The organism is Variovorax sp. P1_H2, from assembly GCF_056405295.1.
The window spans coordinates 1-56,186 of the sequence record NZ_JBFUCJ010000005.1 but is presented as its reverse complement, the minus strand read 5'-3'; the positions used below and the strand labels follow the sequence as shown (position 1 = coordinate 56,186).

Sequence of the window (56,186 nt, the reverse complement as noted above, 5' to 3'; positions counted from 1 at the left end):
CGCTCGTCGAAGATGCCCGCGTTGTTCACAAGCGCCTGCACGGGCGGAAGCGAACGCACCAGGCCGCGCACGGCGTCCTCGTCGGTGAGGTCGAGCACGCGGCACTGCACATCGAGGCCGAGGCCGGCCAGGCGCTGCGTCTCGCGCTGCGCGAGCGCCTCGTCGCGATCGACCATCACCACGGAGAAGCCGTCGCGCGCCAGGCGCTCGACGGTGGCCAGGCCCATGCCGCCGGCACCGCCGGTGACCAGGGCAATCGGTTTCTTGCTGTTCATGGGGAAGGGTCCTGTGTCATGCGGAAAGAAAGCCGCCGTCGACCGGCAGCACCACGCCATTGACGTAGCTGGCCATCGGCGAACAGAGGAAGACGACCGGGCCGACGATCTCGTCGACCTCGCCGCCGCGCGCCATCGGCACCCGCTTCATGTACCAGTCGGTGCCGCCCGGGACGGCCAGCTGCGGCGCCACCATCTCGGTCAGCATCAGGCCCGGTGCCACGGCGTTGGCGCGGACGCCGAACGGTGCCAGTTCGCGTGCCAGCACCTGGGTCAGCGAGCGCACCGCTCCCTTCGATGCCACGTAGCCCGCCGACGAGATGCCGCTGACGAAGGCGACGATCGAAGACAGGTTGACGATGCATCCGCGGGTCTTCTTCAGGGCCGGGACGAAGGCGTGCGTGACATTGAAGAGCCCCTGCAGGTTGACCTCGATCAGCCGGTCCCAGACCTCCGTGGCTTGCGGATCGTCGATGCGCGACTTGCCCGAGATTCCGGCGTTGTTGACCAGCACGTCGATCGGACCGAAGCGTTCTTCCAGTGCCGTCGCGCAGGCCTGCACCGCGGCGCGGTCCGTGACGTCGATGGCGACGCTCCAGGCCTGCCCGCCGGTCCGGACGATCGACGCGGCGGTGGCCTCGGCGCGCCCGAGGTCGATGTCGGCCACGATGACGCGCGCGCCCTGCGCGGCGAAGCCGTTCGCGATCGCCGAGCCGAGGCCGCCACCGGCGCCGGTCACGAGCGCCAGCTTGTCTTTCAATAGATCCATTCGATTGCTCCTGGGAGTGGAAGGCGGTGTTTCAGACGCCGAGGTAGGCCTTGCGTACCGCGGGATCGCTGGCGAGCTGGGCGGACGGCCCCTCGAGCGTGATCTCGCCGTTCTCGAGGATGTAGGCGTGGCTGGCGACGGCCAGTGCCAGCCGCACGTCCTGCTCGACCAGCAGGATGGTCAGGCCCTGTTCGCGGTTGAGCCGCTGGATCGACTCGAAGATCTGCTCGACCAGCACGGGAGAAAGGCCCATCGACGGCTCGTCGAACATGATCATGCGCGGACGCGACATCAGCGCCCTGCCGATCGCGAGCATCTGCTGCTCGCCGCCGGACAGCGTCGCGGCGCGCTGGTCGATGCGTTCCTTCATGCGCGGAAACATCGCGAACACCCGGTCGAGGTCTTCGGCCATCTCGCGGCGGTTTCCGCGCAGGAAGGCGCCCAGCTCGAGGTTCTCGCGCACGCTCATCTCCTTGAAGACCTCGCGGCCCTCGGGCACCTGCACCAGGCCGCGCCGCACGATCTCGTCGGAAGGCAGCCGGTGGATGGCGGAGCCGGCGAATGTCACTTCGCCCGCACTCGGATGGATCAGGCGGGAGATGGCGTTGAGCGTGCTGCTCTTGCCGGCGCCGTTGCTGCCCAGCAGCGCCACGATGGCGCCTTGCGGCACGCTCAACGACACGTTCGACAGGGCCTGGATGGCCCCGTAGGAGGCGCTGATGCCACGCAGCGCCAGCAGGGGTTCGGTCACGGGGGTCTCAGGCATGCGCCGCTCCCTTGCCGAGGTAGGCTTCGATCACGGTCGGATCCTCGCTGATTTCCTTCGGCGTGCCCTCGGCGATCTTCTGGCCGAAGGACATCACGGTGATGCGGTTGGAGATCGACATCACCAGCTGCATCACGTGCTCGACCAGCAGCACGGTGATGCCGTCGCGCTGCGCGAGCTCGGTCAGCAGGCGGTCGAGGTTCTCGATGTCGCGGTTTCGCAGGCCGGCGGCAGGTTCGTCGAGCAGCAGCAGCCTCGGCTTCAACGCCAGTGCCCGGGCGATCTCGAGCAGCTTCTGGTGCCCGAAATCGAGCTCCTTGGCGCGCGTCTGGCGGTCGTGCGTGAGGCCCACGCGCTCGATCAGGCTGTCGACCAGGTCGCGGATCGCGCCACTGGGCCGGCGCAACAGCTGCCCGAGCGTGACGGCGCTGTGGGAATGGCATCCCAGCAGCACGTTCTCGTAGACGCTGAGATCGCCGAAGAGCTCGAGATTCTGGAAGCTGCGGGCCACGCCCATGCCCGCCATGCGGGTCGGCGGGTAGTGGGTCACGTCCTCGCCGTCGATCCGGATCCGCCCTTCGGTGGGCTGGTAGTAGCGCGAGATGCAATTGAAGGTGGTCGACTTGCCCGCACCATTGGGGCCGATCAGCGCATGGATGGCGCCGCGCTCGACCTGGAACGAGAGGCTGTTGACGGCCACCAGCCCGCCGAAGCGCACCGTGATGCCGGACACCTCGACGAAGGGATGGCCGCTCATGGCTGACCCCCCTTTACCGCCTGGCGCGCGAGGCGTCGATTGCGATCGGCGAACAGGCCCTTGGGCCGGAACATCATGAAGCCCATCAGGATCAGGCCATAAATGATTTCCTGCACCGACATCAGCTGGCGCAGCAGCTCGGAGATCAGTCCGAAGGCGATCGCGCCGGCCACCGCGCCGCGCACCGACCCCATGCCACCCACCACGACCATCGTCAGCACCAGGATGGTGGTCTGGAAGCCCAGGCTTTCGGGATGGATGAAGGAGGTGAACAGGGTGTACATGCCGCCCGCGATGCCGGCGAAGGCGGCCGAGATCGCGAAGGCGCTCTGCTTCATCGCCTTGACGTTGATGCCCATGGCCATCGCGGCCACGTCGCTCTCGCGCACGGCGCGCAGGGCCGAGCCATATTGCGATCGGGCCAGCGCCACGGTCAGCCACAGCATCAGCGCCGCCAGCACCATCACGAACGGATAGGCCTGCAGGTCGTTGGTCAGCTTGTAGCCGAAGAATTCGGCCGGCTGCATCTTCATGCCGTTGGAGCCGCCGGTGACGCCTTCCCAGCTCAGGAAGACCCATTGCATGGCCTCGCCGAAGGCGAAGGTCGCCAGGGCCAGGTAGATGTCGCGCATGCGAAGCGCCAGGTAGCCGATGAAGAAGCCCAAGACCGCCGACAGCAGGCCGCCCGCCAGGATGGACACGATGAAGGGCGGATGCCAGGCGGTGTTGATGAGCCCGGCGGTATAGATGCCGATGCCGTAGAAGGCGGCATGGGCCAGCGCGAACTGCCCGGCCTCGCCGATCACCACGTGCATGCCGAGCGCCAGCACCACGAAGACCATCAGCAGATTCACGACGTACAGCACGTAGCCCGACACGGTGAACGGCAGCACGATCAGGATCAGGGCGGCAGCCAGCAGCGCCCAGTGGTCGCGGGTCATGGATTTCATACTTTCTTGACTTGCGGCTTGCCGCCCAGGATGCCTTGGGGGCGCACGATCAGCGTGACCAGGATGGCCAGGAAGGGGGCCACCACGATCGCATTGGTCGAGATGAAGAGCCCCACCAGGTTCTCGACGATGCCGATGATCAGCCCGCCGAGCACGGCGCCGGGCAGGCTCGTGAAGCCGCCGACGATCGCGGCCGCGTAGGCCAGGATGGCGATGTGCGCGATGTCCGGCGTGATCAGCACCTTGGGCGTGATCAGCAGCGCGGCCAGCGCCGAGATGACGCCGGACATCGCCCAGACCATCATCCGGATGCGAGACAGGCGAATGCCCACGATCTGGGCGGCGCGCGGATTCATGCCGACCGCGCGCATGGCCTTGCCGATGCGGGTGTGGCTGAACATGAGGTAGATCAGCAGCATCACGACGACCGAACTGATGAAGATCGTGACGTCGAGCTTGGTCAGGAAGGCGTCGCCGATCATGACCGGGTCGTTGGGCACGATCGAAGGCAGCGAGCGCGGCGTGTCGCCCAGTCCCGTCTGCCGCACCAGGCCCTTGAGCGTGTAGGCCAGGCCGAGGGTGGCGATCACGAGCTGCGGGCCCACGCCCTTCGAATGCGTGACCCGCTCCATGACGACGCGCTGGAACAGTGCCGCGCCGGCAGCCACCGTGACCACGGTCAGCGGAATGACGACCGCGTACGGCAGGCCGGCGATCAGCAGCAGGCACAGGGCCACGTAGCCGGCGATCATGAAGATCTCGCCCTGCGCGAAGTTGGGCACGTCGGTGGTCTTGAAGATCGCGACGATGGCGATGGCCAGCAGGGCGTACACGCTGCCGGTCACCAGACCTGACAGCACACCCTGCTGCAGGAATAGCCAGATCTCGCTGAGGCTCATGGGGTGCGAGAGGCGCCCGCTCGCACGGGCGCCTCGTCTCCTTGGTGAATTACTTGGGCTGGTAGGTCCACAGGCTGCGATAGGCGCCCGGAACCGGGGTCATCTCGCTGCCGTCGAACTTCAGGTAGATCGCCGACTTCTGGCCCGCGTGGTCGGTGGGCGTGAGCTCGATCGGGCCCGCCATGACGTTCGATTCGAACTTGGTCTGCGACAGCGCCGTCAGGAACTTCTCGCGGGTCGGTTGCGGGCCGGCCGCCTTCAGGGCGTTGACCACCGTCATCGCCGACGGGATCCCGTAGGGCATGTAGGTCTGCGGGTAGCCGGGCTTGGCGGCGAGATCGGGATAGGACGCCTTGTACATGTCGTACACCCACTTGAGCTTGGGGCCGCCGGCCACGTCGGCCATGACTTCCTGGAGGTAGACGTTCTTGAACGCCTCCTTGTTGCCGACGTTCTCGACCAGTTGCTTGAGGTCGGCCGTGCCGTTGACCGCGATCACGATGGGCTTGGTCCAGCCCAGTTCCTGGGCCTTCTTCACCAGCAGGCTGACGGGCCTGGCGTAGGTGGTGATCAGCAGCACATCGGGATTGGCCGCGCGGATCTTCAGCATCGGGGCGGTGACGTCGGTCAGGTTCGGCGCCACCGACTGCACCTGCAGTTCGACGCCGATCTTCTTGGCCTGGAACTCGGCGGCCTCGAGGTTCCAGCCGCCGTAGGCGTCGTCGTGGTTGATGTAGCCGATCTTCTTGGCCTTCAGGTGCTCGGCGGCGAACTGCACCATCGAGCCGCCCACGGCGCGCTGCGAGATCGAGAAGGCACCGTAGATGTACTTGGACGGCGGATAGAGCGCGCCGTCGCCCGACGCATTGAGCATCACGAAGGGGATCTGCGAGCGCTCGACGTATTCGCGCGCACCGACCACGRCCGCGGAGCAGGAGCCGCCGTTGAGCGCGAAGACCTTGTCCTGCTCGGTCAGCTTCTTGACCGCGGCCAGCAGGTCGTTGGCGTTGCAGCGATCGTCCTCGATCACGAGTTCGATCTTGCGGCCATGGATGCCGCCTTCCTTGTTGACCTTCTCGTAGTACATCTTCGCCGCGTTCATGACGTCGAAGCCATAGGCCATCGAGTTGCCCGACAAGGGGCCGAAGAGGCCGATCTTGATGGTCTTGTCGGTCACGCCGGGTTCCTGCTGCGCGTGCGCGGCGCCGATGGCCAGGCTGCAGACGGCCAGCGCGGCGAGGGTCTTGAGTCGTTTCATGGTGTCTCCTTGGGATTGAATCTGCGAGTGGCTGGGTGTGCGTCTATTGCATGCGGTAGCCGCCGTTGACGTCGATGACATCGCCCGTGATGTAGGAGGCTGCCGGCGATACCAGGTAGCTGACCGCCGCGGCGACGTCGTCGACCGTGCCGACGCGGCCGAGCGGGATGTTCTGGGCGGCCGCGGCCAGCGCACCGCTGCTGGTGACGGTGCTGCGCAGCATGTCGGTATCGATCAGGCCGGGCGCGATGACGTTCGACGTGATGCCCAGATGCGCCGCTTCGCGTGCAAAGGCCTTGGCGTAGCCGTGCACGGCGGCCTTGGCGCCGATGTAGGCGGCGCTCGAACGGTAGCCGCCGAGCTGCGCGGCGACCGAGCCGAAGAACACGACACGCCCGTGTTCGACGTTCGCGACTTCGCGCCGGCGGAGGTACTCGCGGCTGCAGAGAAACGCGCCGCGGGTGTTGACCGCGAAACTGCGCTCCCATGTATCCATGGTCATGTCCTTGATGAGGGGGCGCTCGCCGCCTGGAAGGATCAGGATGCCGGCCACGCAAACCAGCACCGAGACCGCGCCGAGCGTCGACTCGACATCCTCGAACAAGGCCTGCACCGCCGCCTCGTCGGCCACATCGACGGCGCGGCTCACGTGCAGCGCCCCCAGGCTGCCGGCCACGCGATCGGCATTGGCGCGGTCGATGTCGGCCACCACCACCCGCATGCCCTCTGCCGCCAATCGGCGTGCAATGGCCTCGCCGATGCCCCGTCCCCCACCCGTCACCAACGCCCACCGGCCTTTGCTCGAACTGTCCGTCATGCCATTTCCAATCTTCAAAGTCGCGCTCCACCTGGCGCCTGCACGGAGTATGTATACATGATCGACCGTATACACCGGGGTTTACCCCAGTAATGTCGACTTTTTGCCGAACATGTATACTTGATCCGCGGCGGCCACAAGCCGCTCGAACTGGAGGCAAGCCGTTGGAAACACTGTCGCAACAGGTCACGGACACGCTACGCAACTGGGTGCTGCACGGCCGCTTCAAAGCAGGCGAACGCATCGAGGAGATCCCGACCGCGCTCGAGATGGGGGTCTCGAGGACCCCTGTGCGCGCCGCGCTCGCGGCCCTCGCCAACGAAGGGCTGATCGATCACCAGCCCAAGCGCGGCTACCTGGTGCGCGAGTTCGAACTGGAGACCATCGTGGCGGCGTACGAGGTGCGCGCTGCCCTCGAGGGTCTGGCCTGCAAGCGGGCGGCTGAACGCGGCCTCAGCGAGGCGCAGGCGCAGACGCTGCGGGAGTGCCTGTCCGACGGCGACAAGATCCTGTCGAAGGGCGTGCTATTGCCCGAGGACCACGAGCCGTACCAGAAGATCAACGTCACCCTGCACAACACGTTCCTGGAAGCCTCGTGCAATCCCTGGCTCGGCCGATTTGCCGAGCAGGCGCACAACATCCCCTATGCGTCGGACCGCCTCGTTCTGTGGGACGTCGAGCATGCGGTGATCCTGCGCTCGCACGGCGACCACCACCGCATCGTCGAGGCGGTGCTCGCCCGGGATTGCACGCGGGCCGAGCAGCTGATGCGCGAGCACGTGTACTACGCCGGCATCATCTTCAAGCAGAACTTCGAGCGATTGCTGAAGGGGACGTCCGGGCGTGCCTGATCCTCGGCTTCCCGGCAGCCACGAGCGCGAAGCGCGATCTGTGCGACGACTTCAGCCTTGTCGCGAGGCGTTGATCGCCTCGTCGAGCTGAAGAACAGCGGCGGCGTTGCCTGCCGTCGTGGCCAAGGTGTCGATCGCACCCGTGCGCAAGGCACCCACGATGGCCGTCACCTTGCTGGATTCTGCCGCGACGGCGATCACGTTCGGAATGCGCTGCAGATCGCTGCGGGTCAGGCCGATGACTCGCCCCTGCATCGGCGTCATCGCCGGCTCGCCGTGAATGTCGATGAAGTCGTAGCCCATCATGTCGCCCACGGTCCCGGCGCGCTTGGCTTCAGAGATCTCCTGCGGCGTAAACCACCCCATGCGCACCATGTTGCTGTCCACGCTCACGTCGCCGACGCCGATCAGCGCGATGTCGGCACGACGGGCCTTGTCCAGGGTGTGGCGCACGGTGTCGTTCTCGAGCAGCGCCTTGCGGATCAGCGGATCATCGACCAGGGCGGGCGCGTAGAGGGACTCGGACTCCCCACCGAAACGCGCGGCCAGGCGGCGCGCGATATGGTCCGCATTCATGGCCTCCCCGCCTCGATAGGAGCCCCCGATGGCGCTGACGAAGTTGCATTGCCGGCGGGTCGCCGACATCGAATGCTCGGACACCGAACTCACGTTGCGCCCCATTCCAACCGCGACGACGCTGCCATCCAGCAAGATGCGGTCGAGTTCGCTCGCCACCAGGCCCGCCAGCAGTTCGCGCTGCTTGTCCGCGTCCTTGTGATCGAGCGCGACCAGCGCCCGCCGAATTCCGAAGCGATCGATCAGCTGCTTTTCGAGATCGGCAGCGAAGGTGGGGTGCGGCCGGACGCGAATCTCGACCACGCCTTGCTCCTGCGCCCGGCGCAGCAAGCGGCCCACCGTTGCACGGGAGATGCCGAAATGCTTCGACAAGTCTTCCTGGGTGCGTCCGTCGATGTAGTACAGGGTCGCCAGCTTTGCCAGATCGCTTTCGGTCATGGATTCACGAGGATAGGGTGTCGTTCATTGAATTGTGTAGCCCCCGTCGATGATCAGGTTCTCGCCGGTCATCATGCCAGCATGTGCGCTGACCAGATACAGAATCGCCGCCGCGATCTCGGCCGGCTGCGCGAAACGGCCGATCGGGATCTTCTTCTTCATCGCCTCACCGACCTCGCCGGCCCACGCCTTCTTGCCGAGTTCGGTTTCGACGACGGTCGGAGAGACCGCATTCACGGTAATCCCCAGCGGCGCCCACTCGACGGCGAGCACCTGCGTCATCGAGACCATCGCCGCCTTGCTGGCGCAGTAGGCGACGTGGCGCTCCAGCGCGATCACGCTGGCCTGCGAGGCGAGGTTGACGATGCGGCCGCCGCCCTGCTTCTTCATCTGCGCAGCCACGGCCTGGGCGAGGAAGAACGGCGCCTTCAGGTTGATCGCCATGGTCTTGTCCCAGTCGGCCTCCGTGACCGCATCGGCGCGATCGAGCAGCGCCACGCCGGCGTTGTTGACCAGCATGTCGATACGCGCGAAGCGCTTGACGGCGCTGGCAACGGCAGCCTCGCGCTGGGCGAGGTCGGCCACGTTGCAGGCGATCCCGAGATGCTGGCCCGGCAGCCGCTGCGCCACCGCGGCGACCTGATCGCTCAGGTCGAGCAGCACCAGGCTGGCGCCCTTGGCGGCGAACAGCTCGGCAACCGCGAGACCGATGCCCGATGCGCCGCCGGTCACCAGCGCAACTTGTCCGGAGAGGTCAAACGCCTGATCGAAACCAAGAGACATGGCAACTCCCCCTTTACTTGCTGCGCTTGGCCAGCAGTGCGTCGGCGTTCTGCGTCGTGATCGGCGTCCACGGCACGTTGTACTGCCTGGCCGTGCCGTCGCCCCAGCTCAGGCCCGTGCCGGCGTATTCGGTCCACAGCGCAGCGCGTGGCTTGTAGCTCGGGCCTTCGATCTGTCGCAGCAGCACGTCGAGTCCGCCTTGCGCCTGACCTTGCGCATCTTGAAGAATGCTCACCATGTCACCGGATTTGACCGCCTTGATTGCATCGGTCACGCCGTCAATGCCCGCGACCGGGATGGATTTCGGCACCAGGCCCTTGGCCTTGACCGCCTCGATCGCACCGAGCGCCATCTCGTCGTTCTGGCCGATGATGCCGTTGATCTTTCCGGGATGTGCCGTGAGCCAGTTCTCCATCAGCGACAAGGCCTCGGCACGCGACCAGTTGGCCGTCTTCATTTCCAGCACCTTCACATCCTTGTACTTGGCGAGCGCGACCTGGTTGCCCTTGCGGCGCTCGATCTGCGCGGACTGCCCGATCGGGCCCTCGATGACCACCACGTTGCCCTTGCTGCCGATCGCCTTGATCACGGCCTCGGCTTCCATTTCACCCGCCACCGCATCGTCGGACCCGACGTACCCGGCGAGCTTGTTGCTGTTGACGCGGGTGTTGGACCCGACCACGGGGATCTTGGCCGCCGAAGCCTTCTCGACGGCCTCGGCGCCGGCCTGGATATCGATCGGCACGAAGAGAATGCCGTCGTACTTCTGCGTGACCATCGTGTCGAACTGGTTGTTCTGCGTCAGCGCATCGTACTTGCCGTCGAAGATCGTCAGCTTGACAGTGCCGTCCTTGACGGCTGGGTGGTCTTTCAGCGCATTCACCCAAAGCTGCATGAATTCGCCTTTGAGGCCATAGACGGCGGCGCCGATCTTGTAGGTCTTCTGTTGAGCCGCCGCGAACTGCGGGGCGGCAAGCGCGGCCACCGCGACGGTCAAGACGGCGAGTTTGAGGAATCGCATGGGGAATGTCTCCTTGGTTTGGATCAGTGATGGAGGAATGGACAGCAGGTCAAGCCTGCTTCTTGCGCGAGACATCGAGCAGCACTGCCGCAACGATGATTGCACCCTTGATGACCTGCTGGTAGTACGACGAAACGCCCAGCAGATCGAGACCGTTGTTGATGACGCCGATGATCAGCGCGCCGATCAGCGTGCCAGTCAGCGAGCCGACGCCCCCGCTCAACGAGGTTCCGCCGATCACCACCGCGGCGATCGCGTCGAGCTCGTAGGCCACGCCCGCCTGCGGCAGTGCCGAGGTGGTGCGCGCCGCCAGAATCAGGCCGGCCAGCGCCGACAGCACGCCCGAGATCACGTAGACCAGGAAGATCACGCGGACGGTGTTGATGCCGCTGGTCTTCGCGCTCTTCTCGTTGCCGCCGACCGCGTACACGGCGCGGCCGAAGGTCATGTACTTCAAGATGAACCAGAACACCAGGAACGTCGCGGCCAGGATGATCACCGGCACGGGAATGCCCGCCAGCATGCCCTGCCCGATGTAGCGGAACCCGGGCGACAGCGCCGCAATCGGCATGCCGTCGTTGTAGATGAAGGTCAGGCCGCGCGCCACGCTGAGCATGCCGAGCGTGACGACAAAGGGTGCCACGGACAGCCCTGCGATCAGCCCGCCGTTGACGGCGCCAAGGACGGCACCCACCGCCAGGCCGGCGAGGATGCCGACCATCGCGGGGTGGGCGGTCTCGCCGGTCACCAGGCTGGCCGCGACGATGCCCGAGACGGCGAGCAGCGAGCCGACCGAGAGGTCGATCCCCTTGGTCAGGATGACGTAGGTCATACCGATCGCAAGGATCCCGTTGATCGACGTCTGGCGCAGGATGTTGACCCAGTTGCCCCAGCTCAGAAAGTTCTCGTCGGCCACGCTGAGCGCGACGCAGAGCACAAGGAAGGCGAGGACGATGCCGTAGTCGGCAAGCAGATGGCGCCAGCGCAGCTGGGTGGTGGGCGCGGCGGCGGTGGTGGTGGGAGCGGCGTTCATGGCGTGGGTCCGGTCGAGGATGAAGAGAGTCTCGGGTCAAGACGCGAGGTGCAGGAGTTCCTCCTGCGTGGCGGAGTGGCCGTCGATCACGTCAGAGACACGGCCCTTGCGAAAGATGGCGATGCGGTCGCTCACGTCCAGCACTTCGGGCGCCTCGGACGACACCACGATCACCGCATTGCCCTGCTCGGCGAATGACGCCAGGAACGCGTACACCTCGCGTTTGGCACCTTCGTCGATGCCGCGCGTCGGCTCGTCGCACAGCAAGCACACCGGGTTGGTGGCCATGCAGCGCGCCAGCACCACTTTCTGCTGGTTGCCACCGCTCAACCCGGACACCGCCATGGCCGTGCTGGCCAGCTTGATCCGCATGCGTTGGACCATCTCGCTGACGAGCGAGCGTTCAGCCGCCCGGTCGACCACCGAAGCGCGCTGCAGCACGGGCAACGCGGCCAGGCTGGTGTTGAAACTGACCGACGAGCTGAGCACCAGGCCGGAGGCCTTGCGGTCCTCCGTGACGAGCGACAGCCCGGCCTTGATCGATGCAGCCGGATTTCCCTTGGGCAACAACTGYCCGCGAAGACTGGCCTCGCCGGTATCGGGGCGCGTCAGTCCGTAGAGGCAATTGAGAAATTCACTGCGACCCGACCCCATCAGGCCGTAGATGCCCAGGACTTCTCCGGGCGCCACATCGAGACTGATGTCGGCGAATTCGCCCTTGCGCGACAGATGCCTCACCGACACCAGGGCATCGCCGGTCGGCGCGGGCTTGCGCTTCTTGTCGGCGATGCGCACTTCCTGCCCGACGATCAGCTTGACGAGCTGGCGCCGGTCGATGTCGGCCAGCTTGCCGGCCTGGACGAAGCCGCCGTCACGGAATACCGTGTAGCTGTCGGCGATCGTGAAGATCTCGGAGAGCCGGTGCGAGACGTACAGGATGCCGGCGCCCTGCGCGGTGACGCTGCGGATCGCGTCGAACAGGATGTCGGTCTCGCTCTCCCCGATGGCCGACGTCGGCTCGTCCATGATGATGATGTCGCTGTCGCGGCTGAAGGCCTTGGCGATCTCGACCAGCTGAGTCTGCGCGAGACTCAGGCGCCCCATCAGGACGCGCGCATCGATATCGAAGCCCAACTTGCGCAGCAACGCGTTGGCCTGCGCGAACAACGCCGGGTAATTGATCACCAGCCCGGCACGCTTGGGCTCGCGGCCGAGGTAGATGTTCTCGGCCACCGTCATGCCCGGGATTGGCGACAGCTCCTGCGTGATGATCGAGATGCGATGCGCGATGGCCTCCTGCGGCGATGCGAAATCCACCGGCTGCCCTTTCACCGCGACCTCGCCGGCATCGCGCCGCAAGATGCCCATCACGATGTTCAGGAACGTGGACTTGCCTGCGCCATTACCGCCGCACAGCGCGTGAACGCTGCCGGCATGCAGTTCGAGGCAACCATTGCGCAGCGCCGGCACACCGCCGAAGCTCTTCGCAACGCCTTTGGCGGACAGCAACGGGATGTTCATGGCAGGTTCTCGCATCAAAAGGGCGAAGGGGCTTCACGCATCCGAGTCGCGGGCCGACGAGGCCTGCGAACGCTCGTATTCGGTGATCGCGTCGACCTTCAGGGCCGACTTGCCACCGTCGAAATTCGAGCCGATGAAACGATCGACGATCGCCTTGGCCAGTTCGGGGCCGATCACGCGTGAACCCAGCGTGACGATCTGGGCGTTGTTGCTGCGGCTGGCCCGCTCCGCCGAATAGGTGTCGTGGGCCTGTGCCGCCCGGATCCCTGCCACCTTGTTGGCGGAGATCGCCATGCCGATACCGGTTCCGCACAACAGTACCCCCCGTTCGTGCCGCCCCTGGACGATCGCCTCAGCCACGGCAATGCCAATGTCCGGATAGAGAACCGGCTGGTTGTCATGGGTTCCGAAGTCGACGACCTGGTGCCCCTGATCCAGCAAATGCTGCTTGACGACGTTCTTGAGGTCGCAAGCCGCCTCATCACAACCAATCGCAATGTTCATGATTTCCTCGGTGTATGGATGGCCCAGTGGGTGATCCAATGTTCATGCCATGAGCAAAAGTATCTTGGCGGCTCGCGCAAATGTCAAACCCATGATCCAGAGTCATCTTCAGAAAATGAAGATAAGTGATTGATTTATCTAGACTTCTTGAAATAGGCTGGGATTTACCCTTAGAAAAAAGCAACACGCTCTGGATTGACTCGCTGAAATTGCGTGATCACAATCGTCATAACATGATCATTTGATCAACCCTTGGCGATTGTGACCCACCCCCATTCGACGGAGACTTTTCATGACGATGAATCGCGTAATCAACAATCCGGACCTGGTGGTCGAGGACATGCTCCAAGGCTGGCTGATCGCGCACGCCGACACGGTGCGCGTCAGCGAGGGGAACGCCCGGGTGATTCACCGGCTCGGCGCACCGGAACGAGGCAAGGTCGGCATCGTGACCGGCGGCGGATCGGGCCACGAGCCGGCCTTCATCGGCTATGTCGGCGACGGGCTCTGCGACGCGGTCGCTGTCGGGGAAATCTTCTCGTCGCCCACCGCCAAGAGCTTCCTTGACGCCATGCGCGCCGCCGATGGCGGCGCCGGCGTGGCCTGCCTCTACGGCAACTACGCGGGCGACAACATGAACGTCAAGATGGCCATGCAGATGGCCGCGCGCGACGGCATCACGGTCAAGACGGTGGTGGCCAACGACGACGTGCCCTCGGCGCCGAAGGGCGACGAGGCCAAGCGGCGCGGCGTCGCCGGCGAGATCCTGATGTGGAAGGTGGGCGGCGCCAAAGCCGCCATGGGCTCCAGCCTCGACGAGGTGATCGCCGCCGCGCAGAAAGCCATCGCCAACACCCGCAGCATCGGCGTGGGCCTGTCGGCCTGCGTGATCCCGGCGGTCGGCAAGGCGAATTTCCACATCGCGCACGGCACGATGGAGGTCGGCATCGGCCATCACGGCGAGCCTGGCATCGACGTGCGGCGCACCGCCAGCGCAGCCGAGATGGCCGAGATGATGCTGGATGCCATCCTGCCCGACTTGCCCATCGTCGAAGGCGATCGCGTGGCCGTGTTGATCTCCGGCCTGGGCGCCACGCCGGTCATGGAGCAGTACATCCTCTACGGCGAGGTGGCCCGGAGGCTGGCCACGCGCGGCGTCACGGTCGCCTTCAACCGGGTGGGCAACCTGTTCACATCGCTGGAAATGTTCGGCGTGACGTTGACGCTGATGAGGCTGGACGACGAACTCGAGGCCTGCCTGAAGGCGCCTTGCCGGTCGGTGGGCATCACGGTGGAGGGCGTGCCCAGCACGCGCACCGATGCGAACCCGCAGATCCCCGCGATCGCGCCGCAGGCCGCGGCGGCGCCGTCAGGCGTGCGCGCCTCGGCCGTGCCGCGCACGGTCGAAGGCCCGGCCATCACGCTCGGCCAGGCAGGCGGCCTGGTGCGCGACCTGATTGCCACCATCGTCGAGCACCGCGAGTTCCTGAGCGAGATCGACGGACTGATCGGCGACGGCGACCACGGCATCAACATGGCCAAGGGCTTCTCGGGCTGCGGCGCGCGCCTGGACGCGATCGGAGAAGCCCGCGCCGCTTCGCTCCCAGCGGCGATGGCGCAGTTGTCGCAGGCATTGATGGATGACATCGGCGGATCCATGGGCCCGCTGTACGGCAGTTTCTTCCTCGGGTTCGTCAACACGTTGGAGCCCCACACGCAACTGGACGCCAAGCTGTTCGGCGAAGCCCTCGCCGCGGCGGTGGCCAACGTGCAAAGCATGGGCAATGCCCAGGTGGGCGACAAGTCCCTCATCGACACCCTGGTACCGGCGCGCGACGCCTTTGCCGAGGCGCTGAAAAGCGGAGCCGGCTTCTCCGGCGCACTGCAGGCGATGAGCGCTGCGGCCGAGGCCGGCAAGGACTCCACCAAGGATCTCCAGGCCCGCATCGGCCGCTCCGCCCGGCTGGGTCCGCGCTCCATCGGCGTGCTGGACGCCGGCGCCACCTCGTGCTGGCTGATCCTGCGCGCGATGGCGCAGTCCCTGCAGCGCCAACTCGCCTGAGTCTGCGCCGTCGCGCAGTTCCGACCCGAGCCGCCCTGGCGGCGGCTCGTCCAACGCTTCCGTTGCCCACACGAATCGAGCCATGACCGACCCGACCCGAAGCACCCTCGCCCACGCGCTGCGCGTGTTGGCCATGGACGCCGTACAGCAAGCCAATTCCGGACACCCGGGGATGCCCATGGGCATGGCCGACATTGCCGAAGCGCTCTGGCGCCACCACTTGCGCCACGACCCGGCACATCCCGATTGGCCCAACCGTGACCGCTTCGTGCTGTCGAACGGCCACGGTTCCATGCTGCTGTACGGCCTGCTGCACCTGAGCGGCTATGACCTGTCCATCGACGACCTCCGGTCATTTCGACAACTCCACAGCAAGACGCCGGGCCACCCCGAATATGGCTATGCGCCCGGCGTCGAAACCACGACCGGGCCGCTCGGTCAGGGCATCGCGAACGCGGTGGGAATGGCGCTGGCCGAGAAGCTGCTGGCGGCCGAGTTCAACCGCGAGGGCCACGCCATCATCGACCACCGCACCTGGGTATTCCTGGGCGACGGCTGCCTGATGGAAGGGGTGAGCCATGAGGCATGCTCGCTGGCCGGCACCTGGGGCTTGGGCAAGCTGACGGCCTTCTGGGACGACAACGGCATTTCGATCGACGGCCACACGGCGGGCTGGTTCGGCGATGACACGCCGGCGCGATTTGCGGCCTACGGCTGGCACGTGATCCGCAGCGTCGACGGGCATGACCCGAAGGCGCTGGATGCGGCCATCGCCGAGGCCGCCGCGCAGAGCGTCAGGCCGACGCTGATCTGCTGCAAGACGACGATCGGCTTCGGATCGCCCAACAAGGCCGGCACACATGACAGCCACGGCGCGCCGCTCGGCGCCGCGGAAGTTGCCGCCACGCGCGCGGCGCTGGGCTGGACCCGCGGGCCTTTCGAGATGCCGACCGAGGTACGCGCCGCCTGGGATGCACGTGAGGCCGGCGCGCAGCGGCATGCCGACTGGGCCGCACGCTTCGACGCCTACGCGCGCGCCCACCCGGCCCTCGCGGTCGAACTCGAGCGCCGGCTGAAGGGCGAGTTGCCAGAAGGCTTCGACGCGCAAGCGCAGCAAGCCCTTGAGAAGGTGGCCGCCAAAGGGGAAACCATCGCGACACGCAAGGCCAGCCAGAACGCGATCGCATCGCTGGCTCCGGCGCTGCCCGAACTGCTGGGCGGATCGGCCGACCTGACGGGCTCCAACCTCACCAACTGGCCGGGCTGCGTCAGCGTCACCCCCGGGCGCCTGCGTGCCGGCAAGGGCGGGAACTACCTGCACTACGGCGTGCGCGAGTTCGGCATGGCAGCCATCCTGAACGGTGTGGCGCTGCACGGCGGGTTTCGCGGCTTCGTTGGCACTTTCCTGATGTTCAGCGAATACGCCCGCAACGCGCTGCGCATGGCGGCGCTGATGAAGCTGAACCCGATCTACGTCTTCACGCACGACTCGATCGGCCTGGGTGAAGACGGCCCCACCCACCAGCCGGTGGAGCAGACCGCCTCGCTGAGGCTGATGCCGAACATGGACGTCTGGCGGCCCGGCGACGCGGTCGAGACCCAGGTCGCCTGGACCGCGGCCCTGCAAAGCCGCGACCACCCGACCAGCCTGGTGCTCAGCCGGCAGAACCTGCCACACCAGCCGCGCAGCGCCGAGCAACTCGAGGCCGTCGCCCGCGGTGGCTACGTGCTGAAGGAGGCCATCGGTGGGACGCCGCGCGCGGTGCTCATCGCCACCGGCAGCGAACTGGCGCTGGCCGTCGCCGCGCAGGCAGAACTGGCGCGGCAAGGTGTGCCGGTGCGAGTGGTGTCGCTGCCCTCCTGGTTCCAGTTTCGCCGGCAAGACGCCGCGTGGCAGGCGAGCGTACTGCCACCCCGAGTGCCGCGCGTGGCGGTGGAGGCCGGCGTGACGGCCGGCTGGCGAGAGGTCGTCGGGCTGGACGGCGCGGTGATCGGCCTGGACAGCTTCGGCGAGTGCGGCCCGGCCGCGGCGTTGTTCCGGCACTTCGGCATCACGACCGAGGCCGTCGTCGACGCGACCCGCAAGGTGTTGGGGCTGAACCCCCTTCGGGTCGGGTGACCCGCATGGACGATCAAGGCCTTGCCCCCATGCCGCCATCGCAAAGCTGGACGCTCGCACGCTATCTGTTCGAGGAGCGCCGTCGCCTTGCGCAGGTCGATGGCGACCTCGACGCCCTGATTCTCGACGTGTCGCTCGCCTGCAAGGAGATTGCCGCCATCGTCGGCCTCGGCGCGCTGGGCGACGGCACGCCGGCGCCGGCCGGCGGCGCCCTCAACGTGCAGGGCGAGGTGCAGAAGCCGCTGGACGTGATCAGCAACGCGCTGTTTCTGCGCCTGAACGAGTGGAACGGGCGCCTGGCCGGCATGGCCTCCGAAGAGATGGACGAGCCGTTCCAGATCCCGGCGCAGTACCAGCGCGGAAAGTACCTGCTCGTGTTCGATCCGCTGGACGGATCGAGCAACATCGACGTCAACATCTCGGTGGGCAGCATCTTCTCGATCCTGAGCGCGCCGAAGGAGGTGATCGAGAGCGGCCGCGACGTGGTCGAAGCGGACTTCCTCCAGCCGGGCGCGAATCAGGTGGCCGCCGGCTACGCGCTCTACGGGCCGACGACGATGTTCGTGCTGACCGTCGGCAACGGCGTCGCGGGCTTCACGCTGAGTCCCGGCCTCGGCGAGTTCGTGCTGACGCACCGGGACATCCGGATTCCGCCCGACACCCATGAATTCGCGATCAACTGCTCGAACAGCCGCTTCTGGGAACCGCCGGTCAAGCGCTACGTCGACGAGTGCCTGGCCGGCAAGATCGGCCCGCGCGGCAAGGATTTCAACATGCGCTGGATCGCCAGCATGGTGGCGGAGGCGCACCGCATCCTGATGCGCGGCGGCGTCTTCATGTACCCGCGCGACACCAAGGATCCGAGCAAGCCCGGACGTTTGCGCCTGCTGTACGAAGCCAACCCGATCGGCATGGTGGTGGAGCAGGCCGGAGGCCGCGCGAGCACTGGCTATCAGCCGATGCTCGGCGTGCCGCCGAGCGCGCTGCATGAGCGCATCGGCCTGGTGTTCGGCTCGAGGAACGAGGTCGAGCGCATCGAGTGCTACCACCAGGAACCGGCGTCGCGCGACAGCGGCACGCCGCGGCCGTTCGGCGAGCGCAGCCAATTCCGCGATGGCGGGCCCGCCACCGAATCGTGACCCCACCCCGGAGAACCGCATCATGGCCCTCGTCTCCCTGCGCCAAGTGCTCGACCACGCCGCTGAGCACGGCTATGGCGTGCCGGCATTCAACGCCAACAACCTCGAGCAGATCCACGCCATCATGGAGGCGGCGCAAGAGACGCAGTCGCCGGTGATCCTGCAGGCCTCGGCGGGCGCGCGCAAGTACGCTGGCGAGCCCTACCTGCGCCACATGGTGCTGGCTGCCGTCGAGGCGCACCCCGACATCCCGGTTGTGCTGCACCAGGACCACGGCGCCTCGCCGGCAGTCTGTCAGCAGGCGGTCCGCTCGGGCTTCACCAGCGTGATGATGGATGGCTCGCTGCGCGAGGATGCCCGCACGCCGGCCAGCTACGACTACAACGTCGAGGTGACGCGCAAGGTCTGTGAGATGGCGCACGCGATCGGGGTATCGGTCGAAGGCGAACTCGGCTGCCTTGGCTCGCTGGAAACCGGCGAGGCCGGCGAGGAGGACGGCGTCGGAGCGGCCGGGAAGTTGAGCCACGACATGCTGCTCACCGATCCCGACGAGGCCAGGAGCTTTGTCGCGAGTACCGGCGTCGACGCACTCGCCATCGCCATCGGCACCAGCCACGGCGCCTACAAGTTCACGCGCGAGCCCACCGGCGACATCCTGGCCATCGAGCGGATCGCGCAGATCCACGCCGCGGTACCCCACACGCACCTGGTGATGCACGGCGCGTCCAGCGTGCCGCAGGAGTGGCTGGCGATCATCCGCCAGTACGGCGGCGACATCAAGGAGACCTACGGCGTTCCGGTCGAGGAGATCCAGCGCGGCATCCGCAGCGGCGTGCGCAAGATCAACATCGACACCGACATTCGTCTGGCGATGACCGGCGCGATGCGCATGGTGTTCGCCGAACAGCCGGGCGAGTTCGATCCGCGCAAGGCGATGGCGGCGGCCAAGAAGGCGGCGCGCGACATATGCAAGGCGCGCTTCGAGGCCTTCGGCTGCGCCGGGCACGCGGTGCGCATCAAGCCGATTCCGCTCGAGGCCATGTCGGCCCGGTACGCCTGATGTCGATCGTCGGGAGCGATGGCCTCACGGTGCCGAGGCCGGGACCCGCTTGATGAAGGAGCCTTCGATGCGTCTTCATCCAGTGCTTCGCAACCCCAGGATTCTTCCATGCCCCAAGTCAATTCATTCGATCTGCTGCTGTTCGGCGGCACCGGCGACCTCGCCATGCGCAAGCTGCTGCCGGCCCTGTACTTCCGCCACCGCGACGGTGATCTTCCGCCGCATGGCCGGATCCTGGGCCTGGCGCGCGAGCAGCTCGGGCGCTCCGACTTCATCGCGAAGGTGAAGGCCAGCTTTGCCAGCTTCGTGCCCGCCGCGGACATGGACGACGCGACCTTCGCGAGCTTCGCCGAACGCCTCGACTACGCCAAGGTGGAGGCGAACACGCCCGCGGATTTCAATGCGCTGGCGCAGGTACTGAAGGATTCGCCGGCCGAGGTCCGGGTCTTCTTCCTGTCCACCGCGCCGGACTTCTTCGCGCCGATCTGCAAGAACCTCGCGGCGGCCGGGCTGGCCAGCGCCAACTCGCGCGTCGTGCTCGAGAAGCCCCTCGGGCGCGACCTGGCCTCGGCGCAGAAGATCAACGCGGACGTCGGCCGCGTGTTCACCGAGCCGCAGATCTTTCGCATCGACCACTATCTGGGCAAGGAGCCGGTGCAGAACCTGCTCGCGCTGCGCTTCGCCAATGCCCTGCTGGAACCGCTGTGGAACCGGACCTGGGTGCGCAACGTGCAGATCACGATCGCCGAGCAGGTCGGGGTCGAGACCCGAGGCGAGTTCTACGACCGCACGGGCGCGCTGCGCGACATGGTGCAGAACCATCTGCTGCAATTGCTGTGCATCGTGGCGATGGAGCCGCCGACCTCCATTCATCCGGATGCGGTGCGCGACGAGAAGCTCAAGGTGCTGCGGGCGCTGACGCCCTTCACGCAGGCCGACGTCGGCGCGCGCACCGTGCGCGGCCAGTACCGCGCCGGCACCGTCAACGGCCAGGCCGTGCCGGGCTACCTCGAGGAAGCCGGCATTCCGCCCGACACGTCCACCGAGACCTACGTGGCGATCCGCGCCGAGCTCGAGAGCTGGCGCTGGTCGGGCGTGCCGTTCTACCTGCGCACCGGCAAGCGCATGGCCGCGCGCGCGGCCGAGATCGTGGTCAACTTCCACGCGGTGCCGCATTCGATCTTTCCGTCCAATGGCACCGAATCGGCGGGCAACCGGCTGGTCATCCAGCTCCAGCCGGAAGAGAGCCTCAAGCTGTTCATGATGGCCAAGGTGCCCGGCGACACCATGAACCTGCGGCCGGTCGGCCTGAACCTGGACTTCGCCGAGCAGTTCAAGCAGCGTCCGATGGAAGCCTACGAACGGCTGCTGCTGGACGCGATCCGGGGCAACCTGACGCTGTTCATGCGCCGCGACGAACTCGACGCCGCCTGGCGCTGGTGCGAGCCGATCCTGAACGGCTGGCGCGCCTCGGGCGAGGCGCCCCGGCCCTACAGCGCCGGATCGTGGGGGCCCGCCGCTTCCAGCGCGCTGGTCGGACGCGACGGTGCCTCATGGCGCGAGGAATCCTGAGTCCTGGCACGCCGCGCATTTCCTCCCGATCGACCCGCAACCCCACCCGAGACAACCCATGAACCCACCCCGCTGCGATCAAACCCAGGCCTGGGCCGCCCTGCGCGGCCACTACGACACCCACGGCCGCGACTTCGACCTGCGCGAGGCCTTCGCCCGCGACCCCGGCCGCTTCGAGGCGCTGGGGGTCGAGGCGCCCGGCCTGTTCGCCGACCTGTCGAAGAACCGCATCGATGCCCAGTCGGTGCAGCTCCTGCTCGACCTGGCGCGCGAGTGCGAGCTCGCGCAACGGCGCGACGCGATGCTGGCCGGCGCCGCCATCAACACCACCGAGGACCGCGCCGTGCTGCACACCGCGCTGCGCGCGCCGCGCGGCGAGGGGCCTTTCAGCGACGAGGTGCACGGCGTGCTCGACGCCATGCTCGCCTACGCCGAGTCGGTGCGCGACACCCGGGCCAGCGGCATCCGCCACATCGTCAACATCGGCATCGGCGGCAGCGACCTCGGCCCGCAGATGGCGGTGCCGGCCCTGGAGGCCTTCGCGCATCCGCAGCTCCGCTGCCACTTCGTCTCCAATGTCGACGGCCACGACATCACGTCGGTGCTGCGCCACCTGCGTCCGGAAGAAACCCTGTTCGTGATCGCCAGCAAGACCTTCACGACGCAGGAGACCATGGCCAATGCGCAGGCGGCCAAGGCCTGGTTCGCGGCCCACGGCGGCACCGACACGGCCAAGCACTTCGTGGCGACGACCACCCACGTCGCGGCGGCGGCCCGGTTCGGCATCACGACCACCTTCGGCTTCTGGGACTGGGTGGGCGGGCGCTACTCGCTGTGGTCCGCCATCGGCCTGCCGATCGCGCTGGCGATCGGCGCCGACAATTTCCGCGCCCTGCTGGCCGGCGCCCACGCGATGGACCGGCACTTCGCGACGGCGCCGCTCGMGAAGAACCTGCCGGTGCTGCTGGGCCTGATCGACRTCTGGTATCGCAACTTCCACGGCTTCACGAGCCGCAGCGTCGCGCCCTACCACCAGGGAYTGAAGCGGCTGCCGGCCTACCTGCAGCARCTSGAAATGGARTCGAACGGGAAGTGCGTCGACCTCGACGGCAACCCCGTGCCCTTCGCGACCAGCCCGGTGGTCTGGGGCGAGCCCGGCACCAACGGCCAGCACGCCTACTTCCAGATGCTGCACCAGGGCACCGACGTGATCCCGGTCGAGTTCCTGCTGGTCAAGCAGCCGACGCACGACCTGGCCGACCCGCACGCCAAGCTGCTGGCCAACGGCCTGGCGCAGGCCCAGGCGCTGATGCTCGGCAAACGCACCGATCAGGCCCTGGCCGAGCGGGCGCCGACCGCGGCCAGGTCACTGGCGCCGGAGATCGTCGCCAGGCACCGGACCTTTGCGGGCAACCGCCCGAGCACCACGCTGCTGCTCGAGCGCCTGACGCCGCACAGCCTGGGCGCGCTGATCGCGATGTACGAGCACCGCGTCTTCACCAGCGGTGCGCTGTGGGGCATCAACAGCTTCGACCAGTGGGGCGTCGAGCTCGGCAAGGCCCTGTGCAGCGACCTGCTGCCGCGCCTGGCGAGCGGCGACACGCAGGGGCTGGATGCTTCGACTGCGGGACTGATGAAGCGCCTGATCGGTTGAGCGGTGGGTTGCCTCAGCGCGCCGCGCCGGTCGCTGTCGCCACGTACAGCGCCAGCGTGCGGATCTGCTCGTCGGTCAGCGACTTGAACGCGGGCATCGGGCCGATGCCGTTGCGCAGCGCCTTCTCGACCCGGGCCGCGTCCGGCTGCAGTTCGTCGAGGTCGGGCCCGACCTGGCCCGTGGCACCTGCATGCTTCAGCGTATGGCACAGGGCACAGGCCGGCACCGCGCCGCCCAGGAAGAGCTTCCGGCCCTCCTCGGACGGCGTCTGGGCGTGGGCGCCGGCCAGCCACAGGCCGGCCAGCAGGGCGGCGCCCCAGGAAGCGAAGCGCACCGCGTTCAGGCCACCGTGACGGCGACCGCGTGGTCGCGCCAGCTGGAGTTCAGGTAGCCGCCCTTGTTCTCGAACCGGTTCTCTGCCTGCACGTTGCCGCGCACGTCGGTCACGCGGCTGGCCAGGACGTGCTTGCCGGCCGGAAGCTTCACCGGCAGTTCGAACTGACGCCAGGCGAAGCGGCCGAGGTCGGGTCCGACCAGCGCCGCGCGCTGCCAGGTCTGGCCGCCGTCGACCGACACGTCCACCTGTTTCACCGCATTCACGCCCGCGAAGGCAACGCCGCGCACGACCACTTCCTGGCCCGCGCGCAGGTCGGTGTCGGCGGCCAGCGGCGTGTTGATCCACGACTTGGGCGGCATCTGCCACACCGAGGGGTCGGTGGGGCGCTGCGAAGCCTCGGTGGCCGGGGTCATGCGGTAGTCGGTCTGCTGGATCGACGAGTCGCTCTCCTGGGCGGTGAAAGCCACGCGCTTGACGTACTTGATGCTGTTGACGCCGGTGAAACCGGGCACGACCAGGCGCAACGGGCCGCCATGCGCCAGCGGGATCGGCTGGCCGTTGAGCTCCCAGGCCAGCAATGCGTCCTCCATGGCGGCGGCCGGCACGCTGCGCTCCACCCGGGACTTGGGGCTGATGCCGGCCGGCAGCACTTCGCCGCCGGTGCCGGTCATGAACTTCATTCCCGGGCTGACGCCGCCCAGCGCGTCGACCAGCCGGCGCACCGGCACGCCGGTCCACATGACGCAGCCGGCCGCACCGGTCTGCCACGGGGTGCCGCTCGGCTTGGAGGGAAACATGCCCCGGCCGTTGCCGCTGCATTGCAGGACCATGGCCACGCTCTCGCTGTCCATGGCCTTGAGTTCACGCACGCTGAGCGATTTCGGCCGGCGCACGCCCTCGATCTGCACCACCCAGTCGTCCGGCTTGGCGACGATGTCGGCGTTCGGCGGCGCCAGGTTGTTGCGAACGTAGAGCTGGTTCACCGTGGTCAGCGCGCCATTGCCTGCGGCGCCGCGGCGCATCTCGATGGTGTTGGCGCTGTGGACGATCATCGTGCCGGCGTCCTTGAAGGTGGCGTAGGCCGGCAGGGGACGCGGCGCAGCGGCCTGCGCAAAGGCCGTGCTCCACGGGGCGGCGGCTGCCACTGCGACAGCCGCGCCGCTTCCGGTGAGCAGCGCCCGGCGGATCGGATCGGGCGCGAACGGGAGATCTGTCATGGGAAGGGCTCTTTCGCAGAAGGAACGTGGGTAAGGGGAAGAAGCGCGAAGCGAATACTAAGACCAAGCCCGCCGCCGAAGGGCTACTTGGCCGCCGTGTCCACGGCCAGCCCGGCGGCGCGCCACTCGGGCAGGCCGCCGCGGAACCAGTTCACGTGGGTGTAGCCGGCCTTGAGCGCCGCGATGCTGGCCTTGTGGCTCTTCCAGCACTCGGGCCCGTTGCAGCCGAAGACCAGTTCGGCGCCGCGGTCGGCACCGAGCGCGGCCAGGTTGAACTCGTCGACGTCGGCCGCGAAGTCCGGATCCTTCGCCGACTTCTCGACATAGGGAATCAGCACCGCGCCGGGGACGTGCCCTTCCTTGAACTCCGCGGCGTTGCGGGTGTCGATGTACCTCGCCTTTCCGGCCGACAGCATGGCCGCGACGGTCTTGGCGTCGACCACCTTGGCGCCCTTGAGCTCGCGCGGCGTGAAGTAGCCCAGGGTCGAGACATAGGTGAAGTCCTGTGCCGACACCCGCGCGGTCCGGGTGCCGGACGCGGCGTCGCCGATGTCCGAGCGCAGTATGTCGGCCGAGACCTTGGCGCCGTCCTTGACCGCGATGCCGAGGCCCGGCACCTCGCGCGACGTCATCACGGCCTTCACCGCCGCGCCACCGGCCACCCACTTGTCGAAGGTCGACTTCTCGACGGCGACGACGTCGCAACGGCCGATCTGAAGACAGACGAGCAGCGCGTCCTGATAGCGCGTCTCGTAGAAGTCGCGGAAGTGCCGCTTCATCGTGGTGTTCGCTGCCACCGCCTCACCGCGCAGGAGGTAGGTCACCAGACTGTCCTGCAGCGGCAGGCCCAGGCGCTTGCCGGCGGACTGCTGGAAGTTGCCGATTGGACTGTCGGCGGGAACCACCAGCACCGCCTGCGAGCTGCTCTCCACGGCGGCCACCGGCGCGTAGCCGTAGCGCACGGCGGAGCCGATGAGGTGGGCCGGCCCCACCACCACGTCAGGCAGCCGCGCACGCGTGGCGCTCAGGTCGGCGGTCATGTCGGCAGAACCGGTGATGGAGACGTCGAAGATTCGCTCCTTGCGCAGTGCCTGCTCGATGACGCTGCGCCAGACGGCCATGGTGGCGCCACGCGATTGCTYGGCCTGGTCGCCCGGATTCACGAGCACCTTGACCTGCGCGTTCGCAGCCGGCGCCGCCAGCATCGATGCCACCAGCGCCAGGCCGCCGGCCCATCGCGCAGGGGTGGAGCCTGCCGCTACCAAACAATTGCTCATCGCCGATATTCCAAATGATGCTAGTAGCAAAGTATGAAACTGTCTGATACGGCTAAGCAAGTACATCCAAAGTTCTCTCTTTGGATTGGCGGGCACGCGCGCCAACACGCGGCGTTCGACGAAGCGCCGTCCGCGGTGCGTCGCGCGCGCCCCGAGGCTCAGGCGGAGCGCGGCTTCTTCCAGGTGTAGACCATGGTCACGGCGTAGTTCCACACCGTGCCGACCAGCACGCCGGCAATGGCCGAGGCGATCCAGAAATCCGGCCGCTGCGCAAACAGCCACCCCGCCACGCCCACGTTGGCCAGCGCGCCCACGCTGCAGGCCAGCGAGAACGACAGCCATCCGCTGAGCATGCGCCAGCCGCGCAGCCGCATGTCGCGGTAGGTCAGTATGTTGTTGAGCAGAAAGTTGCTGGTCATGGCCACCAAGGTGGCCAGGCCCTGCGCCGCCACGAATCCCAGCCCCAGTCCCTTGAACGAGACGCCGAGCACCGCCAGGTGCACCAGCAGGCCGAAGCCCCCGACCAGTGCGAAGCCGATGAAGCGGACCGGCACGATGCCTCCCAGCATCCGGTCCAACAGCATGATCATGTATTCCCATGCCACGTTGATGTCCAGCTTGCTCTCGCCGGCGAATCGGTTGCGGAACTCGTAGGGCAATTCCTTGAAGCGCAGGGGCTCGGGCGCACTCGCGAACAGGTCGAGCAGGATCTTGAAGCCCACGCCCGACATGCCTTCGCGGATGCAGCGCAGCGCCACGGCGTGGCGGGTCATGAAGAAGCCGCTCATCGGATCCTTCAGGTCGGCCTTCAGCACCATCGCGCTCAGGCGCGTCGCCAACTGGCTCATCTTGGCGCGCGAGGCGTCCCAGTCGCCGGTTCCGCCGCCGCCGACATAGCGGCTCCCGACCACGATGTCGAGCCGCGGGTCGGCCTCGAGGGCATCGGCCATCGAGGCCAGCAGGCGCTCGTCGTGCTGCAGGTCGCCGTCCATCACGGCCACCAGCGGCGACGACGAGGCCAGCATGCCCTCGATGCAGGCCGACGCCAGGCCACGGCGGCCGATGCGGTGCAGGCAGCGCACGCGCCCATCGGCTTGCGCCATCTGGCGCACTGCGTCGGCCGTGCCGTCGCGGGAGTCGTCATCGACGAAGATCAGCTCCCAATCCCTTCCGGCCAAGGCGACGGCGACGCGGTCGCGCAACTCGGTGACGTTCTGGACTTCGTTGAACGTGGGAATGATGATGGACAGTTGTGGCATGGGGGTTCTGGCGGGCTCAGGGGCTGGCGTCTTGTTGCGGCATCGGGCCGGGAGAAGGGGCCCCGCGGTAGCCCGTGCCGCGCCAGATCTCGATGCGACGCGTGGTGCGGCCGAGCGCGCCGACCTGCACYTCCTCGACGCGCTCCAGGCGGTCGAACAGGGGGCGCAGCGCGGCCAGATCGAGCGCCGACTGCGCCTGGTCGGACAGCACCAGGAAACCGGTGGCGCCGACGAGATCCTCGGAATGGGGGAAGTAGTCGTACTGGAGTGCCCTGCGCCCGAAGATATCCTGCGCGTAGGTCCGTTCCTGGCTCGGCCGATGGAACCAGATCAACGAGCTGGTCTTGTAGTTCGGCGAGAAGACGAAGGCCCGGCGCCCCTGGGCACGCTCGGCCGCGACGACCCGGTCCAACTGCTCGGCGGCCGGCCGCCAGCCGCTCCAGATGTTCAGGTCGCCCGGCAGCGGCAGGTTGGGAATGACCGACACCCCGATGCCTGCGGCCAGCAACAGCGCCGACGAGGCCAGGCCCAGGGCGCGCCTTCGATCGTTGCCCGGGCGGGCCAGCGAATGGCGGATGCCGAGGATGACCAGCGACCACCAGGCCGGAATCAGCCAGTTGACCTTCGAGTTCGTGCGGAAGCTCACCGCGACGAAAAGCAGCAGCGGGATCAGCGCGCTCAGCAGCAGCAGCAATTCGCGGGGCTCGATGCGGCGAGCGAACCAGGCCCGCAATCCGTGCCAGGCGGCGCCGAGCGACAGGGCGAACAGGTACGGCGACAGCAGCAGGAACTGGGTGGCCAGCAGGAGCCCGAAGAATCGCGGCTTCAGGCCGCCCATCGACTCGAAGCGCCGGCCGCTCTGGAAAGCCAGGGACACCCATTCGTGCTGCGCGTTCCACACCAGGACCGGCGAGAAGATCAGCAGCGCCAGCAGCGCGGCCAGGTAGGGCTGCGGCCGCCGCAGCCAGCGCCGCTGATCCGGAACCGCCAGCAGGTACAGGCCGACGATGGGCAACAGCAGAACGCCCGAATACTTGCCGAGCCAGCTGAGCCCCATGAAGACGCCGGCCGCATACCACCAGCGCCCATCGCCGCTGCGGCTGGCTCGCCAGACGGCCCAGATCGTGCCGATCCATCCGAACAGCAGCGGCCCGTCCGGTGTCGGACCGAAGCCATACAGCTCGTACAGGAGCGTCAGGTTCAGCGCGAGCACGGCCCAGAACGCCAGCCGCCGATCGCCGAACATGTCCAGCACGAGGCGTGCCCACAGCAGGTTCCAGCCCAGCGACCACAGCACCGCGGCGGTCTTGATGCCGAACGCGGTCTGGCCCAGCAGCATCGTCGTGAAAGCGATGCCATAGCTGGCCAGCGGTGGATGATCGAAATAGGACCCGTCCGGAAAGCGGCTCCAGGTCCAGTAGTACGCCTCTTGCGGGGTGAGCGGCGCGTACGCGGCCAGCACCAGGCGAAGCAGCGTGACGCAGGCGATCAGCCAGGCGATCGCCCGGCCGCTTTCTGCCCACGGAAGTCGATCGGTTGGATGCGAGACGGTATGCAAGGGCATCAACGGGTCAGGCTGCGTCGACCGGCACAAGGAGCGGGGTCCGACGGCGATGCATGCAACACCGGATCAAAGGCACTGAAGAATTTCAACGGCATGAGACTGAGCGAACAACGTCGAACGCGAGCGGAACGACCAACGCGGTGCCCGATCGGCATCGCACTTCGGCCGGTATTGTGGCCTGAATGTCCTGGAGCAGTCCTTGGCGTCGAGGCATCCCCTCTGCCGGCACGGCGAAAGGGCCTCCGGATCCCCCTTGTGCCGACCCGGTGCCGAACTCGATCCAGGCAGGCCGGGTAGATCGAAAGTTGTCTTGAATGTAGATGCATCGACTCGCGATTGTGACTGGCCGGGGCGCCTTCAATAGACTGGCTCACCGATCGCGCGCTTGACCTTCACCAGGGCCTCGCGCAGAGCGCCTGGCTCGACCGATCCCAGAGCCAGGCGGATGGCATGCGGCACCCGGGCGGACGTCGCGAAAGGCTCGGCCGTCGACACCGAGATCCGATCGCGCATCAGTGCCATCGCAACCTGGTCGGCACGAAGCGCTTCGGCCAGGGGGAGCCAGACGAAGTAAGAGGCCGGATGGCGGACGCACCGCAGTCCGGCGAGGACGTCGGCGGCGATCGCTTGCCGCATCGCCGCATCCTGGCGCTTCTGCGATTCGAGCCGGATCACCGTGCCGTCGTCGAGCCATCCGCAGGCCATCGCCGTCATGACGCCGGGCGTGTTCCAGGTGGTGGCCCGGATCGCCCGCTCGAGCTTCGGCACCCATTCGGCCGGCGCGGCGACATAGCCGACGCGCAGCCCGGTCGCCACGCTCTTGGAAAAACCCGAGACGTAGACAGTGGCCTCGGGGGCGAGCGCCGCCAGGGGGGCGGGTGGATCCTCGGCGAGAAAGGCGTAGGCGGCATCCTCGATGATCAGCAACCCGTGCCGGCGGGCGATCGAAACCAGTTGCCGCCGCCGGCTCGCGCTCATCACCCACCCGAGCGGGTTGTGCAGCGTCGGCATCGCATAGACGGCGCGCACCCGCCGGCTCTTGCACAAGCGCTCCAGCGCGTCCAGGTCGGGGCCGTGCCCGGCCGCCGGAATCGGCGCCAGTTCGAGTCGGTGCGCTTGCGCAAGCACCTTGAACCCCGGATAGGTCAGGGCGTCGGTCGCGACCACGTCGCCCGGCTGGAGCAGCGCCATGACGGTCGTTGCCAGCCCATGCTGGGCACCGCTGACGATCATCACCTGGTCCCCGCCGACGCTCAAACCTCGGGCTGCGAGATGGCGAGCCACGGTCGCCCGCTCGTGCCGGCGCCCGCCATGCGGCTGGTAGCGCAGCATGGCTTCCAGGTCGCCGGAGGCGGCGAGCTGGCGCAGGCCCGCGCGCAGCAGCTCGGCCTGGCCCGGCAGCGACGGATAGTTGAAGTTCAGATCCACCATGTCCGGCGCCGCAGCCTGCTGATCGATTCCCATGCTGCGGGGAAGGGCGGTCTCCCGCACAAAGGTGCCGCGGCCGGTCTCGCCGCTGACCAGCCCCATGGCTTGGAGCTCCGCATAGACGCGGCTCGCAGTGACGAGTGCAAGCCCCTCCCTGGCAGCGAGCTTCCGGTGGGTCGGCAGGCGCGTGCCCGGAGGCAGGCTGCCGGCGCGGATCTGCGCGGCGAGCGCGTCGACCAGAGGCTTGTACCGAGCGTGGGTCATGCGGCAATGTATCCATGACAATAAATTGATTGTATTGCCCTCCGCGCCTACGATTTCCCATCGCCACCCAAAGCGCCAGCGAGCCACCGACACCATGCACATCGCCATCCTCACCTTCGAAGGCTTCAACGAGCTCGACTCGCTCATCGCGCTTGGCATCCTCAACCGCGTCAAGGCGCCGGACTGGCGGGTATCGATCGCCAGTCCGGCTGCGCGGGTCCGATCGATGAACGGCGTGGTGCTCGAAGCGCAGGCATCGCTGCGGGAGGCCGGTGCGGCCGACGCGGTCATCGTCGGCAGCGGCATGCAGACGCGGCAGGTCGTCGCCGATGCGGCGTTGATGGCGCAATTGCAGCTCGACCCCTCTCGGCAACTGCTGGGCGCGCAGTGCTCCGGCACGCTCGTCCTGGCCAGGCTGGGGCTGCTCGACGGTGTCCCGGCGTGTACCGATCTGACGACCAAGCCCTGGGTCGAAGAAGCCGGCGTCGCCGTGCTGAACCAGCCTTTCGTTGCCAGGGGCAACGTGGCAACCGCCGGCGGTTGCCTGGCCTCGCAGTATCTGGCCGCCTGGGTCATTGCCCGCCTGGCGGGCCTCGAGGCGGCCCGGAGCGCGATGCACTACGTCGCGCCGGTAGGAGAAAAGGAAGACTACGTCTTGCGCGCGATTCGGAACATCACGCCTTTCCTGGAAGCCACGCCCGCCTCCGCGTGAGCCCGGTCGGAAAGGAAGCGCGGCTTCGTTGAAGCGCTTCGGTCACCTTGCGGCGATCACATGCGCAGCATCTTCCCCGGGTTCATGATGCCCAGCGGGTCGAGGGCACGCTTGACGTCGCGCACCAGCTCGATCGCCTCACCGTGCGCGACTTCGATCTGGCCCATCCGGTGCATGCCGACGCCGTGCTCGCCGGTGCAGGTGCCGCCCATCCGGATGGCCCGCAGTGCCACGCGTTCGGCCAGCGCCTCGGCCTTGGCCCGCGCAGCGCGATCACTGTCGTCGTAGATGATCCCGAGGTGGAAGTTGCCATCGCCCACGTGACCGACGATCGGGGCGTAGAGCCCGCTCGCGCGGATATCGGCTTCCGTCTCGGCGATGCAATCGACCAGTGCCGAGATCGGGACGCAGGCATCGGTGCCCATCGAGCTCCAGCCGGGGTGCATCGCCAGGTTGGCGTGATAGCACGAGTGGCGGGCCTTCCACAGGCGCGAGCGGTCCTCGGGCCGGTGGGCATAGCGGAACCCGCTGCCGCCGTTGTCGCTGGCGAGGCCCTGCACCATGCCCACCTGCTCGGCCACGGCCGATTCGCTGCCGTGGAACTCGATGAACAGCGTGGGCCGTGCCTCGAATTCGTCGAGCTTCGAGTAGCGGATGCAGGCGTCCATCTGCACGTCGTTGAGCAGCTCGATGCGTGCGACCGGGACGCCCAGCTGCAGCGTGGCGATCACCGTGTCCATGGCGGCGCGGAGACTGTCGAACTGGCAGACCGCCGCGACCACGTGCTCCGGCAGGCCGAACAGGCGCAACTGCACCTCGGTGATGATTCCCAGCAGCCCTTCGCTGCCGACATACAGTCGCGTGAGGTCGAAGCCCGACGCCGACTTGCGCGCGCGCGTGCCGGTGCGAACGACACGCCCGTCAGGCGTGACCACCGTCAGGCCCATGACCGTTTCGCGCATGGTCCCGTAGCGCACCGTAGTTGCAGCCGCTGTGCGTGATCGCCACCGAGGTGCCGCCGGTGACGGACACCACCTTGCCATTGCAGTAGGTCTTTTGCGTGGCCATCTGCGTGACCGAGTAATGAGGACCGATCATCACCGGCACCTTGCTGACCTGCATCAGCTTGTTGACGGCGTTGATGGCACCGTTCGGGTTGTCGCCCTGGTCGTCCTCGAACACCACTGGAGTTGCTGGAGATGCCGCTCGCTGCGGTGCGCGAGCTGGTGCCGCGCCTGGAGGCGGCGGGCCTCATCAAGACCGTGCCGAAACGGGGCCTGCAGATCGCCAGCGTCGACATGAAGCTGATCCGCAACGCCTGGCAGGTGCGGGCGATGGTGGAGCGCGAAGCCGTGGTCCATTTCGCGCGAGTCGCCAGCGAAGAAACCATCGCGAAGCTCATCGAAGACCACCAGGCGATCCTGGACCGCGCGCTCAAGCCCCATCCCGACGCGCAACTCGAAAAGGACGCCCAGGCCGTGGATTGGGGCCTGCACGACGCGATGGTCGACTCGATCGGAAACGAGATCCTGTCGGAGATCTATCGCGTCAACAGCTTGCACGTACGCCTGATCCGGTATGACGCCGACTCCATGCGTCCGGTGCAGGTCGTGCCCGCCATGCGCGAGCACCTCGAGTTCCTGAACGCGCTCGCCGCCAAGGACAGCGATGGCGCGCTGGCGCACATGATGGCGCACATCGAACAATCCAAGCACCGGGTGCTTGCAGGCATGCTGCGAGTGGGGCAGCTGCCAGGTTCGGTTTAGGGTCTGTTCGAAGGCGCGCGTGAAGCCTATTCACGCAGGCCGTTGCCGAAGCGATGGATCTTCCAGGGGGGGAGGGCGGGCGCCGGAATGGCCGAAGGCGGCACAAGCGGATTCATCCACAGGTCTCTCGTCAGCATCGGGGCCGCGAAACTGGTTCCCACGAGCCGTGTCACGGCGCCGCTTCGATTCCCACTGGCCAGCACGCCTTGAAGCACGACGCTCTGGTCGGACGGATAGGCCCAGCTCGGCCCCTCGCGCCTTTGCGCAATCTGTCCTCTCGCCGGTCCACCGCTGCTGTACGGGGCCGGCATGGAGGTGGTGGCGCAGTAGCCTGCTGCGACGTAGGTCACCGCCCCGGTCGCGATGCCGCTCATGCTGCCGCGCGCGACGACGGCCGCGGAAGGGACCGGCTGGTCGTCGATGAGTTGATCCGATGCCCGGCGGTAGCGCTTGGGATCGTAGCCCTTGCTGTCGAGGTAGCCGCTGCGGCCACGCCGCGCGCGGCCGAGGTTGGGATCGCTGCGCGCCAGATACGCGTGGGCCGTGCCGATGACCATGCCGGGTGTCGCCTTCAGGCGGACCTTCCATCGACCGATGGGCGCCAGCGCAAAGCCGTCCGGTGCTGCGCCAGGGACCCTGGCCGTCGGCATGATCACCATCAGGATGACCTTCCGGTCCGTGAACTGGCAGGTCGGCAATGCGACAGTCCCGGCCGTCTGGTCGTCCGTCTCGGTGATCGTCTTGTACTTCACCTGAACCACTTCGCCTGTTGGCGACTCCAGGGACGCGTGCAGATCGCCGAAATTCGCACCGACGGGCAGCCAGATCTCGAGGTAGGAAGGCACCTGCGAATCGGCGGCCACGCACCAATCGATCCGACCGCCTCCACTGGCCAGATCGAACTCCGCATGCGTTCGCCCCAGATGGTTGTTGCCGCTCGGCAGGACGATCTGAAGCTCGTAGCCTTGCGTCGGCGCTTTCTCGATCATCTCCTTCATGGCTGTCTCGAGGATCGAGCTGCCGTCGTGCGGGCCGGTCTGGGGGCCATAACTGAGGTTGATGACCACCTTGCTCGCCTTCCCATTCTTGTAGACGTCGCGTGCATAGGAGCGAATGGCCTGGATGCCGTCCAGCGCGTAGGAGTCGAGCCACATTCCCGAGGGATCGTCGAGTGCCGACGTCGGCAGCTGCACAAAGGCCATGTCCTTGCGTCCAGGCGGCACGCTGGACGCCGGGAGCGGCGTCGCTGCGAAGTCCCGCGGCCGCGGCACCATGCGACTCTTCCATCCCGCAGCGAGGCTCATCACCTGCGCGCCGTGGCTCGTCACCGAGCGCAGACTTGGCAGTCCGCTCTTCCGGTAGGCCGTGTCCTCGTTGACCGTGCCGCCGACCGTGGCGCCGGCGACGATCGCCTTCAACTCGTCGAGCAGGAAGAATCGGCCGTAGTCGAACGGCGCGGGCTGCGGCGGCGCGCTCTCCTCGCCGCCCTGGTCCCAGATGAACCGTACGGCCAGCGCATCGGGTGCGGCATCCGAATGCCGCAGGTTCTTGTGCGCGAACGGACAGCCATCGTCGACAACGCCGACCACGATGTCGGGGCCCGAACCGTCCAGCTGGATGTCCAACCGGTCGTCCAGCGGCATGCCCTGCGGCGTTCCAAGCTCGAAGCAGTCCGCGCCGAGCCACTTCTGCAACGCCGACAGCTGGGCCTGCAAGGCCCCGCGTTCGCCCGACACGGTCACGGTCGCGTGGCGAAAGCCCTGGTAGGTGGGACTGATCGATGCGCCGCGAAGCCTCCGAAGCGTCTTGACGCCGAAATTCAACGGCTTGTCGAATCGCGCCAGCAACACCATCGTCCGTTTGTCGTCGCAGTTGAGGTATCGGAGGTCGGTGTGCAGGGCCCACTGCAGATAGACATCGGCTCGCGACTTCGTCTTCAGCGGCAGTTCAGTGATGCGCATGGTTCGCCCCCGGTGTCTCTGTTGGCTGAACGGCTCAGAACTTCAGGCGCAGCGCCTTGCGCTCGTCGGCGCCCATGGCGTAGAGCTTCGTCAACACCGGCGTGCTGGAGGCCGGGATGGTCTGCGCTGCCCCGACGACATAGCCGTCCGCAACCGCATTCGGGCCGATGGGATCATCCATGTCGAGGTCGAACTTCCTCCCGTCGATCGGCGTTGCGCCCATGGTGACGCCGGTGAAGGTGCGCAGGCAGACCTGCGTGGTCCCGTCGAGGCGCGAGAGCAGATACTCCGCAATGCTGTGGCCCAGCAGGCGCCCGGCCACGCTGTCAGCCGGAAAGTGCACGCCCGCCACCACCCTGTTGGTCGCGATGCGCGCCGCCTGCAGGTACAGCTGCGTGCGCATGGCGCCGTAGGCTGCCGTCTTCGGCAGGATGCCGTCGAGCATGCGCGCGAGCACGAACGCCTGGGTGGAGTGACCGCTCGGAAAGCTGCCATGGCCCGGCGTGGTGATCATCGGCTGGACCTGCTCGGAGTATTGGACCGGCCGCCAGCCTGCGAGCGCGTGCTTGAACTGCATTTCGATCAGCACGGTGAACTGGATGGCATTGACGAGCAGTTCGACCGTGTTCCGGTGGCGGTCCGGGTGCAGGCCGGTGACGGCGGCAACGAAGGCGAACTGGTTGTCGATCTGCGCGAGGATCTCGGGCGATCGCTCCATCCGGAGGTCCGCATAGCCCAGCACCATGCCGATCTGCCGCCGGAAGAATCGCCGCGGAGGCAGCTTCAGGCTGGCGATCGACGTGGTCCCGACCTTGAGCTCGACCACATCGGTGCTCGGCGTCACGACGTTCAGGTTTCGGCAGAGCTCCCACTGCAGAAGATGGGAGYGCACCCAGGGTTCCCAGCGCTCAAAGTTGTCCACGCCGTAGGTGCCGGGCTCCACGGGGGGTCTTCTCGTCACGACCGAACCGGTGCCGGTCCCGTCGCGGCTCGCGATCAGCGCCGTGCAGACCAGCGGATTGGCGAACGCATCGGCGAGCGTCGGCGCGCCGGCTGCGGYGGACGCGCCGCCATAGCCACCGTAGCCTCCATACCCGCCGTAGCCCCCGTAGCCCCCGTAGCCCCCGTAGCCCCCGTAGCCCCCATAACCTCCGAGTTGCGACATGGTCTTCTCCTCAGTGATGTCAGCTCTTGACGTTCTAGCTTTCCTTCGCGCCCGCTACGCGAAGCGCGTCCTTCAGCTTCTCCAGGTAGGCTGGTACGCGCTCGCGCGAGGGATAGCCCTGCGCGAATCGCGACACGCTGAACTGTGGATCCCGCAGCATCAGCTGCGCGAGAGTTCGGCGCGCGGCATCCGGCAGGCCTGCCAGGGACTGCGCGATGATCAACGAACGGTAGCTGGACAAGTGCGACGCGTTCACCCGCAGGGACTGCTCGGCATGGCTGATCGCGAGGTCGTAGCGCTCGGCCGAAATGGCGATCGAGGCCATCAACGAGTTGTAGTAGTACTTCAACGGGTCGAGCGGCGATAGCTCGAGCGCCCTCAGTCCCGCAGGTAGCGCCTCGGCTCCGTTGCCGTCGAACGCATGCACCATGGCCTTGAAGAGCCAGGCCAGCGATTCGTTCGAATTCCATTCGAGTGCCTGGCTGCAGCTCTGCAATGCCCGCTCCACGTCCTTCATCAGATGGCAATACACGAAGCCCTGCACGGCCCACGCCAGCGGATTGCCGGGCTCCAAATCCAGTGCGCGCCGCGTTTCCTGCAAGGCGAAATTCGCCTGCGACTTCGCGTCGTCGGTCAGGCCTCGCGTCGAGCACAGCACATACCACTTGGCAAGCCACACGCGCGGCAGTGCACACTGGCCGTGCCGCTCGATCAACGCGTCCAGCACCTCGCGGGTGCGAAGGAACTGCGACGACGCGCTTCGATGCATGAGCCCGATGCTGCCGAGAAGCATGGTGTAGCTCTGAAGGCTCGGCAGCGGCCGCACGAGCGCCTCATGCGCCTCGCTGTCGAGCAGCGCGCGATGACAGCCGTTGGCGATCGTGGCGCAAATCTCGCTGTGCATCTGCACGAGGTCCTCGACGTCGCCCGTCACGCGCTCGGCCCACGCGAATTCGTTGCGCTCGACATGGGTGAACTCCGCCATCACGAGCACCGTCTTTCCAGTGATGACATAGCTGCCCGACAGCACGAACTGCGCGCCCAGGTAGGCCTTCGCGTCGTCCAGACTGCCGGCCCGGCCGCGGAACGCCGATGTCGAGAGGTGCGAGATGACCTTGAGCTCCTGCGAGCGGCTGAGTTGTCCGATCACGCCCTCGGCGATCAGATCTCCGAGCGAATACTGCTCGGCCTGAACCGTGCGCGACACGAACGGCAGCACCGCGATGGTCGGGCGCAGCGAGGGTGCATTCGTGCGGGGCGTCCATGCCGGCGCGACTTGGCCCGCCGCCCGAATGCCATAGACGTGCAAAGGCTCGTTCACGTGCTTGAGATACCAGTTGCCAAGGTCCTCTATGTCGCCGTCCAGGCCGTCGACGAGACCATCGCGGGCCGACGCGGTGGCGACCGTCTGGCCGGGCTGTGCGAGCGAGGCGATGCGGGCCGCCAGATTGACCCCGGTGCCATAGATGTCGTGCTCGCCCTCGTACACGTAGGTGGCGTGGAGTCCGATCCGCAGCTGCATGCGGCCACGATCCGTATCGCGGTGCTGCGCATCCAGCCAGCGGTGCATGGCCATGGCAGAAGCGGCGGCGCGAGGGGCGCTGTCGAACTCCACCATGAGGCCGTCACCCAGACTTTTCACCAAGTGTCCCTCGTTGGCAGGCAGGACCGATTGCGTCACATGCCTCAGGAAGGCATCCCATCGTTGAATGATGCCCAGCTCGTCCGTTTGCATCAGGGTCACCGATTCGACGAGGTCGACCACCAGGACGACCTTCTCGTGGCGCTGGAAGTGAAACCCGACCGACCCGGCAGTTGGGATGTTGGAAGCGCCTGGAGACAAAGTCATCCCCTCGTTCGGCGAGCAATGCAGCAAGGATGCCCGCGATCGCCTTGCTCGCAAGACACGCCACTTCTTTGGAACGTTTTGATTACATCCGAGCCCGTGCCATTCGTCAAAGGCCATGGATGCACAGTTCCGCCGCCATTCGAACATGCATTATGTTAAATAATGAAATTCAAGACCGGGGCCCGGAGGAGTTCGTCGCGCGCGAAGGCGGGCAGGGAGCCGCTGGCCCTCTTGGCAAAAAACAAGGAACCACGTCACAAACTGCGCGAATACAACGCAGTCCATCTGGACGGTTCACACACTGCGCCCGCCGGAGCAAAGTGTCGGATCGTCGACTCAGGAGCGGACCATGGACTCAGCGATCTTCACCCTTGGCGCACTGGCCGTCCTGGTGGCGGCCGGCTGGGTCATCGACCTCCTGGTGCACCGCGAGCCACCCACTCGCATGCAGCGCCTGATGGCCACGCAGATTCGCCGATCCTCGGCGGCGATCCGCGGCGGTCAAGAGGCCTGAGATGGGCCCGCTGCCGCTCAAAAAAATACCCTGAGGCGGAGCCTCTGCCGAATCGCCGCGAGGCCTCGTGGCGAACCGTGCGAAAGCCGCGTGCTTTCGGTAGCATCGCTGGGCATTCAATGAGGAACCCTCTCAAGAGCAAACGATCCATCGCAATCAAGGAAGATTCTGCCGTGGGCGAAGGCCGGACCGGCAAGTGGGAAGTCGTCGAGCCCTACGGCGCCACGCCCTTTGCAAGCTTCGCCTACTCGATCACCGAAGTTTCGAGCTTTGCAGGGCGCACCCGCATCAGTTCCCGGACAACGCGGATGACCGACGGGAAGCTCGTCTCGGAAAAGTTCGACGGTGAGCTCGACGGTAGCGCATTCGAGCGCATTGCAATGCAGGCCCACGCACAGTTCGTTGGGCAGCTGCGGGCAATGATGCAGCCCTTCAGTTGGCTTTTTCCGCCCCCTTGAACTGGCGCTCGCGGTCGCGGTCCGCCCACGCTTGAACTGCATGCTGGCGTGACCTACGCTTCTGGGACAACACGACGGAGACCGCCATGACCCTCACGACGACAGCCCCATTCCCCAACCCTTATGGCAACTTCCAGCCGCTCTTCGAGTGGCAGGCGGCCTGGGTCGAAAGTTTGATGCAGGCGCAGAAGCTCCAACTCGAGATGCTGAGTGCCTGGCGCAACCCACTTGTCATGAATCAAGAGCTGTGGGACCAATGGGTTGCRCATTTCGGTGGGGGTGTTCCCATCGACGCGTAGCTGCGGATCAGTTCATCGAGTCGCGCTGCGCGCTGCCGTGAGGATCTGCGTTCTGGCGTCGACGGAAGCGGGCGCGGAGGAGGGCGGTCCACCACCAGATCAGCGCGGCATTGGCGAACAGGCCGAGCGTGACGATGACCGCCGCGCGATCCGCGAACCCCTGACCGAAGTCGAGGAGCAGGAGGGCGAGCGACCAGGGCAGCGCGCAGAGAATCGCGACCGATAGCAAGATGCTCTGTTCGGTGGGCCGCAGCGCAGCCATCGCCAGGGTGATCGCGATCGCGGAGCAGGCGCCTGGCAGCCACCAGGCATGACGACACAAGAGCTGCAGGCGAGGGGTGCGCATGGATAAATTGTGCGGTGCCTGAGCCGTAGGCGCCCGTGCAATTTCACACGCAAGACCTGAGGTTCCGTGTTTGTCGCGCGCCGCCCACAGGACGCAGCTGGCCACCGAATCCGGCCGGCCTTTTCCGCGACCGCCCAGGCATCGATGTCTGGGGCGCAAGATGAGGCCCGGCGGCATCGAGCCACCGGGCCTGGACTTCCTTTCATGCTGCATTTGCCTACGAGAGGCCGCGTTTGCCTACGTGAGAGGCGCACAGGAAGTCCAAGCCATGAACTCTACGCCTGGACGCCAGGCGTGTGGCAGTAGCCATCAAGCCTTCATGGAATCGGTTCGTTTCAGCAGCCACAAAGTGTTCGATACGGATCGGCCAGCCACGATGCGGCGATCAGCCCGGTTGCCTTATGAGCGGCAGGTCGGTCCCGTCGAGGTGAGACATCTGCAGCGAGAGATCGAACAGCTTGGCCTTGCCGGCGTAGTAGCGATCAAGTCGCCACTCCTTCAAGATGTCGATGGCGAGGTCGAACATTTCGAGGTCGAGTTCATACAGGGATGCAAGCTCGACGCTGCGCTCAGATTCGAGCGCCAGCACCAGCTGTGAAAGCACCACGGCGGACCGTTCGTTCGGATTCTGTTCGATGAAACGACGAGCGCGCTTGATCGCATTCATGGTTGTCCCTCGGCGTTGGAGAGGTGGCGATTGTGGCGCTATCCACCGCCGAGTTGTGAAGGTTCCACGGCCACCCGGCGCTGGTCGTGGTCAGGGTCGCATCGCCATACCAGGGCGCCGATGCGGCAGATATCGCCCGTCAGATCGCGGAAAGCGGCTTCGCGGTGGTCTTTGCACCTTGCACGCCGACCTATTGCGCATTGCGATGGGCCGTGCGCCCTGAAGTGCACCGGGCGCAGAGTTGCTTGTGGGCCACAAAGTGTCGGATTCGTGAGCAAGTTGACGCGATACGGCGTTAGGTGTATTGCGCCGCGTTGCGGCGAAGCCTAATCTTGCGTTCGAGCTTGTCGGACGATATTTCCTTACGGAATAACTACTTACGTCGGATTTTGCATGTTGGCCGCATCGCTGATCCTCCTGCTCCTTGTCGCGTGGGAGCTGCGCCTCCAGATCTGGTTGGGCAGGGCCGTGTGCATCAGGGTGAGGCGCTCGGGGTGGATCGTCATCGAGGTGCGGAGACGCGTTTCGATGCTGCGGTTGCCGCATCATGTGTCGGAGTTTCCGGTTCCGCGCGAGGAACGCGTCCTGGTCCTTCGATTTCTTGGCATCGTGCTTTGGCACGAGGAAATGAGTGTGGCGCTTCCCAATACCGCATGCGAGCACCTTGCGGAGATCACGCCACAAGACTTTGATCGCCAATTTCCAATCTGGCTGCGTGTCGCCAACAGCCCGGGTTGAGCATCGGATGGGCGTATCGCCTTCGGTCGGAAGGCCCGCTACAACTCGCTGAATTCGGAGTCCGCGTCGTGGTCGCGCCGGTGCCAATCCGCGATGAATTCCTGAGCCCGAATCCGCAGCAGCGCGCCAGCTTCTTCCTGCTCCTGAAGTCCCATGGGCAAGGCGATTCGACACCTCAGAGACTTCTGGTACACAAGTTCAGCACGCCCCGCCAGGCAGTGCAGAACAACGTCCCATGCCATGAAAATTCGAACCTGCCATTCGTCGTGGTCGAACCGTTCGACTTGCGAGTTGGTATCCATGCTGTGTTGATCCCCAGCCAAACGGGCCTTGCGGACGGATGCCGGTCGCCCGCCTCTTGCCGCGGGTGACGGCAGGATAAGCGATCGGTGCCGGCAATCGGCGAGGCTCGCTGATAGGGGACATTCCTGGCGTCATCGCCCCGCAATGCGCAGCCAATAGCCTTGGATCGAAGCTGGCACATCGAGCCGCACAGACACCCCGAAGGACATCACATGAACAGCGCACCCATCGTCAGGATCATCACGACCACGGCCATCGCGTGGATGCTTGCAAGCGCGGCGCATGCACAGGCGCCGGCCGGAAGAAGCCGCGCCGAGGTGCAGGCGGAGGAGGCTGCCGCGGCGCCTGATCAGAACGTGGTCAGCGGGTCGCGCGTGAACAGCAAGGTCGTGTCGACCAAGCCCAATGCGGCTCAGGCACGCGCAGAGGCGCGGCGAAACACCCCCCAGTGACCGGGCCACGGCGGGCCGCGACAACGGTTGCGAGTCAAGCGGCGCCAGGCGCGGTCCACGAGCGCACAATGCGCAGCTTGCGGCCCACCGGTCGCCCCCCGTGCCAAGGAGCGTTCATGAGCGATGACAGCCGTTCCGTTCTCGTTACCGGCGCGAGCGGTGGTATCGGACGCGCCGTCTGCGCCCGGCTGGCGCAATCGGGGCGTGCGCTGGTGCTTGCCGCTCGCGATGAAGGCAGGCTGCTTGCGCTTTGCGACGAGCTGCAGTCGGTTCGTCCCGGCCGCTACCAGGCCATCCCGGTCGACATGGGTGACGACGTCGCCGTCGCCGCCTTCGGTCAACGGCTCGTCGACCAAGGCACCGTGCTCGACGGCATTGTGATGATGCCGCCGCAGATGCCTCCGACGAACGATTGCCTGCCGCCCAACGACACTTGGCGCACGCTGTTCCAGCGCAGCTTCATCGGCCCTTTGGGGCTTCTGAAGGCGGTGATCCCCGCGATGCAACCCGACCCGGCTCAGGGCCAGCGCGTCAAGGTAGTGATCATCTCGGCCGTCACGTCGGTGCAGGCGCTCGGCCACTACGCGACGAGCAACGTGCTGCGCTGCGCCTGGCTGGCCGAGGCAAAGACGCTCGCGTTGGCGCTGGGCGAGCGTGGCATCCACATCAACACCTTGTCGCTCGGCGGCACGCTGACGCCTGACTACTCGGCCTCGCTGCAACGGCGCGCCGACCGGGCGGGCGTCAGCTTCGCTCAGCGCCTGGCCGACGAGACCTCGAACATTCCGCTGGCCAAGTACGGCAGGCCGGAAGAAGTTGCCGTGGTCGTCGAGCAGCTGCTCGGCGCATTGTCGGATCACATGACCGGCGCGAACTTGCTGCACGACGGCGGATTCACGCGCGCGTACTGAGCGCACTGAACTCGCGAACGGCTCGCGGACCGGGCGACGAGTCGGACGAGGTCATGACCCGCGGGCGCTTCATGAATGCGCGCACGTGCCCTATGCCGCGAAGGCACGGCCGAGGCGCCGGCGCAACGACGGGTCACGGCGTTGTCATGCGCCTTGCATCTAATGCATCCATCAGCAAACGAGGGTGACCCATGCAGGCAGATGCGAAGTTCTGGCGGATCGGCACAGCGCTGCTCCTGATCCTGACCGTGTCGGCCTGCGGCGGCACGGCGGATGCCGGTGGCCAGTCGGGCATCCGGTACGCGCCCTGACCCAGACAACTCAACGAGAAGAAGACGCATGACCTCACGACGCAAGTTCCTGCAAGGCACAGCCACCGGCACCGTGGCGGCCGCCACGCTCGCTGCCTTCCCGCCAAGCATCCGCCGCGCGCTGGCCATCCCTGCGCACAACGCCACCGGCACCATCAAGGACGTCGAACACGTGGTGATCCTGATGCAGGAGAACCGTTCCTTCGACCAGTACTTCGGCACGCTGCGCGGCGTGAGGGGCTTTGGCGACCGCTTCACGATTCCGTTGCCGGAGGGGCGCAGCGTCTGGCAGCAGAACGACGCCAACGGGCAGCCGGTGCTGCCCTACCACCTGGACGGCAGCAAGGGCAACGCGCAGCGCGTGAGCGGCACGCCGCACAGCTGGGTCGACGGCGAGAACGCCTGGGATGGCGGGCGGACCTACCAGTGGCCCCGCTACAAGGGCGCCAACGCGATGAGCTACTTCAAGGAGGCCGAGCTGCCCTTCCAGTTCGCGCTGGCCAATGCCTTCACGCTGTGCGACGGCTACCACTGCGCGATGCACACCGGCACCAACTCGAACCGCATGTTCCTGTGGACCGGCACCAACGGGCCGACCGGCGCCGGTGTCGCTTCGGTCAACAACGAATGGGATTCGATCGACGCCTCCACGCTCGGCTACCAATGGAAGACCTATCCCGAGCGCCTGCAGGAGGCCAAGGTGAGCTGGATCGTCTACCAGAACATGCCCGACAACTTCGGCGACAACCCGCTCGCCGGCTTCAAGCAATACCGCCAGGCCAACGAGGCTTCGGGCAAGCCGGTGAGCAACGAGGCCCTGTCGCCCGCCTACGACCCGGCGAGCGACGATGCGGGCAACCCGCTGTACAAGGGGATTGCCAACACGATGCCGGGCGAACTCGGCAACGCCGACAGCTATTTCGAGCGCTTTCGCTCGGACATCAAGTCCGGCAAGTTGCCGCAGGTGTCCTGGGTGGTGGCCCCGGCCACGTATTCCGAACACCCGGGACCGTCGAGCCCGGTGCAGGGCGCCTGGTTCATCCAGGAAACGCTGGATGCGCTGACCGCGGTGCCCGAGGTGTGGAGCAAGACGGTGCTGTTCATCAACTTCGACGAGAACGACGGCTACTTCGACCACTGCCCGTCACCTGCGGCGCCATCGATCAATCCCGACGGCTCGGCGGCGGGCAAGACCACGCTGCGCGAAGCCGCGGTGGCGTTCGAGCGCTTCAACTATCCGGCCCCGCCCGGCACCACCAGCCAGCCAGCGCCCGATGGCCGCGTCTTTGGACCCGGGATCCGCGTGCCGATGTACGTGGTCTCGCCATGGAGCCGCGGAGGCTGGGTCAACTCTCAGGCCTTCGACCACACATCGGTGATCCGCTTCCTTGAAAAGCGTTTCGGCGTGAAGGAGCCCAACATCAGTCCCTTCCGCCGCGCCGTGTGCGGGGACCTGACCAGCGCCTTCAACTTCGAGCGGCCCAACGACGAGCGGCTGCCCACGCTCGCCGGCCGCAAGAGCCGGGCCCAGGCCGACGCATTGCGTGCGCAGCAGGATCAACTGGCGCAGATCGTGCCGCCAGCCAGCCCGTTGCTGCCCGTGCAGGCCACCGGCACGCGGCCGTCTCGCGCCTTGCCCTACGAACTGCACGTGAGCGCCCGTTGCGACGGCCTGCGCGGCCGCGTCAAACTGATCTTCGCCAACACCGGCGACGCCGGCGCGGTGTTCCACGTCTACGACAAGCTCAACCTCGAGAGGCTGCCGCGCCGCTACATGGTTGAGCGCAACGATCGGCTCGACGACGACTGGGTGGCGACCGACAACGCCGGCAAGTACGACCTGTGGGTGCTCGGCCCCAATGGATTTCATCGCCACTTCAAGGGCGACCTGAACACGTTGAAGTCTCGCGACGCGCCCGAACCTGAAATTCGCGTCGGCTATGACGTGCGCCGTGGCGACATCCACCTGAAGGTGCGCAACGACGGCGAGCGAGCCTGCTGGTTCACGGTGACGGCCAAGGCCTACTTCAAGGATCGCGGCGACAGTTCATGGCGCGTGCGGGTCAAGGGCGGCGAGGATGCAGGCAGGCACTGGGAGCTGGACGCCAGCGGCCAGTGGTACGACTTCGAGGTGGTATGTGACGCTGACGCCGCCTGGTCCAGGCGCTTTGCGGGCCGGGTGGAGACCGGCCGGCACTCGGTCAGCGATCCGGCGATGGGGATGCCGGGCAGCTGAGAGGCAGCGCCTTGGGGCGGCGCAGGCGAGAGCAACGGCGACAGCGCCTGGGTGATGGAGCTCAACGCCATCGACCCGGCGCCGTACCTGCGCCACGTGCTGGAGCGCTTCGACGGTCACCTGCGCAGCACCACCCAGCGCTGCAGCAACACCCATCGGCCGCTCACCAGCCCGATGCCAGCCAGCACCAGTACGCTGCCCAGGACAAATGGGGTCTCAAGAGATTCTCCGAGTAACCCGACACCCAGAACAACCCCGAAGAGTGGCGTGAGAAACGAGAACACGCCGAGCCGGGAGGCCAGGTAACGGCGAAGCAGCCAGCACCAGGCCAGAAAGCTCGCGAAAGAAACGATCAGACTCTGGAAGCCCAGGTGCATCCAGACGACCGCCGAGGGCTCGAATCGCATCTGACCCGTCAGCCAGGAGGCTGGCAGCAGCAAGACGAAGGCGCCCATCAGTTGGTACAGGAGCGTCTCGGTAGCAGGCGCAGACGCCAGGCTGGAGCAGCGGATCGCCACGGTGGTAGCGCCCCAGGCCGCGCCTGCCAACAGTGCCAACCCGTCTCCCAACAGCGCGCGACTGTCTCTGCTGGTGGAAGAAGTGGCGTCTGCGCCAAGGAAGGCGAGCGCGATGCCCCCGAATGCCAGCGCGATGCCTGCCACCTGCTGCGCACCGAGGCGCTCCGCCGGCAGTCGCAGATGCAATCCCAGAGCGGCGAAGACGGGCGCCGTGTAGAGGAACACGACGACATGCGACGCGCCGTTCAGGCGCAGCGCCTCGGCCACAAGCAGGTACTCCAGCCCGAAGAGCGCGCCGACCACCAGTCCCGGCTTCCAGTGCCTCGCGTCCGGCCTTTCACTGCGGCGGCGCATGAGCACCGCCAGCAGTACCAGCGCGGCGGCGGACCGCAGCGCCACCATCAGCATCGGACTGACCTGGTCGGCGACGGCCTTCAGCGAGATCTGCTGCAGGCTCCAGATCAGGCACAGCAGCGTCATGACACCCATGGCGCGGGCGTCGAGGCGGCCAGGCGCGACAAGCTGTTGCCCGTTCGAGCCAGGGGCAGGAAGGCGAGGTGACAAGGAATCGAGGGAACTCATGATGGCTGCACTGTGCCGCGCGATCATCAAAGCGGAAAGCGCATAATTTTAGGTCCAACAATCCGTTTATCGAATACATGAGGGACCTCCAGATCGATTGGCTGAAGAGCTTCGTCGCCGCCGTCGACGCCGGCTCGCTCTCGAGCGCCGCACCGGAGGTCCACCGGTCGCAGTCGGCGGTGAGCATGCAGCTCAAGAAGCTGGAGTCGGCCGTGGGCTGTCAGCTCATGGTCCGCAGCGCCCGACAGCTCCAGCTGACACACGAGGGGCAGACGCTGCTAGGTTACGCCCGACGCATGCTCGATCTGCAGGCCGAGGTGCAGGCAGCGCTTCACGGCGAGGCCATCTCGGGCCTGGTGAGGCTCGGGGTTCCCGATGACTTCGCGAGCAAGTACCTGACGCCCGTCCTCAAGCGATTTGCGCCCCGCCATGGAGGCGTCGAGATCCAGTTGGACTGCGAACAGTCGACCTTGCTCATCCCGCGTGTGGCCCGGGGGGAACTTGACCTGGCCCTGGTCTCGCGGGACCACAACCGGCGCGGCACCTTGCTTTTCCACGAACCCATGGTCTGGGTCGGCGCCGCGCAGTTCGACATCTGGACCCGCAACCCGCTACCCATCGCCGTCTACGAAGAGGGGAGCCTGGGCCGCCGAAGCGCCATCAATTCATTGGCGCTGCAGGGGCGTCCCTACAAAGTCGTCTACAACAGCTCCAGCCTGGCCGGGCAGATCGCAGCCGTCGAAAGCGGACTGGCCGTCGCGGCACTGACGCAGTGCAGCGCTCCTGCACAGCTGCAGGTGCTGGGGATCGAGCACGGACTGGGGCCGCTTGAACCGATGCAGGTGGCCCTCTATCGCAGTGCGGCCTCGCGCGGCTCAAAGGCCGTCGATAGTCTCCAGCGCATGCTGCTGCAGACGCTTCGCCACACGCGGCCCGTTGCCTGAAGCAGGCCGAAGTCATGGCCGCGGAGAGCGGCGCATGCTGCTACATCTGGCTCGGCATACGCGCAGCCGTGTCGACGACTCAACCTAAACGACCAAAGCGGGGTCGACCAACCTGACACGGCGATCGACGTAGTAGCCACCGTACTCCGTGTACCGCAGGAACACGCTGCGGCAGGCGCCGCACGCGTACACGTCGCTCCGGTTGAAGGGGAACCACGAGACGGCGATCGGCGCGTCGGCCGACCCGTACCGCGTGCCATCCGGATGAAATTCTTCGAACGTCGGCACGTCGATGTCCGGGGGCCGCAAGGTCCCGACGTGCTGCATCCCGGCAGGCCAGCGTTCGTCGGTGACGCTTTCCCAGGATGCCGCCTGCAGAGCCTTGCAGATGCATCGCAGGGCCTGGGACTTGATCTGTTGCGAACTCAACTCGCGCAACCGTGCAGCATCGATCATGGGCTTCGGATTCCATCGGGAGTCTGTCGAGCGCCTATTGTGACGTGCAGCGATCCAGCAGGCGTCGAATCCGTTCACCGAGTCTTGCCAGGCGGCCTCTGACAGTGGCCGCAGCCGCCCTCCGAGATCGGCGTGCTTCGCGCTCGTGGCGTAGAGCGGCATCGAGGGCCTTGAGGTTTTGCGGGTTGCGCTTCCAGACCCCGCTCACCGTGAAATTGCCCCGATTCGAGGGGCTCAAGTTGGGGATGATGTTGATCTGTTGGGCGCCGATTCGATGCAGGAGCTGGGCACGGTCCCTCGCGACCTTGAGGAAGTCGTCGTGCCTTTCAACGGGCGAATTCATAGAGACCCTGATCGTTGTGACTGCCGCGAAATGCTCGGCCAAGAATGCGACTGCCTCGACGAGCACAAGCTTCCTCGACGCCCAGCGATGCCGCATCGGGATGGCTGAGGGCACGAAGCGGTCGAGGTGAACCTCGTGCCCACCCGGTGCTACGGTCACTGCCTCGATGGTCCCGACATGTGTCTCGCCATCGTAGAAATACATGAGTTCCCCGAGTTTGTACGGAGCAGACCCGGGCCCTGTGACGCGGAGCTCGGTGAAGGTCAGCGATTGGCCCGCAGAAGAGTCCCTGGCGAGCGATGAGGGAACGTGGTTCAAGCAGGCCCTGCCCGACCCGCGAACCGCCAGGTCTTCAACACCGGCACGAGCGCTGCCGCGGCAATCGTGACCATGTGCGCGGTCTCGCGCCCACCCTTGAACGCGACCACGAGCTCCGGACGACCCTCGCGCAGCATTTGAGCGTTTCTGATGGGCACAGCACGGTGCTGATAGCGATCCCAGTCTGCGCGGTACGTGACGACCTCGATGCCTCGTGCCATGGCCCAGCGGCGCGCGAGGTGGTCTACACCCGTCGCACCCCCTTCGATCAGGAGCGTGATGGGTTGGCGCGCATGAACGCGATCGAGGACATTCACGATGAACGCCCAGTCGTCGTAGTGGCGTCCACCAAAGACAAGTACCCTCATGCTGTCCGTTCAGGCGGTCCATGAAGAACGCCCAGGTCCGCACATAGGCATTCGCGTCCATGGCGTTGTGGTGGTCTTTGCATGCTTTCTGCTTAGTGATGGAATCGCCAAAAAGCAAACCCCGCCGAAGCGGGGTTGGGAGAATTTGCGCTGACTGGCGTTTCTGTGATGATAGCCTCGATGGCCGCACTGCGTTGAAGCGAACAACCAAGACACTCGTCAAAGTGGAGCTCGACGCCCTTTGCCGCGCGGCGCTGGCGGTGCAATACGATGGCGGGCGGCTGCTCGGATTGCAAGCATGACTCGGCACGGGCGCTACGCGCGCGCTTCGGCGCCAGTCGCCCATGCGCCGAGCCTCGCAAGAAAGCGATCAACGGCCTTTAGCTCTCCGGCAGCGATCCACTCATTCGGCTGATGCGCCTGCGCGATGGCACCAGGCCCGCAAACCAGCGAAGGAATGCCGGCCTGCTCAAAAAACCCCGCCTCGGTTCCGAACGGAATTTCACTCGGCGGCCACTGCGCACCGAACGCTCTGGCAATGACCACCGCCGCGCTGTCATTTCTCGCCGCCAGCGCGGGCACCCCGGCGATCTGGGTCATCTTCACATCCACGCCTGGCGGCATGGCGGCGAGCAGCCGCTCGACCTCGACCCTCACGGTCGCCGCGCTGTCCGCATCCGGCGGACGGAACTCCCACAGCACTTCACAGCATCCGGGCACGATGTTGATGGCAGTCCCTCCACTGATGCGCCCGATATTGAAGGTGGTGCGATTGCCCCGCATGGACAGCGTGCGCCCGAACTTTGCCAACTCTGCGACCAGCAGCGCTGCCGGCTCGATGGCGCTGGTCCCCAAGCTCGGATCGCTGGAATTCGCCGGGCAACCTCGGAAGGTGATCCCAGGTACGTGGCCGTCCAGCGAATGAAATCCAGGTTGGACCGGTGAGAGGTCGTGTCGAAGGCAACCAGCGTCCGAAGGATCTCGACCGTATCCATGGCCAGGCACTCAGGCCGCAAGGCCTTGTCGCTGGCGCCCTGTGGCGAGCCGGCATCCGCCGAGTGCGGGGCCGGGCGTCGTATCGTGGATCGCGATGATCGCGCGCAATCCGGTCGGTGCGTCGGAGACGAACACGACCTGCTCGTGGCCTGAAAACGAATCGGCTGAGAAAACGGTCATGGATATCGAACCGATCAGGAGGGTGAAGGCTCGGACGGCGTCGCCGGGCGCCCCGTGGGTCGGAGTGTCGTGACGAAAAATCCGAGCAAGATGAGCGCGATGCCCGCGACATGGAAAGTCCGCACGGCCTCTCCCAGCACGAGGAAAGCCAGGAGTGCGGTGAACAGCGCAACGAGATGGAACGAAACGCCGGTCACCGTCGCGCCGAGCGCCGCGACGCAGCGGCTCCAGAGGATGAAGGCGAACAGCGAAGCAAAGATGCCGATGTAGAGGACAGCGCCGACCGAGGCCGGGTCGCTCGGGATGCGCGCACCGTGTGCGAGTTCGAAGGCCCAGAAGGGCATCAGCACGCCCAGCCCTGCCGCCATGGTCGCGGCAAGAAACACCAGCGGACTGATCGCAGCGGGCTTGCGCCGCAGCAGCACCGAATACACGGCGTAGTTGGCAACGGCCACGAGCACCAGCAACTCGCCGCCGTCGAAGCGCAGCCCGGCGAGGCTGGTCATGTCACCGCGCGCCACGATCCAGGCGACGCCCACGAACGAGATGGCGACACCGAAAAGCGCCTTCCAGGTGATGCGCTCGACGCCGAGGACCACCGCCGCGAGCGGCACCATGAGCGGCAAGGTCGAATTGAGGAACGCGACGCTCGCGGCGGGCACGGTCTGCAAGGCCAAGTAGCCGAGTGCGTTGTAGCCGGCGATGCCGAAGGCGCCGCAGGCGGCAATGAGCATCCAGTGTCGGGCAAGCAGATCGCGTTCCCGACAGACCTGCCGCCAGACGAATGGGGTCAACACTGCGAGCGCTACGACCCAACGACCGACCGCTAGAGAGATCGGGGGAAAGACAGGCCCGAGCGCGCGGCCCAGCACGAGGTTTCCGGCCCAGAACGCGGGCGGCAGCCACAACAACCAGACGGGGCGGGCCCACAGGGCGAGGAGCGCGGTGCGCATCACAGGCCCTGCAAGCCGATGCGGACCCGGCGATTGGAACGGCCCTTGTTCTCGATCTTGAGAATGCGAATCGGGCGCGAGGCGCCCGTCGAGCCGAGATGGGTTCCCCCGCAAGCCTGCCGGTCGAGGCCGGCGATCTCGACGATGCGAATGAGACCTTCCGAGGACGGCGGTGGCGCCACCGAGCGAGAACGCAGCAGGCCCTTCTCGGCGTGTGCGGCGGTCATGGACACGTAGCTCGTTTCGACGGCGAGGTCTTGGGCGACCACGTCGTTCAGTTCCGGTTCCAGGCCCCGCAGGCGATCGTTGTCGGCATCCGGCAGGTCGAAGTCGATGCGTGCCGTCCCGTCCTCGTTCATCTGGACCCCGGTCACCAGCGCGCCGTCGAAGTCCCTGAAAACCAGCGCATTCAGGATGTGCAGGTCGGTATGGAGCTCCCGCATGAGCTGGCGGAACACGGGGTCGGCGGCCACCTGGACATCGCCCGCGATCTCGATGGCGGCGGCGACTTCGATCCAGACGGCGCCGCCTTCCTCGGAGAACCCGATGACTGGTGCTTCGCCGCCTTGCCACCGGATGGCGCCCTTGTCGGGAAGCTGACCGCCGCCGCCGGGATAGAGGGGATGCCGGGAAAGAAGAACGGCGCCGGGTCGCGTCCTGACGACCGTCGCATCGAGTGTCAGGATCTCAGAGTTGTCTTGGCAGAAGAGTCGCGTCATGGGTAGCCTTGCTGATGGGCACCAGCATGGCAGGACGGCTCGAAATGCTATTGGTCGGAATTGACGGCGGCGCAGCAGATCTCAGATCACTCGCGCGCGGACATACTGGAGCGGCGTCATGCCGAACGTGCGCTTGAAATGCTTGTTCAGCGCGCTCTGGTCATAGAAGCCGCAGGCGAGCGCCGCTTCGACGACGGACTGCCCGGCGTGCAGCCGACGCAGAGCGGCCCTGAGACGCAACTGCGTCAGGTAGGCGTGCGGCGTCAGACCCACGGTTCGTTTGAATGCAACGATCAACTGGAACGGTGTCAGACCCGCAGCCGCGCCCATTTGCTCGAGCGTCAAACTGTCCGAGTAGCCATCGCGCATCAGTTCGAGCACAGGAGCGAGTGCGCGGGCGTCCTCGGGCGCATTGGGAATGCGTCGCACGGCCTGCCCATGCCTTTGGAGCAAATCCCCGAAGGTGCGCACGAGCAGTTCGCGATGGAGCAGTGCGTCCTGCGGTTCTCCGTCCAGCACGTGGTGAAGCGCCAGAAACCGCGTGACGAGGTCCTGATCGCGCACGACATTGGACGTGAAGTACCCCGGTTGATCGATTCCGAGGGTGCTCAGAACGTCCTTGATGGCCGGCTCGGACAAGTAGAACGAACGATAGCGCCAGCGCTCGCTGCCGCCCATGCGGCCTGAATGCGGTTCGGACGGGTTGAAGACGAGCAACGCCTGCGGATGGGCAACGTCGGTGCGGCCGCGGCTCTTGAACTCCGAGCCCCCCATCTCGGTCACCGCGACGACGAGGGAGTCGTGCACATGAGGGGCGTAGTCGTGCGTCGTGAAATCGGCCTGCAACAGGTCCATCCCCGGCAGGCCGGGCGCGTGCCAGTAGCGTGACTTGTTGCGGGGGTCCAATCGGGCCAACGGGAATGTCCTTTCGACGACAGACGATTCGCAATCGAACAGATGGTAGCGCTCCCTATGTCAAGGCCGCCTCTTGGCCTGCATGTGCCGGCGCCAGCGTGAAGACGCTGACCGCGCGCACCAGGCTGCCGGCCTGCATCTGCAAGGACTGCGCCGCAGCAGCATCGGTCGACTCTCCCTGAGCGATTGAAGCCCAGAATCTTTCAAACTCACCCATGAGGCCGGCGCTGGGCCGCCCGATGGAAGCCGTGCTTCGGAACTCCCATGGCTACTCCTTGGATAGGTGTTGCGACGACCGGTTGAATCCGCCCAATACGTGTCCGAGGGAACTGGCTCAAGTCAACGGTCACTATCGCCCTGGTCCCCCACCGCCGCCCGGGCCACCGCCGCCGGGGCCACCGCCACCGGGTCCACCACCGCCGGGTCCACCACCGCCGGGGCCACCACCGCCGGGGCCRCCACCGCCGGGGCCACCACCGCCGGGGCCACCACCACCAGGGCCGCCCCCGCCGCCCGGACCGCCACCGCCCCCGGGGCCGCCACCACCAGGACCGCCACCGCCCCCGGGGCCACCGCCACCTCCGGCGCCTCCACCACCGGCACCACCACCACCAGCGCCAGCGCCACCAGCGCCACCACCACCACCACCGGCACCGGCACCGGCACCGGCACCACCGCCTCCGGCGCCACCGCCTCCGGCGCCACCGCCTCCGGCGCCACCACCACCGCCGCCGCCAGAGCCGCCCCCACCAGCGCCGGCCCCACTACCGGCGCCTGGTCCGCCGCCTGCGGACCCAGCAGCGCCAGCGCCGCTGCTGCCCGCAGCCGCGCTACCAGCACCTGCCGCGCCTGCGCCGGCGCCCGCTGCCGCAGAGCCAGCGGCTCCACCAGGATCGTGGCCTGAACCGAACGATGCCGCGAATCTGGAACTCCCCTTGGACGCAATTGCCGCGCCGACTCCAAGAGCCGAGTTGGCAATCGATGCCTGCTGAGCGACTTTCCCCGCTGGGGAGGTCCCCAAGCAGATCGTCTCTCCGAACGGGTTGTAGCGATCGCATGAGAGGTTGCTTGGCGTCGCGGTGCGAACGCTGGCCTTGCTCGGATCCGCTCTTGCGCGAGTCGTTTGCAAGGCCTCATATCCTTGCGGCGTCGCGAGCGCGACCGGCGGCGAAATCGGGACAGGCTGGGGTTCAATCCGCGCAGTGATTGCCGGGAGTGAAATCGCTTCTCGTTTTTCCGGCGTTGGCGACACGGCCTGATCCCGCCGACGCGGGACCGTTCGCCGCTCATGGGCGGGGGCACTCGGCACCGGCGAGGCTTCAAAGCTGGGCGCCTCTTCCTGGGTCCGCACTTCCTTGGCACGCAGCTCCTGGGCACGCACTTCCTGGGCACGCACTTCCTGGACGCGCTCTTGCTGGGCACGCTCTTCCTGCGCTCCCACCTCCGTTGGCAGCGCAGCTTCCGGCAATCCAGCAGACGGTTGCTCGGCCACGGGCGGGCCGTCGCGCTCCGCCGTCATCGCGACCGGCGACGAGATCACGGGCGCATCCTGCGCGACCCGGAACGAGGGGGAGAGGATCGACGGCGAACTTGCCAGCGGCTGTATGGGAAAAGGGCCGAGGCCCGAATGCCAGTACACGAACGCCGTTGCTGCCAGAGGAAGACCGACCAAGAGCAGCACCAGAGAGATATTGATGCCTGGAGGCGGCCGAGGCCGAGTGGAACGAACGGGGATGGAATCGACAACGGGCGCAGGCCGGAATTCGCGCAGCGCCTTCTCCGGGGGCAGGTACGCGTTGCCTGTGTCCGGCATCGTCTGAACAAACGCCGCCGCATCGAACCGTATTCCCGAGAACTTGCCAGCACAACCGCGGCAGTACCTGGCCCGGTCCCGGTTGGGCGTGTGGCATGCGTCGCAGTACTTGGTCACGCTTGTTCCCCACCTCTTTCGAGGAACGCTCGCAACTACTTCAAAGGAATCAACGAGGTGATGATGACGAGCGAATTGATCACCAGGAAGAAGGCCGCGAAATCCACGGCGGACGCTCGGCGCGGCACGGCGAGCTCGTCCCATTGGGACGCAGCCACGGTCCCCAGTTCCTTGGCACGATAAAAGCCCGTGAGCTTGTGGGAGCAGCATTTGCAATAGCGTGCCGAGCCGATGTTGATCGTGTTGCAGGCATCGCATACCTCCGCCGAACTGGCCCCCATCCGCAGCCGGACCAGATCGATCAAGCTTCCGAAGGCGGTGAACTGCGCAGGCGCTGTCTCGGCGAGCGATTCGGCGGCGGTCATTGGATCTCTCCTCGGCGCACATGAGTGGCCAGTCGGACGGACGATGCTTCGCGATTGCAGGATGGATGCACCTTCGCCCGGTCGAGGACCCGCCGCAGTCTCTCCTCCGCGACGGCAATCCTGGCGAACAGTCGCAGATCCACGTCCGATGGCCCCGACCCGAAGCCTACGAGTTGGCTGCGATACGCGGCGACGATTCGCAGGTGAATCGCTTTTCGCAAATTCACGGCGGCAGTCCAGGCCCTGCGTGCGCTCATCTCGGCAATCACAGGCGAGCTACGCGCCGCGCTTCCCCTGCTTCGCGCACTCGGCGCCACTCCGCCCGCTTCCCTGCTCGTGGATCCGGCGGTGCGCGTACTTAACATTTCTCTCTCCAGGGTCTATGGGAACGTTTCACATTTCGTTGTCATACAGTGATTGCGCCGGATTTGTAAGACAGACGCTCATCTGTTTGTCCCGTTGGTAACCAGCGGTTACTGTCTCTCGTGAACGCGGAGAATCGAGTTGCAAAAGAAAGCTCCTGCAGCCCGGTCTCCCATCGGATGGCTCCGTGGAACGACCGGACGCGACGGGCCGAGACGGACGACGCGCTGGTGCTCAGGACCACCTCGCGGCGCCATCGGAGCGATTGCGCTGGACGGCGAGCGCTCCTTCGCCCATTGCCGCTACGCTGCAGCTTATGGCCGTCCGCTGATGCACGTAGCGCCATCGAGCGTCGGGCGGTGCGCCCTCGCGCGAAATCATYTCGGCGCCGCCACCGAACCGTTGTAGAACACTTCGCAGCGKCCGCCAAAGAGCTCGCTGCCCTCTTGCAACAGTCTGCGCGCAGGCCCGGTGAGRGACGCGAGCAGACTCGGTTGCTCCACCAGCGGATTCTGGAACGTGCCGTTGATTCGCTGCAGCATCTTGGCGCAGCCCTTCGCGTCGATCAGCGCCATGGTCACGTTGTTGAACCGGCCGTTGACGAAGTCGAGCCCTCCGCGCAAGGCGATGCGGTTCTCCTTCGTCACCATCGCCACATCCTGCGCGTGGGCTACGCCGCGCTCGACCTTCCAGTCGGACACGAGCGTGCGGATCTCGCTGCTGCCACCCGTTCCCTGAAGGATGTTCGCGAAGTCATACCCCTTGGTGACCACCAGGCCGAGAGGCCCGGCGAAGAAGAAGGCCCCCGCATCCACGAGGCTGAAGTTCTGGCTGGACTCAAACCGCGAAAGCTTCGCGTCCAGATCGCCGCCGCTGAGCGTGAGGTTCTTGCCGCGCAGCGAGATCTGCCCCTTCACGGACTGYCGCATCTCCTTCCCGGCTCCCTGCATCGACAGGGTCGCGGAGAAGTCCATCCGGCCTGCCGCGACCTTCTGCCGCGCCATGGTCTTGAAGAACTCCTCGATAGGGAACTGCGGGAGGGAGTACTGGAWGCGGTAATGCGGGACGGCGCCCGAAACGTCCACGTGGAGACTCCCCGATCCCTGCGTCATCAAGCTGGATCTGGCCAAACGCATGATTCAGGTTCACGCCGTAGACAGTTTAGTGATCTTGCCCCCGAAAAACGTACTCCATAGCTGATGGTCAAATTCAGTGATTGGAGAGAAGAGAAATGAGCAAGAGAAAAGACGGGCAACCGCGTGGCAGGTACACGCTCGAATTCAAGCTGGAGGCGGTGCGACTGGTCAAAGGCGGCCAAGCGGCGTCGGTGACGGCCAAGGTGCTGGGCATGCCGAAGCAGACGCTGGACAACTGGGTG

Annotated in this window: 57 protein-coding genes (1 of these 57 running past the window's edge); 18 read left to right on the top strand and 39 right to left on the bottom strand. The window is 66.4% G+C overall.

All coding sequences use genetic code 11. The annotated features are described in order from the left end of the window. The 8 genes in view from AC1D2E_RS03470 to AC1D2E_RS03435 are tightly spaced (at most 49 nt apart) and all read right to left on the bottom strand, a layout consistent with a single transcriptional unit that may run on beyond the window. Positions 1–275, bottom strand: partial view of an SDR family NAD(P)-dependent oxidoreductase gene (locus AC1D2E_RS03470; RefSeq protein ID WP_478196107.1) — the 5' end (the start) only. It extends 460 nt beyond the left edge of the window; 275 of the gene's 735 nt are visible here — the first part of the coding sequence; it begins with the start codon at positions 273–275; its stop codon lies off the left edge, out of view. A gap of 16 nt (positions 276–291) precedes the next feature. After that, the gene (locus AC1D2E_RS03465) at positions 292–1,044 is read right to left on the bottom strand and encodes an SDR family NAD(P)-dependent oxidoreductase (protein WP_478196106.1); all 753 of its coding nucleotides are present in this window, start codon (positions 1,042–1,044) and stop codon (positions 292–294) included. 31 nt (positions 1,045–1,075) lie between these two features. After that, positions 1,076–1,810: an ABC transporter ATP-binding protein gene (locus AC1D2E_RS03460; protein WP_478196105.1), complete on the bottom strand. Its 735-nt coding sequence runs from the start codon at positions 1,808–1,810 to the stop codon at positions 1,076–1,078. After that, positions 1,803–2,567, bottom strand: coding sequence for an ABC transporter ATP-binding protein (locus AC1D2E_RS03455; RefSeq protein ID WP_478196104.1), 765 nt, complete (start codon positions 2,565–2,567; stop codon positions 1,803–1,805). Before AC1D2E_RS03455 ends, AC1D2E_RS03460 begins: the two co-directional genes overlap by 8 nt. After that, positions 2,564–3,508 carry a branched-chain amino acid ABC transporter permease gene (locus AC1D2E_RS03450; protein WP_478176698.1) on the bottom strand — a complete coding sequence of 315 codons (945 nt, stop codon included), beginning with the start codon at positions 3,506–3,508 and terminating at the stop codon, positions 2,564–2,566. The genes AC1D2E_RS03455 and AC1D2E_RS03450 overlap by 4 nt, the downstream gene beginning before the upstream one ends. A gap of 5 nt (positions 3,509–3,513) precedes the next feature. Continuing rightward, complete coding sequence (locus tag AC1D2E_RS03445; RefSeq protein WP_478196103.1) at positions 3,514–4,416, bottom strand: branched-chain amino acid ABC transporter permease; 903 nt, start codon at positions 4,414–4,416, stop codon at positions 3,514–3,516. Positions 4,417–4,465: 49 nt separating this feature from the next. After that, a complete protein-coding gene (locus AC1D2E_RS03440; RefSeq protein WP_478196102.1) occupies positions 4,466–5,674 on the bottom strand; it encodes an ABC transporter substrate-binding protein in 1,209 nt (402 codons plus the stop codon). Between the two features lie 43 nt (positions 5,675–5,717). Beyond that, positions 5,718–6,491 (bottom strand): SDR family NAD(P)-dependent oxidoreductase, encoded by a 774-nt coding sequence (locus AC1D2E_RS03435; protein ID WP_478196101.1) that lies wholly within the window; start codon positions 6,489–6,491, stop codon positions 5,718–5,720. Positions 6,492–6,655: 164 nt separating this feature from the next. On the opposite strand from AC1D2E_RS03435, the gene AC1D2E_RS03430 reads away from it, so the two are divergent. Further along, a complete protein-coding gene (locus AC1D2E_RS03430) occupies positions 6,656–7,342 on the top strand; it encodes a GntR family transcriptional regulator (protein WP_478176702.1) in 687 nt (228 codons plus the stop codon). A 51-nt stretch (positions 7,343–7,393) separates the two neighbouring features. On the opposite strand, the gene AC1D2E_RS03425 is transcribed toward AC1D2E_RS03430, so the two are convergent. Genes AC1D2E_RS03425 through rpiB form a run of 6 tightly spaced genes read right to left on the bottom strand, consistent with a single transcriptional unit; the run spans position 7,394 to position 13,218 of the window. After that, positions 7,394–8,356, bottom strand: coding sequence for a sugar-binding transcriptional regulator (locus AC1D2E_RS03425; protein ID WP_478196100.1), 963 nt, complete (start codon positions 8,354–8,356; stop codon positions 7,394–7,396). Positions 8,357–8,380: 24 nt separating this feature from the next. Further along, positions 8,381–9,139, bottom strand: a complete 759-nt coding sequence (locus AC1D2E_RS03420; RefSeq protein ID WP_478196099.1) for an SDR family oxidoreductase — start codon at positions 9,137–9,139, stop codon at positions 8,381–8,383. 13 nt (positions 9,140–9,152) lie between these two features. After that, complete coding sequence (locus AC1D2E_RS03415; protein ID WP_478176711.1) at positions 9,153–10,184, bottom strand: substrate-binding domain-containing protein; 1,032 nt, start codon at positions 10,182–10,184, stop codon at positions 9,153–9,155. Between the two features lie 25 nt (positions 10,185–10,209). Next, on the bottom strand, positions 10,210–11,193 hold the full coding sequence (locus AC1D2E_RS03410; RefSeq protein ID WP_478196098.1) for an ABC transporter permease: 984 nt from the start codon (positions 11,191–11,193) through the stop codon (positions 10,210–10,212). A gap of 36 nt (positions 11,194–11,229) precedes the next feature. Then, positions 11,230–12,714: a sugar ABC transporter ATP-binding protein gene (locus AC1D2E_RS03405; protein ID WP_478196097.1), complete on the bottom strand. Its 1,485-nt coding sequence runs from the start codon at positions 12,712–12,714 to the stop codon at positions 11,230–11,232. A gap of 33 nt (positions 12,715–12,747) precedes the next feature. Then, positions 12,748–13,218: a ribose 5-phosphate isomerase B gene (gene rpiB, locus AC1D2E_RS03400; RefSeq protein WP_478196096.1), complete on the bottom strand. Its 471-nt coding sequence runs from the start codon at positions 13,216–13,218 to the stop codon at positions 12,748–12,750. A 292-nt stretch (positions 13,219–13,510) separates the two neighbouring features. Between rpiB and dhaL the strand changes: the two genes are divergently transcribed. The 6 genes from dhaL to pgi all read left to right on the top strand — a co-directional run bounded on the left by dhaL (position 13,511) and on the right by pgi (position 22,824). Beyond that, a complete protein-coding gene (gene dhaL, locus AC1D2E_RS03395; RefSeq protein WP_478196095.1) occupies positions 13,511–15,280 on the top strand; it encodes a dihydroxyacetone kinase subunit DhaL in 1,770 nt (589 codons plus the stop codon). Between the two features lie 82 nt (positions 15,281–15,362). Next, complete coding sequence (gene tkt, locus AC1D2E_RS03390) at positions 15,363–17,399, top strand: transketolase (RefSeq protein ID WP_478196094.1); 2,037 nt, start codon at positions 15,363–15,365, stop codon at positions 17,397–17,399. Positions 17,400–17,428: 29 nt separating this feature from the next. Then, positions 17,429–18,538, top strand: coding sequence for a class 1 fructose-bisphosphatase (locus AC1D2E_RS03385; protein WP_478196093.1), 1,110 nt, complete (start codon positions 17,429–17,431; stop codon positions 18,536–18,538). A 22-nt stretch (positions 18,539–18,560) separates the two neighbouring features. Further along, positions 18,561–19,598 (top strand): class II fructose-bisphosphate aldolase, encoded by a 1,038-nt coding sequence (fba, locus tag AC1D2E_RS03380; RefSeq protein ID WP_478196092.1) that lies wholly within the window; start codon positions 18,561–18,563, stop codon positions 19,596–19,598. A 108-nt stretch (positions 19,599–19,706) separates the two neighbouring features. Further along, on the top strand, positions 19,707–21,170 hold the full coding sequence (zwf, locus tag AC1D2E_RS03375) for a glucose-6-phosphate dehydrogenase (RefSeq protein ID WP_478196091.1): 1,464 nt from the start codon (positions 19,707–19,709) through the stop codon (positions 21,168–21,170). Positions 21,171–21,228: 58 nt separating this feature from the next. Further along, positions 21,229–22,824: a glucose-6-phosphate isomerase gene (gene pgi, locus AC1D2E_RS03370; RefSeq protein WP_478196090.1), complete on the top strand. Its 1,596-nt coding sequence runs from the start codon at positions 21,229–21,231 to the stop codon at positions 22,822–22,824. 13 nt (positions 22,825–22,837) lie between these two features. Here the strand turns inward: pgi and sorU are convergent, their stop codons facing one another. The 6 genes from sorU to AC1D2E_RS03340 form a co-directional block, all read right to left on the bottom strand. Further along, complete coding sequence (sorU, locus tag AC1D2E_RS03365; protein WP_478196089.1) at positions 22,838–23,158, bottom strand: SorU family sulfite dehydrogenase c-type cytochrome subunit; 321 nt, start codon at positions 23,156–23,158, stop codon at positions 22,838–22,840. Positions 23,159–23,163: 5 nt separating this feature from the next. Then, positions 23,164–24,378: a SorT family sulfite dehydrogenase catalytic subunit gene (gene sorT / locus AC1D2E_RS03360; RefSeq protein WP_478196088.1), complete on the bottom strand. Its 1,215-nt coding sequence runs from the start codon at positions 24,376–24,378 to the stop codon at positions 23,164–23,166. An 83-nt stretch (positions 24,379–24,461) separates the two neighbouring features. Then, positions 24,462–25,655, bottom strand: coding sequence for a rhodanese-like domain-containing protein (locus AC1D2E_RS03355; RefSeq protein ID WP_478196087.1), 1,194 nt, complete (start codon positions 25,653–25,655; stop codon positions 24,462–24,464). Positions 25,656–25,813: 158 nt separating this feature from the next. Next, positions 25,814–26,914 (bottom strand): glycosyltransferase family 2 protein, encoded by a 1,101-nt coding sequence (locus tag AC1D2E_RS03350; RefSeq protein WP_478196086.1) that lies wholly within the window; start codon positions 26,912–26,914, stop codon positions 25,814–25,816. A gap of 16 nt (positions 26,915–26,930) precedes the next feature. Next, positions 26,931–28,478, bottom strand: a complete 1,548-nt coding sequence (locus tag AC1D2E_RS03345) for an ArnT family glycosyltransferase (RefSeq protein ID WP_478196085.1) — start codon at positions 28,476–28,478, stop codon at positions 26,931–26,933. A 357-nt stretch (positions 28,479–28,835) separates the two neighbouring features. After that, on the bottom strand, positions 28,836–30,170 hold the full coding sequence (locus AC1D2E_RS03340; RefSeq protein ID WP_478196084.1) for an aminotransferase-like domain-containing protein: 1,335 nt from the start codon (positions 30,168–30,170) through the stop codon (positions 28,836–28,838). A 94-nt stretch (positions 30,171–30,264) separates the two neighbouring features. On the opposite strand from AC1D2E_RS03340, the gene AC1D2E_RS03335 reads away from it, so the two are divergent. Continuing rightward, entirely contained in the window at positions 30,265–30,882 is a 618-nt protein-coding gene (locus AC1D2E_RS03335) for a DJ-1/PfpI family protein (protein WP_478196083.1), read from the top strand. Between the two features lie 56 nt (positions 30,883–30,938). Here AC1D2E_RS03335 and AC1D2E_RS03330 read toward each other — a convergent pair whose 3' ends face one another. Both AC1D2E_RS03330 and AC1D2E_RS03325 read right to left on the bottom strand, forming a co-directional pair. After that, complete coding sequence (locus AC1D2E_RS03330; protein ID WP_478196082.1) at positions 30,939–31,844, bottom strand: FAD-linked oxidase C-terminal domain-containing protein; 906 nt, start codon at positions 31,842–31,844, stop codon at positions 30,939–30,941. After that, positions 31,804–32,067: a hypothetical protein gene (locus tag AC1D2E_RS03325; protein ID WP_478196081.1), complete on the bottom strand. Its 264-nt coding sequence runs from the start codon at positions 32,065–32,067 to the stop codon at positions 31,804–31,806. Before AC1D2E_RS03325 ends, AC1D2E_RS03330 begins: the two co-directional genes overlap by 41 nt. A 14-nt stretch (positions 32,068–32,081) precedes the next feature. Here AC1D2E_RS03325 and AC1D2E_RS03320 point away from each other — a divergent pair, with 14 nt between their 5' ends. Then, entirely contained in the window at positions 32,082–32,648 is a 567-nt protein-coding gene (locus AC1D2E_RS03320) for a GntR family transcriptional regulator (RefSeq protein ID WP_478196080.1), read from the top strand. Positions 32,649–32,674: 26 nt separating this feature from the next. On the opposite strand, the gene AC1D2E_RS03315 is transcribed toward AC1D2E_RS03320, so the two are convergent. The 3 genes from AC1D2E_RS03315 to AC1D2E_RS03305 are packed head-to-tail and all read right to left on the bottom strand — an operon-like array spanning position 32,675 to position 37,740. Further along, entirely contained in the window at positions 32,675–34,609 is a 1,935-nt protein-coding gene (locus tag AC1D2E_RS03315; RefSeq protein ID WP_478196079.1) for a S8/S53 family peptidase, read from the bottom strand. Between the two features lie 34 nt (positions 34,610–34,643). Continuing rightward, entirely contained in the window at positions 34,644–35,774 is a 1,131-nt protein-coding gene (locus AC1D2E_RS03310) for a phosphatase PAP2 family protein (RefSeq protein ID WP_478196078.1), read from the bottom strand. Positions 35,775–35,808: 34 nt separating this feature from the next. Then, positions 35,809–37,740 carry an adenylate/guanylate cyclase domain-containing protein gene (locus AC1D2E_RS03305; RefSeq protein WP_478196077.1) on the bottom strand — a complete coding sequence of 644 codons (1,932 nt, stop codon included), beginning with the start codon at positions 37,738–37,740 and terminating at the stop codon, positions 35,809–35,811. Positions 37,741–37,972: 232 nt separating this feature from the next. Between AC1D2E_RS03305 and AC1D2E_RS03300 the strand changes: the two genes are divergently transcribed. The 3 genes from AC1D2E_RS03300 to AC1D2E_RS03290 all read left to right on the top strand — a co-directional run bounded on the left by AC1D2E_RS03300 (position 37,973) and on the right by AC1D2E_RS03290 (position 38,894). Continuing rightward, complete coding sequence (locus tag AC1D2E_RS03300; protein WP_478196076.1) at positions 37,973–38,137, top strand: hypothetical protein; 165 nt, start codon at positions 37,973–37,975, stop codon at positions 38,135–38,137. A gap of 119 nt (positions 38,138–38,256) precedes the next feature. Beyond that, a complete protein-coding gene (locus AC1D2E_RS03295) occupies positions 38,257–38,595 on the top strand; it encodes a hypothetical protein (RefSeq protein ID WP_478196075.1) in 339 nt (112 codons plus the stop codon). Positions 38,596–38,681: 86 nt separating this feature from the next. Next, the gene (locus tag AC1D2E_RS03290) at positions 38,682–38,894 is read left to right on the top strand and encodes a hypothetical protein (RefSeq protein ID WP_478196074.1); all 213 of its coding nucleotides are present in this window, start codon (positions 38,682–38,684) and stop codon (positions 38,892–38,894) included. 7 nt (positions 38,895–38,901) lie between these two features. On the opposite strand, the gene AC1D2E_RS03285 is transcribed toward AC1D2E_RS03290, so the two are convergent. Beyond that, the gene (locus AC1D2E_RS03285; RefSeq protein WP_478196073.1) at positions 38,902–39,240 is read right to left on the bottom strand and encodes a hypothetical protein; all 339 of its coding nucleotides are present in this window, start codon (positions 39,238–39,240) and stop codon (positions 38,902–38,904) included. A gap of 385 nt (positions 39,241–39,625) precedes the next feature. Further along, on the bottom strand, positions 39,626–39,907 hold the full coding sequence (locus AC1D2E_RS03280; protein ID WP_478196072.1) for a hypothetical protein: 282 nt from the start codon (positions 39,905–39,907) through the stop codon (positions 39,626–39,628). Between the two features lie 393 nt (positions 39,908–40,300). Between AC1D2E_RS03280 and AC1D2E_RS03275 the strand changes: the two genes are divergently transcribed. Beyond that, the gene (locus tag AC1D2E_RS03275) at positions 40,301–40,645 is read left to right on the top strand and encodes a hypothetical protein (RefSeq protein WP_478196071.1); all 345 of its coding nucleotides are present in this window, start codon (positions 40,301–40,303) and stop codon (positions 40,643–40,645) included. A gap of 38 nt (positions 40,646–40,683) precedes the next feature. On the opposite strand, the gene AC1D2E_RS03270 is transcribed toward AC1D2E_RS03275, so the two are convergent. Further along, a complete protein-coding gene (locus tag AC1D2E_RS03270) occupies positions 40,684–40,947 on the bottom strand; it encodes a hypothetical protein (protein ID WP_478196070.1) in 264 nt (87 codons plus the stop codon). 213 nt (positions 40,948–41,160) lie between these two features. Between AC1D2E_RS03270 and AC1D2E_RS03265 the strand changes: the two genes are divergently transcribed. From AC1D2E_RS03265 to AC1D2E_RS03255, 3 genes are all read left to right on the top strand, one after another. Further along, positions 41,161–41,400 carry a hypothetical protein gene (locus AC1D2E_RS03265; RefSeq protein WP_478196069.1) on the top strand — a complete coding sequence of 80 codons (240 nt, stop codon included), beginning with the start codon at positions 41,161–41,163 and terminating at the stop codon, positions 41,398–41,400. Positions 41,401–41,516: 116 nt separating this feature from the next. Beyond that, a complete protein-coding gene (locus AC1D2E_RS03260) occupies positions 41,517–42,311 on the top strand; it encodes an SDR family oxidoreductase (protein WP_478196068.1) in 795 nt (264 codons plus the stop codon). A gap of 339 nt (positions 42,312–42,650) precedes the next feature. Further along, positions 42,651–44,858, top strand: coding sequence for a phosphocholine-specific phospholipase C (locus AC1D2E_RS03255; protein WP_478196067.1), 2,208 nt, complete (start codon positions 42,651–42,653; stop codon positions 44,856–44,858). A gap of 116 nt (positions 44,859–44,974) precedes the next feature. Here the strand turns inward: AC1D2E_RS03255 and AC1D2E_RS03250 are convergent, their stop codons facing one another. After that, entirely contained in the window at positions 44,975–45,865 is an 891-nt protein-coding gene (locus AC1D2E_RS03250; RefSeq protein ID WP_478196154.1) for a DMT family transporter, read from the bottom strand. Positions 45,866–46,035: 170 nt separating this feature from the next. Between AC1D2E_RS03250 and AC1D2E_RS03245 the strand changes: the two genes are divergently transcribed. Continuing rightward, positions 46,036–46,902 (top strand): LysR substrate-binding domain-containing protein, encoded by an 867-nt coding sequence (locus AC1D2E_RS03245; RefSeq protein ID WP_478196066.1) that lies wholly within the window; start codon positions 46,036–46,038, stop codon positions 46,900–46,902. An 84-nt stretch (positions 46,903–46,986) separates the two neighbouring features. Here AC1D2E_RS03245 and AC1D2E_RS03240 read toward each other — a convergent pair whose 3' ends face one another. The 10 genes from AC1D2E_RS03240 to AC1D2E_RS03195 form a co-directional block, all read right to left on the bottom strand. Continuing rightward, positions 46,987–47,358, bottom strand: a complete 372-nt coding sequence (locus tag AC1D2E_RS03240) for a hypothetical protein (protein WP_478196065.1) — start codon at positions 47,356–47,358, stop codon at positions 46,987–46,989. Positions 47,359–47,392: 34 nt separating this feature from the next. Next, the gene (locus AC1D2E_RS03235) at positions 47,393–47,905 is read right to left on the bottom strand and encodes a hypothetical protein (RefSeq protein ID WP_478196064.1); all 513 of its coding nucleotides are present in this window, start codon (positions 47,903–47,905) and stop codon (positions 47,393–47,395) included. 110 nt (positions 47,906–48,015) lie between these two features. Next, a complete protein-coding gene (locus AC1D2E_RS03230) occupies positions 48,016–48,387 on the bottom strand; it encodes a DUF2493 domain-containing protein (protein WP_478196063.1) in 372 nt (123 codons plus the stop codon). Positions 48,388–48,702: 315 nt separating this feature from the next. After that, positions 48,703–49,392, bottom strand: coding sequence for a M20/M25/M40 family metallo-hydrolase (locus AC1D2E_RS03225; protein ID WP_478196062.1), 690 nt, complete (start codon positions 49,390–49,392; stop codon positions 48,703–48,705). A 185-nt stretch (positions 49,393–49,577) separates the two neighbouring features. Continuing rightward, positions 49,578–50,516: a DMT family transporter gene (locus AC1D2E_RS03220; protein ID WP_478196061.1), complete on the bottom strand. Its 939-nt coding sequence runs from the start codon at positions 50,514–50,516 to the stop codon at positions 49,578–49,580. Next, entirely contained in the window at positions 50,516–51,235 is a 720-nt protein-coding gene (locus AC1D2E_RS03215) for an alanyl-tRNA editing protein (RefSeq protein WP_478196060.1), read from the bottom strand. Before AC1D2E_RS03215 ends, AC1D2E_RS03220 begins: the two co-directional genes overlap by 1 nt. An 81-nt stretch (positions 51,236–51,316) precedes the next feature. Continuing rightward, positions 51,317–52,150 (bottom strand): AraC family ligand binding domain-containing protein, encoded by an 834-nt coding sequence (locus AC1D2E_RS03210; protein WP_478196059.1) that lies wholly within the window; start codon positions 52,148–52,150, stop codon positions 51,317–51,319. Positions 52,151–52,489: 339 nt separating this feature from the next. Beyond that, a complete protein-coding gene (locus AC1D2E_RS03205) occupies positions 52,490–53,095 on the bottom strand; it encodes a hypothetical protein (RefSeq protein WP_478196058.1) in 606 nt (201 codons plus the stop codon). 1,020 nt (positions 53,096–54,115) lie between these two features. Beyond that, entirely contained in the window at positions 54,116–54,445 is a 330-nt protein-coding gene (locus AC1D2E_RS03200; protein WP_478196057.1) for a hypothetical protein, read from the bottom strand. A 740-nt stretch (positions 54,446–55,185) separates the two neighbouring features. Next, positions 55,186–55,893, bottom strand: coding sequence for a hypothetical protein (locus AC1D2E_RS03195; protein ID WP_478196056.1), 708 nt, complete (start codon positions 55,891–55,893; stop codon positions 55,186–55,188). Positions 55,894–56,039: 146 nt separating this feature from the next. Between AC1D2E_RS03195 and AC1D2E_RS03190 the strand changes: the two genes are divergently transcribed. Further along, positions 56,040–56,186: transposase (locus tag AC1D2E_RS03190; RefSeq protein ID WP_478196153.1), on the top strand; the 147-nt coding region annotated here is incomplete at its 3' end.

Excerpts from the sequence above, each read along its gene's own strand:
- AC1D2E_RS03385 (WP_478196093.1), top strand. The coding sequence starts at position 17,429 with ATGCCGCCATCGCAAAGCTGGACGCTCGCACGCTATCTGTTCGAGGAG.
- sorT (WP_478196088.1), bottom strand. The coding sequence starts at position 24,378 with ATGACAGATCTCCCGTTCGCGCCCGATCCGATCCGCCGGGCGCTGCTC.
- AC1D2E_RS03200 (WP_478196057.1), bottom strand. The coding sequence starts at position 54,445 with ATGACCGCCGCCGAATCGCTCGCCGAGACAGCGCCTGCGCAGTTCACC.
- AC1D2E_RS03460 (WP_478196105.1), bottom strand. The coding sequence starts at position 1,810 with ATGCCTGAGACCCCCGTGACCGAACCCCTGCTGGCGCTGCGTGGCATC.
- dhaL (WP_478196095.1), top strand. The coding sequence starts at position 13,511 with ATGACGATGAATCGCGTAATCAACAATCCGGACCTGGTGGTCGAGGAC.
- AC1D2E_RS03450 (WP_478176698.1), bottom strand. The coding sequence starts at position 3,508 with ATGACCCGCGACCACTGGGCGCTGCTGGCTGCCGCCCTGATCCTGATC.
- AC1D2E_RS03245 (WP_478196066.1), top strand. The coding sequence starts at position 46,036 with ATGAGGGACCTCCAGATCGATTGGCTGAAGAGCTTCGTCGCCGCCGTC.
- AC1D2E_RS03300 (WP_478196076.1), top strand. The coding sequence starts at position 37,973 with ATGGACTCAGCGATCTTCACCCTTGGCGCACTGGCCGTCCTGGTGGCG.
- AC1D2E_RS03305 (WP_478196077.1), bottom strand. The coding sequence starts at position 37,740 with ATGGCCTTTGACGAATGGCACGGGCTCGGATGTAATCAAAACGTTCCA.
- AC1D2E_RS03255 (WP_478196067.1), top strand. The coding sequence starts at position 42,651 with ATGACCTCACGACGCAAGTTCCTGCAAGGCACAGCCACCGGCACCGTG.
- AC1D2E_RS03330 (WP_478196082.1), bottom strand. The coding sequence starts at position 31,844 with ATGCGCGAAACGGTCATGGGCCTGACGGTGGTCACGCCTGACGGGCGT.
- AC1D2E_RS03315 (WP_478196079.1), bottom strand. The coding sequence starts at position 34,609 with ATGCGCATCACTGAACTGCCGCTGAAGACGAAGTCGCGAGCCGATGTC.
- AC1D2E_RS03215 (WP_478196060.1), bottom strand. The coding sequence starts at position 51,235 with ATGACGCGACTCTTCTGCCAAGACAACTCTGAGATCCTGACACTCGAT.
- AC1D2E_RS03465 (WP_478196106.1), bottom strand. The coding sequence starts at position 1,044 with ATGGATCTATTGAAAGACAAGCTGGCGCTCGTGACCGGCGCCGGTGGC.
- AC1D2E_RS03220 (WP_478196061.1), bottom strand. The coding sequence starts at position 50,516 with ATGCGCACCGCGCTCCTCGCCCTGTGGGCCCGCCCCGTCTGGTTGTTG.
- fba (WP_478196092.1), top strand. The coding sequence starts at position 18,561 with ATGGCCCTCGTCTCCCTGCGCCAAGTGCTCGACCACGCCGCTGAGCAC.
- AC1D2E_RS03420 (WP_478196099.1), bottom strand. The coding sequence starts at position 9,139 with ATGTCTCTTGGTTTCGATCAGGCGTTTGACCTCTCCGGACAAGTTGCG.
- AC1D2E_RS03335 (WP_478196083.1), top strand. The coding sequence starts at position 30,265 with ATGCACATCGCCATCCTCACCTTCGAAGGCTTCAACGAGCTCGACTCG.
- AC1D2E_RS03250 (WP_478196154.1), bottom strand. The coding sequence starts at position 45,865 with ATGGGTGTCATGACGCTGCTGTGCCTGATCTGGAGCCTGCAGCAGATC.
- tkt (WP_478196094.1), top strand. The coding sequence starts at position 15,363 with ATGACCGACCCGACCCGAAGCACCCTCGCCCACGCGCTGCGCGTGTTG.
- AC1D2E_RS03235 (WP_478196064.1), bottom strand. The coding sequence starts at position 47,905 with ATGTATTTCTACGATGGCGAGACACATGTCGGGACCATCGAGGCAGTG.
- AC1D2E_RS03270 (WP_478196070.1), bottom strand. The coding sequence starts at position 40,947 with ATGGATACCAACTCGCAAGTCGAACGGTTCGACCACGACGAATGGCAG.
- AC1D2E_RS03410 (WP_478196098.1), bottom strand. The coding sequence starts at position 11,193 with ATGAACGCCGCTCCCACCACCACCGCCGCCGCGCCCACCACCCAGCTG.
- AC1D2E_RS03295 (WP_478196075.1), top strand. The coding sequence starts at position 38,257 with ATGAGGAACCCTCTCAAGAGCAAACGATCCATCGCAATCAAGGAAGAT.
- AC1D2E_RS03285 (WP_478196073.1), bottom strand. The coding sequence starts at position 39,240 with ATGCGCACCCCTCGCCTGCAGCTCTTGTGTCGTCATGCCTGGTGGCTG.
- AC1D2E_RS03260 (WP_478196068.1), top strand. The coding sequence starts at position 41,517 with ATGAGCGATGACAGCCGTTCCGTTCTCGTTACCGGCGCGAGCGGTGGT.
- AC1D2E_RS03275 (WP_478196071.1), top strand. The coding sequence starts at position 40,301 with ATGTTGGCCGCATCGCTGATCCTCCTGCTCCTTGTCGCGTGGGAGCTG.
- AC1D2E_RS03425 (WP_478196100.1), bottom strand. The coding sequence starts at position 8,356 with ATGACCGAAAGCGATCTGGCAAAGCTGGCGACCCTGTACTACATCGAC.
- AC1D2E_RS03435 (WP_478196101.1), bottom strand. The coding sequence starts at position 6,491 with ATGACGGACAGTTCGAGCAAAGGCCGGTGGGCGTTGGTGACGGGTGGG.
- zwf (WP_478196091.1), top strand. The coding sequence starts at position 19,707 with ATGCCCCAAGTCAATTCATTCGATCTGCTGCTGTTCGGCGGCACCGGC.
- AC1D2E_RS03350 (WP_478196086.1), bottom strand. The coding sequence starts at position 26,914 with ATGCCACAACTGTCCATCATCATTCCCACGTTCAACGAAGTCCAGAAC.
- AC1D2E_RS03455 (WP_478196104.1), bottom strand. The coding sequence starts at position 2,567 with ATGAGCGGCCATCCCTTCGTCGAGGTGTCCGGCATCACGGTGCGCTTC.
- rpiB (WP_478196096.1), bottom strand. The coding sequence starts at position 13,218 with ATGAACATTGCGATTGGTTGTGATGAGGCGGCTTGCGACCTCAAGAAC.
- AC1D2E_RS03230 (WP_478196063.1), bottom strand. The coding sequence starts at position 48,387 with ATGAGGGTACTTGTCTTTGGTGGACGCCACTACGACGACTGGGCGTTC.
- AC1D2E_RS03240 (WP_478196065.1), bottom strand. The coding sequence starts at position 47,358 with ATGATCGATGCTGCACGGTTGCGCGAGTTGAGTTCGCAACAGATCAAG.
- AC1D2E_RS03265 (WP_478196069.1), top strand. The coding sequence starts at position 41,161 with ATGAACAGCGCACCCATCGTCAGGATCATCACGACCACGGCCATCGCG.
- AC1D2E_RS03280 (WP_478196072.1), bottom strand. The coding sequence starts at position 39,907 with ATGAATGCGATCAAGCGCGCTCGTCGTTTCATCGAACAGAATCCGAAC.
- AC1D2E_RS03340 (WP_478196084.1), bottom strand. The coding sequence starts at position 30,170 with ATGACCCACGCTCGGTACAAGCCTCTGGTCGACGCGCTCGCCGCGCAG.
- AC1D2E_RS03445 (WP_478196103.1), bottom strand. The coding sequence starts at position 4,416 with ATGAGCCTCAGCGAGATCTGGCTATTCCTGCAGCAGGGTGTGCTGTCA.
- AC1D2E_RS03320 (WP_478196080.1), top strand. The coding sequence starts at position 32,082 with ATGCCGCTCGCTGCGGTGCGCGAGCTGGTGCCGCGCCTGGAGGCGGCG.